This window comes from Nocardia seriolae NBRC 15557, from assembly GCF_007990715.1.
GTDB classification, from domain to species: domain Bacteria; phylum Actinomycetota; class Actinomycetes; order Mycobacteriales; family Mycobacteriaceae; genus Nocardia; species Nocardia seriolae.
In genome coordinates this window covers 1-44,692 of record NZ_BJWY01000053.1, presented here as the reverse complement: position 1 = coordinate 44,692, position 44,692 = coordinate 1, and the positions used below count along the sequence as shown (strand labels likewise).

The 44,692-nt window shown below is 68.1% G+C and carries 50 protein-coding genes and 1 pseudogene; 17 read left to right on the top strand and 34 right to left on the bottom strand.

The window, feature by feature from the left end:
* Positions 1-63 precede the first annotated feature (63 nt).
* The 3 genes from NS2_RS17725 to NS2_RS17715 form a co-directional block, all read right to left on the bottom strand.
* The gene (locus tag NS2_RS17725) at positions 64-504 is read right to left on the bottom strand and encodes a hypothetical protein (protein WP_033088533.1); all 441 of its coding nucleotides are present in this window, start codon (positions 502-504) and stop codon (positions 64-66) included.
* Between the two features lie 741 nt (positions 505-1,245).
* The gene (locus NS2_RS17720; RefSeq protein ID WP_052486686.1) at positions 1,246-2,175 is read right to left on the bottom strand and encodes an SMP-30/gluconolactonase/LRE family protein; all 930 of its coding nucleotides are present in this window, start codon (positions 2,173-2,175) and stop codon (positions 1,246-1,248) included.
* A gap of 120 nt (positions 2,176-2,295) precedes the next feature.
* Positions 2,296-3,093, bottom strand: a complete 798-nt coding sequence (locus NS2_RS17715) for a helix-turn-helix transcriptional regulator (RefSeq protein ID WP_147207219.1) — start codon at positions 3,091-3,093, stop codon at positions 2,296-2,298.
* A gap of 111 nt (positions 3,094-3,204) precedes the next feature.
* Between NS2_RS17715 and NS2_RS17710 the strand changes: the two genes are divergently transcribed.
* The 4 genes from NS2_RS17710 to NS2_RS17695 all read left to right on the top strand — a co-directional run bounded on the left by NS2_RS17710 (position 3,205) and on the right by NS2_RS17695 (position 7,668).
* The gene (locus NS2_RS17710) at positions 3,205-4,176 is read left to right on the top strand and encodes a hypothetical protein (protein ID WP_147207218.1); all 972 of its coding nucleotides are present in this window, start codon (positions 3,205-3,207) and stop codon (positions 4,174-4,176) included.
* Positions 4,177-4,359: 183 nt separating this feature from the next.
* A complete protein-coding gene (locus NS2_RS17705; RefSeq protein WP_071811747.1) occupies positions 4,360-5,247 on the top strand; it encodes an esterase/lipase family protein in 888 nt (295 codons plus the stop codon).
* A 220-nt stretch (positions 5,248-5,467) separates the two neighbouring features.
* Entirely contained in the window at positions 5,468-6,208 is a 741-nt protein-coding gene (locus NS2_RS17700) for an NPCBM/NEW2 domain-containing protein (protein WP_062614341.1), read from the top strand.
* Positions 6,209-6,261: 53 nt separating this feature from the next.
* Positions 6,262-7,668 carry a DUF6777 domain-containing protein gene (locus NS2_RS17695; protein ID WP_147207217.1) on the top strand — a complete coding sequence of 469 codons (1,407 nt, stop codon included), beginning with the start codon at positions 6,262-6,264 and terminating at the stop codon, positions 7,666-7,668.
* A gap of 5 nt (positions 7,669-7,673) precedes the next feature.
* Here the strand turns inward: NS2_RS17695 and NS2_RS17690 are convergent, their stop codons facing one another.
* Positions 7,674-9,149, bottom strand: coding sequence for a hypothetical protein (locus NS2_RS17690; RefSeq protein WP_071344355.1), 1,476 nt, complete (start codon positions 9,147-9,149; stop codon positions 7,674-7,676).
* Between the two features lie 11 nt (positions 9,150-9,160).
* On the bottom strand, positions 9,161-11,674 hold the full coding sequence (locus NS2_RS17685; protein ID WP_071344356.1) for a tetratricopeptide repeat protein: 2,514 nt from the start codon (positions 11,672-11,674) through the stop codon (positions 9,161-9,163).
* A 267-nt stretch (positions 11,675-11,941) separates the two neighbouring features.
* Between NS2_RS17685 and kilB the strand changes: the two genes are divergently transcribed.
* The 4 genes from kilB (at position 11,942) to NS2_RS17670 (ending at position 14,328) form a co-directional block, all read left to right on the top strand.
* Positions 11,942-12,448, top strand: coding sequence for a plasmid transfer protein KilB (kilB, locus tag NS2_RS17680; RefSeq protein ID WP_052086582.1), 507 nt, complete (start codon positions 11,942-11,944; stop codon positions 12,446-12,448).
* 191 nt (positions 12,449-12,639) lie between these two features.
* Complete coding sequence (locus NS2_RS17675) at positions 12,640-13,053, top strand: hypothetical protein (RefSeq protein WP_033088539.1); 414 nt, start codon at positions 12,640-12,642, stop codon at positions 13,051-13,053.
* Positions 13,054-13,058: 5 nt separating this feature from the next.
* Positions 13,059-13,214: a hypothetical protein gene (locus NS2_RS36100; RefSeq protein WP_155239751.1), complete on the top strand. Its 156-nt coding sequence runs from the start codon at positions 13,059-13,061 to the stop codon at positions 13,212-13,214.
* Between the two features lie 136 nt (positions 13,215-13,350).
* Positions 13,351-14,328: an alpha/beta fold hydrolase gene (locus tag NS2_RS17670; RefSeq protein ID WP_033088540.1), complete on the top strand. Its 978-nt coding sequence runs from the start codon at positions 13,351-13,353 to the stop codon at positions 14,326-14,328.
* A gap of 49 nt (positions 14,329-14,377) precedes the next feature.
* Here NS2_RS17670 and NS2_RS17665 read toward each other — a convergent pair whose 3' ends face one another.
* Positions 14,378-14,686, bottom strand: a complete 309-nt coding sequence (locus NS2_RS17665) for a hypothetical protein (RefSeq protein WP_052086583.1) — start codon at positions 14,684-14,686, stop codon at positions 14,378-14,380.
* A 198-nt stretch (positions 14,687-14,884) separates the two neighbouring features.
* Between NS2_RS17665 and cax the strand changes: the two genes are divergently transcribed.
* Positions 14,885-15,976: a calcium/proton exchanger gene (cax, locus tag NS2_RS17660; protein ID WP_033088564.1), complete on the top strand. Its 1,092-nt coding sequence runs from the start codon at positions 14,885-14,887 to the stop codon at positions 15,974-15,976.
* 4 nt (positions 15,977-15,980) lie between these two features.
* On the opposite strand, the gene NS2_RS17655 is transcribed toward cax, so the two are convergent.
* The 7 genes from NS2_RS17655 to NS2_RS17630 all read right to left on the bottom strand — a co-directional run bounded on the left by NS2_RS17655 (position 15,981) and on the right by NS2_RS17630 (position 21,790).
* The gene (locus NS2_RS17655; RefSeq protein ID WP_033088541.1) at positions 15,981-16,457 is read right to left on the bottom strand and encodes a hypothetical protein; all 477 of its coding nucleotides are present in this window, start codon (positions 16,455-16,457) and stop codon (positions 15,981-15,983) included.
* 167 nt (positions 16,458-16,624) lie between these two features.
* Positions 16,625-16,924 (bottom strand): hypothetical protein, encoded by a 300-nt coding sequence (locus NS2_RS17650; protein WP_071344357.1) that lies wholly within the window; start codon positions 16,922-16,924, stop codon positions 16,625-16,627.
* A 294-nt stretch (positions 16,925-17,218) separates the two neighbouring features.
* Entirely contained in the window at positions 17,219-17,533 is a 315-nt protein-coding gene (locus NS2_RS17645; RefSeq protein WP_033088543.1) for an Rpn family recombination-promoting nuclease/putative transposase, read from the bottom strand.
* Positions 17,534-17,563: 30 nt separating this feature from the next.
* Positions 17,564-19,120, bottom strand: coding sequence for a PaaX family transcriptional regulator C-terminal domain-containing protein (locus NS2_RS37575; RefSeq protein WP_081986006.1), 1,557 nt, complete (start codon positions 19,118-19,120; stop codon positions 17,564-17,566).
* A gap of 55 nt (positions 19,121-19,175) precedes the next feature.
* Positions 19,176-19,820 carry an acyl-CoA thioesterase gene (locus tag NS2_RS17635; RefSeq protein WP_231992911.1) on the bottom strand — a complete coding sequence of 215 codons (645 nt, stop codon included), beginning with the start codon at positions 19,818-19,820 and terminating at the stop codon, positions 19,176-19,178.
* Entirely contained in the window at positions 19,723-20,082 is a 360-nt protein-coding gene (locus tag NS2_RS37570) for a hotdog family protein (RefSeq protein WP_228102866.1), read from the bottom strand. Before NS2_RS37570 ends, NS2_RS17635 begins: the two co-directional genes overlap by 98 nt.
* A 43-nt stretch (positions 20,083-20,125) precedes the next feature.
* Positions 20,126-21,790, bottom strand: a complete 1,665-nt coding sequence (locus tag NS2_RS17630; protein ID WP_231992912.1) for an oxidoreductase — start codon at positions 21,788-21,790, stop codon at positions 20,126-20,128.
* Here NS2_RS17630 and NS2_RS17625 point away from each other — a divergent pair.
* Complete coding sequence (locus tag NS2_RS17625; protein WP_231992913.1) at positions 21,776-22,630, top strand: carboxylesterase family protein; 855 nt, start codon at positions 21,776-21,778, stop codon at positions 22,628-22,630. The genes NS2_RS17630 and NS2_RS17625 overlap by 15 nt on opposite strands.
* A gap of 56 nt (positions 22,631-22,686) precedes the next feature.
* Positions 22,687-23,679, top strand: a complete 993-nt coding sequence (locus tag NS2_RS17620; protein WP_033088544.1) for an aldo/keto reductase — start codon at positions 22,687-22,689, stop codon at positions 23,677-23,679.
* Between the two features lie 3 nt (positions 23,680-23,682).
* Here the strand turns inward: NS2_RS17620 and NS2_RS17615 are convergent, their stop codons facing one another.
* From NS2_RS17615 to NS2_RS17560, 12 genes are all read right to left on the bottom strand, one after another.
* Complete coding sequence (locus NS2_RS17615) at positions 23,683-24,042, bottom strand: DUF2834 domain-containing protein (RefSeq protein WP_033088545.1); 360 nt, start codon at positions 24,040-24,042, stop codon at positions 23,683-23,685.
* 173 nt (positions 24,043-24,215) lie between these two features.
* On the bottom strand, positions 24,216-25,304 hold the full coding sequence (locus NS2_RS17610) for an alcohol dehydrogenase catalytic domain-containing protein (protein WP_033088546.1): 1,089 nt from the start codon (positions 25,302-25,304) through the stop codon (positions 24,216-24,218).
* 9 nt (positions 25,305-25,313) lie between these two features.
* The gene (locus NS2_RS17605) at positions 25,314-26,300 is read right to left on the bottom strand and encodes an ROK family protein (protein WP_228102868.1); all 987 of its coding nucleotides are present in this window, start codon (positions 26,298-26,300) and stop codon (positions 25,314-25,316) included.
* Complete coding sequence (locus NS2_RS17600) at positions 26,297-26,941, bottom strand: HAD-IA family hydrolase (RefSeq protein WP_033088547.1); 645 nt, start codon at positions 26,939-26,941, stop codon at positions 26,297-26,299. Before NS2_RS17600 ends, NS2_RS17605 begins: the two co-directional genes overlap by 4 nt.
* Positions 26,938-27,807, bottom strand: a complete 870-nt coding sequence (locus tag NS2_RS17595) for a TIGR03619 family F420-dependent LLM class oxidoreductase (protein ID WP_033088548.1) — start codon at positions 27,805-27,807, stop codon at positions 26,938-26,940. Before NS2_RS17595 ends, NS2_RS17600 begins: the two co-directional genes overlap by 4 nt.
* Positions 27,804-28,598 carry a VOC family protein gene (locus NS2_RS17590; RefSeq protein WP_052086586.1) on the bottom strand — a complete coding sequence of 265 codons (795 nt, stop codon included), beginning with the start codon at positions 28,596-28,598 and terminating at the stop codon, positions 27,804-27,806. Before NS2_RS17590 ends, NS2_RS17595 begins: the two co-directional genes overlap by 4 nt.
* Positions 28,595-29,494: an NADP-dependent oxidoreductase gene (locus NS2_RS17585; RefSeq protein WP_033088549.1), complete on the bottom strand. Its 900-nt coding sequence runs from the start codon at positions 29,492-29,494 to the stop codon at positions 28,595-28,597. Before NS2_RS17585 ends, NS2_RS17590 begins: the two co-directional genes overlap by 4 nt.
* Positions 29,491-30,309, bottom strand: a complete 819-nt coding sequence (locus NS2_RS17580; RefSeq protein ID WP_045438093.1) for an SDR family oxidoreductase — start codon at positions 30,307-30,309, stop codon at positions 29,491-29,493. Before NS2_RS17580 ends, NS2_RS17585 begins: the two co-directional genes overlap by 4 nt.
* A complete protein-coding gene (locus NS2_RS17575) occupies positions 30,306-31,325 on the bottom strand; it encodes a zinc-dependent alcohol dehydrogenase (RefSeq protein ID WP_228102869.1) in 1,020 nt (339 codons plus the stop codon). The genes NS2_RS17580 and NS2_RS17575 overlap by 4 nt, the downstream gene beginning before the upstream one ends.
* Complete coding sequence (locus NS2_RS17570) at positions 31,325-32,560, bottom strand: MFS transporter (RefSeq protein WP_045438095.1); 1,236 nt, start codon at positions 32,558-32,560, stop codon at positions 31,325-31,327. The genes NS2_RS17575 and NS2_RS17570 overlap by 1 nt, the downstream gene beginning before the upstream one ends.
* On the bottom strand, positions 32,550-33,593 hold the full coding sequence (locus NS2_RS17565) for a ketoacyl-ACP synthase III family protein (protein ID WP_033088550.1): 1,044 nt from the start codon (positions 33,591-33,593) through the stop codon (positions 32,550-32,552). Before NS2_RS17565 ends, NS2_RS17570 begins: the two co-directional genes overlap by 11 nt.
* Positions 33,594-33,595: 2 nt before the next feature.
* A complete protein-coding gene (locus NS2_RS17560) occupies positions 33,596-34,753 on the bottom strand; it encodes a sedoheptulose 7-phosphate cyclase (RefSeq protein ID WP_261772287.1) in 1,158 nt (385 codons plus the stop codon).
* Between the two features lie 284 nt (positions 34,754-35,037).
* Between NS2_RS17560 and NS2_RS17555 the strand changes: the two genes are divergently transcribed.
* A complete protein-coding gene (locus NS2_RS17555) occupies positions 35,038-35,637 on the top strand; it encodes a TetR/AcrR family transcriptional regulator (protein WP_033088551.1) in 600 nt (199 codons plus the stop codon).
* Positions 35,638-35,937: 300 nt separating this feature from the next.
* On the opposite strand, the gene NS2_RS17550 is transcribed toward NS2_RS17555, so the two are convergent.
* A complete protein-coding gene (locus tag NS2_RS17550; RefSeq protein ID WP_143837425.1) occupies positions 35,938-36,450 on the bottom strand; it encodes a hypothetical protein in 513 nt (170 codons plus the stop codon).
* 240 nt (positions 36,451-36,690) lie between these two features.
* Positions 36,691-37,110 carry a phage tail protein gene (locus tag NS2_RS17545; RefSeq protein WP_045438100.1) on the bottom strand — a complete coding sequence of 140 codons (420 nt, stop codon included), beginning with the start codon at positions 37,108-37,110 and terminating at the stop codon, positions 36,691-36,693.
* Positions 37,111-37,115: 5 nt separating this feature from the next.
* Between NS2_RS17545 and NS2_RS17540 the strand changes: the two genes are divergently transcribed.
* Entirely contained in the window at positions 37,116-37,499 is a 384-nt protein-coding gene (locus NS2_RS17540; RefSeq protein WP_062614338.1) for a hypothetical protein, read from the top strand.
* A gap of 260 nt (positions 37,500-37,759) precedes the next feature.
* Here the strand turns inward: NS2_RS17540 and NS2_RS17535 are convergent, their stop codons facing one another.
* Both NS2_RS17535 and NS2_RS17530 read right to left on the bottom strand, forming a co-directional pair.
* Entirely contained in the window at positions 37,760-38,128 is a 369-nt protein-coding gene (locus NS2_RS17535; RefSeq protein WP_033088554.1) for a VOC family protein, read from the bottom strand.
* Between the two features lie 178 nt (positions 38,129-38,306).
* Entirely contained in the window at positions 38,307-38,816 is a 510-nt protein-coding gene (locus tag NS2_RS17530; RefSeq protein WP_045438102.1) for a hypothetical protein, read from the bottom strand.
* Between the two features lie 358 nt (positions 38,817-39,174).
* On the opposite strand from NS2_RS17530, the gene NS2_RS17520 reads away from it, so the two are divergent.
* Positions 39,175-39,399, top strand: a complete 225-nt coding sequence (locus tag NS2_RS17520; protein ID WP_033088555.1) for a hypothetical protein — start codon at positions 39,175-39,177, stop codon at positions 39,397-39,399.
* 130 nt (positions 39,400-39,529) lie between these two features.
* Here the strand turns inward: NS2_RS17520 and NS2_RS17515 are convergent, their stop codons facing one another.
* The gene (locus NS2_RS17515) at positions 39,530-39,763 is read right to left on the bottom strand and encodes a DUF3039 domain-containing protein (protein ID WP_033088556.1); all 234 of its coding nucleotides are present in this window, start codon (positions 39,761-39,763) and stop codon (positions 39,530-39,532) included.
* Between the two features lie 88 nt (positions 39,764-39,851).
* Between NS2_RS17515 and NS2_RS17510 the strand changes: the two genes are divergently transcribed.
* Entirely contained in the window at positions 39,852-40,292 is a 441-nt protein-coding gene (locus NS2_RS17510; RefSeq protein ID WP_033088557.1) for a DUF3099 domain-containing protein, read from the top strand.
* 52 nt (positions 40,293-40,344) lie between these two features.
* Here the strand turns inward: NS2_RS17510 and NS2_RS17505 are convergent, their stop codons facing one another.
* Complete coding sequence (locus NS2_RS17505; RefSeq protein WP_071812338.1) at positions 40,345-41,655, bottom strand: MFS transporter; 1,311 nt, start codon at positions 41,653-41,655, stop codon at positions 40,345-40,347.
* A 169-nt stretch (positions 41,656-41,824) separates the two neighbouring features.
* Here NS2_RS17505 and NS2_RS17500 point away from each other — a divergent pair, with 169 nt between their 5' ends.
* Positions 41,825-42,751 carry a GlxA family transcriptional regulator gene (locus NS2_RS17500; RefSeq protein ID WP_045438110.1) on the top strand — a complete coding sequence of 309 codons (927 nt, stop codon included), beginning with the start codon at positions 41,825-41,827 and terminating at the stop codon, positions 42,749-42,751.
* On the top strand, positions 42,748-43,512 hold the full coding sequence (locus NS2_RS17495) for a VOC family protein (RefSeq protein WP_228102870.1): 765 nt from the start codon (positions 42,748-42,750) through the stop codon (positions 43,510-43,512). Before NS2_RS17500 ends, NS2_RS17495 begins: the two co-directional genes overlap by 4 nt.
* 22 nt (positions 43,513-43,534) lie before the next feature.
* Here NS2_RS17495 and NS2_RS17490 read toward each other — a convergent pair whose 3' ends face one another.
* The 3 genes and pseudogenes from NS2_RS17490 to NS2_RS17480 form a co-directional block, all read right to left on the bottom strand.
* Complete coding sequence (locus NS2_RS17490; protein ID WP_052086589.1) at positions 43,535-44,107, bottom strand: F0F1 ATP synthase subunit B family protein; 573 nt, start codon at positions 44,105-44,107, stop codon at positions 43,535-43,537.
* Positions 44,104-44,610: a F0F1 ATP synthase subunit B gene (locus tag NS2_RS17485; protein WP_033088558.1), complete on the bottom strand. Its 507-nt coding sequence runs from the start codon at positions 44,608-44,610 to the stop codon at positions 44,104-44,106. The genes NS2_RS17490 and NS2_RS17485 overlap by 4 nt, the downstream gene beginning before the upstream one ends.
* Positions 44,611-44,618: 8 nt before the next feature.
* A pseudogene (locus NS2_RS17480) lies at positions 44,619-44,692 on the bottom strand (F0F1 ATP synthase subunit C); the annotation flags it as partial.

The following is a 44,692-nucleotide window of genomic DNA, read 5'->3' as shown; positions in this document are numbered from 1 at the left end:
TGCGCAACACGCCGTTACGCCGCAACCTGGGCCCCCGCCACCTCACCGCACGGACCCGCCTGGTCACCGCGACCAACGCCGAAAAATGCGAAAGTCGAGCTTGTATTCATACCCATGCAACTGCGAATATCTGTCTCTCACCTCGTCGAACTGGTCCTTCTTCATATTGGTCAGACCAAGAGAGTTACCCGGGTCATCCTGAAACACGGTCAAGAAATGGCCACCTTTCACCTTGTCCCAGGTGGACTTGTCGATACCGAGTTGAGACGCGTTATAGCGGGCTTGATCCCAAATAAGCCCCGCCTCAGCGCCATTCGGGTTGATGCGCGACTTGAAGGTGGACGGATCATCCAGGGCTGTGTAAAGGTTGTTCTTCTCGCCGGGGCTACCCTCCAGACCGAGGCGCAGCGGCGCACCCTCCTGAAGGGCCATGGCAAGCACCAACTCTGGATCGACACCTGCCTCGTTTCCGTATTTGACCGCCTCCCTGGCCCAGGCCTGCATCTGCGGACCGTATTTGTCCAGTGCCTCGTGTCAACGGCGGTATTCTGTGTCGGCAGGGTGGTCAACGTAGCGGCGATGTGCGGCATCGTCGTCGGTATCGGGTCCATGGGGATATTCGAAATATTTGGGTCGCCGAGCCGCACCCGGCCGGGTAGCGAGGCAAGACCGACGGGCACGTGGCCCACCTGTGGCACCAACCCAGTGGGCACGTGACTGAGGTGGGGTAGCAGACCGTGCGACCTACTTCCGAACATGGCAGTTCCTTCCGGGATAACGATGGTCAGAACGGGACAAGACGCGAAATCCCCTGAAAAGCAACACCATCTGCGACCGCAGACCACCCGCGAGAGACGGTGGCGCGAGGGGGGACATATCGCGTGCTTGAACCCGTACAGCAACCAGAGGAGGTCCTCGGGGTTGCACAAAGTTCTGCTGGACGACCAGACAGGGAAGACTTCGAGTCCGACGGCCACCAATCAACCTTGGAGTGTGCGTCCGCCTACGGCTCGAACGCTATCACCGATATGCGACGGACACCGGCATCGCAACCAACAGTGCTGATAAGTCGCTGTTTTCGACAATCGATCCAGGCTGCCTGGATTGGGGCTACGAAGCCGGGGCGGCGGCGCGGCTGGCCAACCACGCGACCCGCGTGACCATCGAATTTGCTTGTTGCACAGTGCGAATCACCGTCGCCCATCGACGGCAACCGACTCAGCACCTACGAGGCCCTCACCAACGTCATTCGCTGAGGCGGACGCGGAGCAGATCGCCGCCGCCGGTGGCGACCATCAGGTCGCGGCCGGTCCCGGGAACCACGGCGACCGCCGCGAGTGGACCGACGGTGAGCACGGTGCAGGTGCGATCGCTTGCCGGGTCGATCCGGACGAGACTGCCCGAAGTCGTTGCGACATAAAGAAATCTGTCAGGACCGACGGCGAGGTCATCGGCCAGGCCCAGTCTCGCCGCCGTGGTCCGGCGGGCGGGAGCGTTGATCGGGATGCGCACGACCTGCCCATCGGCGCTCAGGTAGACCGTGACGTAGACAGAGTCTCCCACGACAGCGATACCGTTGAGCCCGAACAGCTTTGCCTGCGCCGTCCAGTCGGTGTCGATGGTGGCGTCCGGCCGGACGCGGACCACACCGGAGGCGGTGTCGGCGATGTAGAGGTTGCCCGCCGCGTCGAAACCGGCCCCGTTGGCCATGCCGAGACCACGCACGAAGACCTCGGGCACCGCGGCGGGTGCGGCCGGATCGAAGCGCACCACGCCGCTGTCATGGGTGCCGGGCAGCATGTTCAGCGAGTTGTCGCCGTAGACGACATAGAGCAAGCCGTCGGGGCCGAGGCGGATCGCGCCGGGTGAGGTGACGGGCACGGTCGCGGTGACCCGGCCCACGCTGTCGTAGCGCTGCACCTCGTTTCGATACAGCCGCGACACCCACAGGTTGCCGTCGGCGTCGTAGCCGAGGTTCTCGGCCCAGTCCAGGAATGGGAAAGCCGCGGTGGCCACCGTGGTGGCGGTGGCCGCGCAGGAAGCCGGTTCGGCGTGCGCGGGTGCGGCGACGCCGATCGCCGTCAGCGCCAGCGCGGCGGCACACGTGGAGGCGAAGCCGCGCCGCCGAAAGTGGTTGCGGGGGCGTGGATCGACCGACGACCGCGGATTCGGCACGAGCTCTCCTGCAGGACGGGATGGTTGTCGCGAGCCGGGCTCGCACGGACCCATGCATGGTAGGTACGGCCGCCGCCCCGGTGCCTGGGTGTGGGACACCCAGGCACGCGGCACCTTCGCTCAGGCGACCTCGGCCAGGCGGGCCAGCGCCTCGGCACTGGATCCGGGCTCGGGCTGATACAGCATCAACCGCTGTCCGGCCGCGCCGCGCACGTCGAAGGACTGATAGGTCAGCCGCAGCGGCCCGATCTCGGGATGAACGAAGCCCCGGGGCTCCGCGGTCGCCACGCACAGCGTGTACGAGTGCCACAGCTCGGCGAATTCGACACTGGCCGTGAGCAGTTCATCGATCACACCGCGCAGCCGCGGATGGTCCGGATACAGCGCCCCGGCCTGCCGGAACCCCGCCACCATGGCCTGGCACGTCCAGGTCCAGTCGAGGCAGAACTCCCGGCTGACCGGCTCGAGGAATGTCATCCGCGCCAGATTGTCGAGCCGCGGGTACGGCGAGAAGAACGCCTCCGCCATGGCGTTGGCGGCCAGCACATCCATCGCCGGACTCAACACCAATGCCGTTGCGGCCACATGATTCTCGAGCATCCGCCGCAGCAGCGGATCCACCGTCTCGACCGCCCGCGTGAGGGGTGCGACACCCGCCAGCCGGAACAGGTGATCCCGCAACGCCCCCGACACCAGCAACACCCGGCTCAGCGCCTCGAGCACCTGCGCCGAGGGATTCCGCTCCCGCCCCTGTTCCAGCCGGGTGTAGTAATCGGCATTGATCCCCGCCGCCTGGGCCACCTCCTCCCGCCGCAACCCCGCGACCCGGCGCCGACCGTAGGAGACCAGCCCCACGTCCTGCGGGCGCACCGCGGCCCGCCGCGCACGCAGGAATTCGCCGAGCTGGTTGTCCGTCACCCGCCCCAGGCTACGGCGGCCCCGGGAAACGAGTATCCGAGCAATCGTTATAGCCGATCGGTATCATGCGATGATGTGTTCGAAGTACCGCCGCGAAATCTGGAGAACATCATGTCCAAGGCAGTCGAACAGACCAAGAGCGGAATCACCGTCGCGCACGCGGGGCTCGCGCGCACACCGGGCGGGCAACCCGATACCGTCGCCCAGGCCGTGCACGACGGCGACACGGTGGCCGTCGATCCGGTCGGCAATATCAGCACCCGCCTGCTCGGGATGGACGCGCCCGAAGTCAGCTTCACCCTCCCGGACGCGCCGGACACCTTCCGCGCCATCGCCTCACCGCAGTGGGCGGCCTTCCTGACCGACCCGTTCGCCGCGGGCACACCGCCCTTCGACCCGCCGCGGCCCGCGGCCCTGCAAGCCGATCTGCAAACCCGGCTCGGCCCGGCCTGCGCGGCCAATCACGCCCGGCACGCGCAGGCCGCGGCGACGGCGCTCGAGGGCATGGTCGACAAGGATCGCACCGATCGCGGCGAGACCCTCGACGCCTTCCGCTTCTTCCTCGCCTTCGCCACCGATGTCATCGACCGCTACGGGCGCTTCCTGTGCTACCTCAATGTCGACACCCCGCCGGGGCAGCCGCATCCGCCGACCTACAACGAACGCCTGATGTCCGAGGGCCTGGCCACCCCGTACTTCATCTGGCCCAATATCGACCCCTTCCGCAAACAACCGGCCCTGACCGCCGCGGTTCCCGTTCCCGGACAACCGATCACCGATCCCCGCCTGGACGCCGCCCGACAGTCGGTCAAGGCCGCACGCGCCGCGCATCTCGGAGTGTGCGAGGCTGCCGACCCCTTGACCCTGCTGCCCTTCGAACTGCGCTACCTGGGCCGGGTCACGAAGCAGGCCGGGCAGGTGGTGCGCAGCAGCCCCGACCGCTGGGTCATCGATCTGGCCGCCGGTGACGGCAAACTGCTTGCACCCCATCGCTATATCGACATCCCGCTCCCGGAGGATCGCCTGTTCGTCCCGTCCGAGTACATCCCGCTGTTCCTTCAGCAGGGCTGGACCCGAGCCTGACCCGATGCCGCGCGTTGTTCATCGACACCAAAGCCGCTGAAATTCTCTGGCGGTTTGCCAATGTCGTCCCCTCGACTCCGTCTGTACCGTCGGACTCCATCCGACTCAGACAGATGGAATGCGGGAGGTCGAACGACGATGAGGTCTTCGATATGGGCCGCGACTATCGCCGCAAACAGCATCTTGACACTCACCGGAGCGGTTGCGCCCGCAACCGCCGACCCGTTGCCGGTCCCCTACGGGAACGGCGAGATGGCGCGTGTGGCCGTAACAGGCTGGGACAGTCCGGTTCCGGGCGCGAACGACTTCGGTTGCCGCCCCTCTCCCGAACACCCGGATCCCGTGGTGCTGACCGGATCGACCTTCCTGTCCGCCGCGGTCAACTGGACGGCCCTCGCGCCGTACCTGCACAACCTGGGCTTCTGCGTCTTCACCGTCGACTACGGACGCCAGATCCACCGCATCCCAACAGGATTGGACGGCATGGATCCGATACCGACCTCCGCGCAACAGGTCAGCGGCCTGGTGGACCGCGTCCTCGCCGCCACCGGTGCGACGCGGGTGCAACTCGTCGGCCACTCCCAGGGCGGTGTCGTGAACCGTTACTACGTCAACGAATCGGGCGGCGCCGGGAAGGTCTCCCGCATGGTCCTGCTCTCCTCCCCCTACCGGCCCACCGGTTTCCCGGTGGATGTCACCGCCCTGGCCCGCGACGTCATCCCCGAACAGCTGTATCAGACGATCCTCTACAACGGCCGCGTCGCGCCCCTCTACCTGAACTTCGCCGACCCCTGGGTCTGGGGCAAGGTCCAAGCGCTGCAACCGGATATCGACTACACCCTGATCACCGATGTCGCCGACGAGGTCGGCCTGCTCGGCGGCATGGCACCCCCGGCCGGCGCCGCCAATGCCACCACCCGCTATATCAACGACGTCTGTCCGCTCGACTTCTCGCAGCATTTCGCCCAGCCGTACTCCCGCACCGCCGTGGCAATGGTCGCCAACGCACTCGACCCCGACCACCCGGTCACTCCGCCGTGCACCTTCGTCCCCGCCTACACGATCGGCTGACGCCCGCCCGCGCGGTCGCCGCGGACCCGGCCCGGTCGCACCGCGGCGATTCGGACGGCCCCGGACAACGTCGTATTCGGAAATCAGGTCACGGGATCGGGTTTCGGTCCCGCGACGACCGGTAGCGGGCAATAATCCTGAGCGGTAGCGGACCCGTTCGCGCCATGCGTACTGATCGAATCCTTGACGGCCGAAATGTGAATGGGCGTTCGAAGTGAGCATGAATTCCGACCCGCGCGACCCCTCCCGGAAACCGGGGAAACGGGAATATCGGGCCCGTGCGAATCGCGGCCGGGGTCAACTCATCGGCGAGGACGGCACGCAGGTCAATCACTTCTACGGCATGAGCAGGACGGCGGGCGTGTTCGTCGCGGTGCTGGTGCTCGCCATCGCGGTCGTCACCTTCGTGACGTGGGGCAAGCGCGGGAGCGAAACGCCGGAAGCCGGGAAAACCGAATCGCGACAACCCGTTTCGGAGGTCGTACCGTCCACCACGACGAGCGCGGTGACGACGACCAGGAACCCCACCGCCCCGATCTGGTACAACCTGTCGAAATTGAGCGCCGTCATCTGGAACAACGGTTTCACCCCCTTCGACCCGGTGCGGATCGGCGCGGCCCCGTATCCCGCCGGGATCGTCGGCGGCTACCAGTCCAGTGCCACCGACCAGAACGACAAGGCGGTGTGGGCGATCGGGGGCCAGTGCACCGCTTTCGAGGCGTCGGTGGGCAAGAACACCGATTCGGCGGGCGGCGGCACCGGACAGTTCGTGGTGATCGGCGACGACCGGGAGCTCTACTCGACCGCGGTGGGCCCCAACGATCCCGCCGTCGATGTGCATGTGGACATTTCGGGGGTGATCCGGTTGACGCTCTATGACACCCGGCACCTGCAGGATGCCACCAACGCGTGGGGACGCCCCCGCGTGCTGTGCGGGAGCTCCCCCGGCCCGTCGCGCTGATCGCCTGCTCGCGCAACATCATCGGGTCCGCATCGACCGACCGGGACACCCAGGTGAGCAAGAATTCCGATCCGCGGGGCTCCGGCCCGGAACCCACCTACGCCGCGGACGTCAAACGTTCCGAGGGCATCCTCGTCGGCGCGGGAATCCAATTCAATCTCTTCCACCGCGATCAGGACGCCGCCCTGCGCCTGACCCGCCTGGGTCTGTTCGCCGCCGTCATCGTGGTGGTGCTCGCGGCCTCCAGCGTGTTCGCGGCGTCCGTCGCGCTGACTTCCAAGACCGAATCGCTCGGCCCGCCGGAGGTGCTGCTCGAACCCGGCGACCAGCCCGGCGGCAATCCGTTCATGCCGACGCCGCCGACGGTGTACCGGCCGGAGACCAACCCGGTGGTGGCCGACCTGCCGAGCGTCGGCGGGTCGGCCGCCGCCAAACCGTATTCCGGGGATCTGCCCGGGTTGTACGGCGCGCCGCGCGATCGGGCGCTGACCGACCGGGACGACATGATCGCGTTCTACACCGCGCATCCGGGCGAATCGAACAGTGCGGCAAAAGTTCTCGAGTCGGACTCCAGCTTCACATGGTCGGGCGGGCAGCACCTCGCGGGGCCGGATCTGGTGCGGTATCTGCGGGAACTGACCCCGGTATTGCTGCGCATCGACCTGCGGGTCACGAATTACGGGCTGGTGGACGGCCGGGCGGTCGCGCACCAATCGATTCTGCAAGCGGGGACGGCGGTGCTCGTGGACGTGCACGGGGTGCTGCGGTTCCGCAGTCTCAGCGGGTCGCCGCTGACCTTGCCGACCGCGCTGCCGCATACGCCGAAATTCCTCGGCTCGCCGTGGCAGGGCTTCGAGGCCAAGCGAGTGGGGGCGGTATCACCGAGCCCATCGCCGTTGACACTGATCGTGTTGGTGGACATCGTGACCGGGCAGCCGTTCGAGCGGCCGGTCGGAACCACCGGGGGCGGCGATGTCGACCACGCGGGCTGGGCGAGCACCAGCACGCCGCCGCCGATCACACCGGTGACACCCGCACCCACGACGTCGACGGAACCCGGCACGCCCCGAACCACCAACACACCCGCCTCGCCCCTGGATCTTTCCGGAATGTGGGTCTTGGAAAACATATCGGACGAAACAACCACAGGCCGTCCCAATTCTGTCGTCGGAACAATGCAGCGAACCCCGGCAGGCTTCGCCTTCCACCGCGACGAGAACATCCATGGATCGAATTTCACGTGGGATTGCACGTTGCCGGACCGATTCGGGCAACCGGTGACCCTTCGCTGTCGTCAAGGTTGGACGATCGACGGCAAGTCCGATTCCTCCGATTGGAGTTGCGACGGACAAACCGTGACCATCCCGTGGGGAACCAGCACGAAGTTACGATTCGACGGCCCATGCGTCACCACAGGCCCCTCGAGATATCAGTTCACGATCGCAATCAGGCCGCAGTAGTTTTCTTACCACTTGTTCACTTGATGGCCGTGGTCACCGATCTGCACTCCCTTGGAACCCTTCACACGGACGTCGTACGTCGCGCCCTTCTTCTTGCGCGACCCCCTGCCATCCTCACCCTCCGGCGGCGCGTCCGCGGGCACCGGCGGTTCGGTGGGAGCGACGGCAGGGGTCGGCACACTGGGCCCCGGTGAATTCGGTTGCGGCACAGCCTGTGACCGGATCGCGGTGGCCTGCGCGGTGCTCGAACCGTCCAGTGGCACGCGGCGCTGCTCGGCGAACTTCGCGACCGCGCGGGCCGCGAGCCGCAGAAACCACGGTTTGTCTGCCTCCCGGGTCGAGGTCCGGCCCAGGAACAGCATCGCGCAGGCGGCCAGCGACAGATAATTCTGCTCGGACCACCGTTGCCCAAGGCTGCCGCGCTCACTCCAGGCCCGGGTTTCGGCGTCGATGCCCCGGATGAGCTCGCCCAGCCAGGTCGGCACCGCGTAGGCGGGCCCGTCGATCGGGTCGAGCAGCAGCTCGATCAGCGCGCTCTGCTGTACGGGGGCAATGGCTTCCATGGACCGGGCGATGATGTAGAGCACCAGGTGCGCGGGGTCGCGGGTGATCGGTCCGACGGCCTCGTAGAGCGCGGTGTCGATGAGGTAGTAGTCGGTGACGTCGACGCGGGGGCGGACGCGGATCAGGGCATTGTCGGTGTGCAGGTCGCCGTGGCTACGGCCGAGCAACGGAGTGATCGTGACGTCGGCGAGCAGGCGGCCCTGGGCCACGGCGAAGGGATTGGGCAGCGGGCTCGATTCGCCGTCGCACCGGATCATGTCCGCCTGGTTCGCGCGCGCCCACGCCTCGAGCCGACCGTTCGGTTCCAGCTGATCGAACAGGTGCCGCTCGAAGAACGTGGGGAGGTCCCAGGTCACCTTCTCCGGAATGAACGGCGACCGGGCCCAGTCCCCCAGGACTCCCGCCACGATGATCCGGCACGCGGCCGTGAACACCTCATGCGTACAGTCGATTTCGCGCCCGATCGGCAGCTCCGCCGGATCGGCCAGGTTCAGCATCCGGCGCAGCAGCACGGTCAGCACCTCGGTGTTCTCCAGCCCCTTCGCGGCGATCTCCTGAAAGGTGATCCAGCGACGGCCGGACGGGACGAACACGGCGTCGTGCACGAAGGTGCTCAGATGCGCGGCGGCGAAGTCCGACCGATCCGATTCCGCCTGCCGGTGCCGGAAGAATTCATTGGCGTCGAGCGAATCATTCTGCGGTGAGAGCACTTTCAGTATCAGCATCATGGTTCTGGCGGCGTGGCTGTCGGTTTCGCAGACCACGGCCACCGGTTGGCGGCTTCGCCCGTTCACCAGCCAGCGGTCGAGCGTGTAATGCCGCCGGTGCACCTCGGCCCAGGTGGCCAGGACCTCGGCCACCTCGGGATCCAGGCCGTGATACAGCGCCGGGTCGATTCCGCGATACTGCTCCGTCATGTAACCTCCGATCATCGGTGTGCGGGTGGAGCCGATGAATCACCGGAATCGGTTGCGACACCGGTGATTTCCGATTCGATGCGGGCCAGTCTCCGGCGCGCCGCCAGGGTGGCCGGGTGCGCGGCGCCGAAGAGCCGCCGGGTCGCGCCGGCGACGACGACCGCCACTTCCGCCGCGTCGGCGGGCCGGCCGAGGTCCACCAGCACCTCGGCGAGCGTGGAACCCACGGCGAGGGTGCGCGGATGATCCGCGCCGCGCACCCGCTGATTCGCCGCCCGGAGCAGGCGCAGCTCGGCCTCGGCCTCGACGAGGTGGCCGCGCGCGTGCAGCAGCTCCGCGCGATACTGGCGGGTCGAAAGGGTAGCGGGGTGATCGGGTCCGAGCACTTCGGTCCGGTCCGCGAGCACCTCGGCGTAGATCGTCTCCGCCTGCGCCACTTCGCCTTCCGCGCGCAGCAGGTCGGCGATGCCCTGACGGCTGGTGAGCGTGTCGGGATGCCGCGCCCCCAGCAGCTCCAGCCGGATCCGGAAGGTCTCCTCGAGCAGCGTCCGGGCCTGCTCGAACTCGCGCAACCGGCGCAGGGTGCGCGCGAGATAGTGCTGGGTGACCAGGGTGTCGGGATGCCGATGGCCCAGTCGCGCGCGGCGGCGCGCGAGCACCGTGCGGTAGAGCTGCTCGGCCTCGGCGTATCTGCCCTGGTCGTAGCGCAGGCGCGCGAAATTGTGCTCGATGTCCAGGCGCAGTGGATCGGTGTCCGCGAGCCGGTCGGCGGACAGTCGCAGTACCGCGCTGAAGGTGGCTTCGGCGCGGTCGCGCAATCCGCTGGCGCGCAGGTACTGTGCCGCGTCACCACCCAGTTCCAGCGCCGCCCGGACCGCCGCCGTCGCCGTCGGCAGTACCGTCAGCAGCTCCAGCGGCGCGGTGGCGTGACTCAGCAGCGAACGCCATTTGTGCCACGCCTCGGGCGATTTCGGGTGCGCGTTGCGCAGGGCGGCGTGCAGCAGCGCGGTACCGGTCTCGAGGTAGGCGACCGCCGGTTCGCTCGACGCGGCGTCGTGGCGGGCCATGTCCCGCACCAGCGGATGCAGTTCGAGCGACTCCGAACAGCGCTCGCCGGATTCGGCGGGCGCGTGCAGGGTGATCAGACCGAGGTCGTCGAGCGCGCGCAGCGCCTGCCAGATACCGCGCGCGGTGATTCCCTCGAACAGCGTTGTGCCCGACAGGGTTTCGGCCAGCAGCAGCTCACCGTACGGGATCGGCTCGGTGCCGAAACAGGCCAGCGTGCCCAGCAGCGCACCGGCCTGCGGCACGCCGCGGCGGGCGAGCAGATCCAGCGACAGCCGCCAGCTGCGGCCGATCACCAGACGCTCGTCGCCGCGGCCGTGCTCGGGCACGAGGGTGCGATAACCACTGTGCCGCAGGGTGTCCCGATACTCTCCGTAGGTCCGCGGCAATGCGGACGCGCCCAGTCTGCTCGGAATGCGGCGCGTTTCGGCCAGATACCTGCCCACCAGCATGAGCGCCAATGGCAGGCCGCCCAGCCGGTCGGACAGCTCCGCCCCGCCCGCGGCATCGTCGTCCCCGGCCAGCTCGGCCAGCACCCGCGCGCCGTCGGCCGCGGACAGCCCGCCCACCCGGTGCAACCGCAGCCACGGCGGCAGCGGATCCCCCCAGATCGCCTGGTCGCCATCGCGAGTCGTGACGATGACGGTGCCGCGACCGCCCTCGACCGGTCGCAGCCAGCCGGTGCCGTCACCGATCCGCGCGCCCGGCAATGCCAGCACCCGCTGTGGATCGTCGACATTGTCGAGCACCAGCAACCAGCGGTCGAGCAGATCGTCGAGACAGCGCCACAGGGTGTCGGGCGGGCTGCCGCCCTCGGACAGATAGCCCGCCGCGCCGAGTTGAACCGTCAGCGCGTGCATTCCGGCGGCCAGCGTCTCCGTGCTGTCCCCGGAGATCCAGAAGACGGGGATGCCCGCGGCCTGGGCGTGCTCGGCCACGGTCAGCGCGACCATGCTCTTGCCGCACCCGCCCAGGCCCTGCAGGACGTGCACCGCGGTCGACTGCTCGCACCCGGCCGCCGCGGCGACGCGGTCGTCGAGTGCTCGCACCAGGGTGTCGCGCCCACGCACCCGGGGCTCGACCGCGAGCCGGTCCACCGGGGGCCGGGTGGACACCAGCAGTCGCGCGGAATTCTTGGAATCGTCGAAATCGGCTGCGTCCGTGGCCCCTTCGCGCACACGCCAGTAGGCTTCACCCCACCGGCGCACGTCCTCGGCGCGATCGATGCCGAGCGCGGCGAGCAGGGTGACGAGCAGGTCGGCCGGTTGCAGCGCCGGGAGATGTGAGCCCGCGAAGTAGCCACCGAGCGTGCTGGTCGGTAGCCCGACCCTGGTGGCGACCTGCCGGACGGTCAGCCCGCTGCGCCGTCTGGCCAGCGTCAATTCCCGCCCGAACTCGCGCCGGGTGGTGATGCGGCGCGGATCGGGTGCGGCGATTCCGCGCGGTTCTGCCCGGCTCACACTCGCCTCCCTCCGTCCCGTCGCCACGGTAGCCGGATTCGATCGTGCCGAGCCGTACGACGTTGTCCGAACCTGCCCGAGGATCGGTCGCACAACGTCCCCCGGACTGTCTCATTGATCCGAAGTCGTGACGAACAGGCCGAATCGAGGATTCGTGGAGCACCCTACGCCCGGTCCACCCACCCAGAGCAGGTCGATTGTGAAATCCGGTACGGTCCAACGGGATTCGTCCGGGTTCGAGGGGTCGATCGACCTGCTCGCGGGCCGATGACCGCGCTGTGGACCACCGTCGTCGGGGTGGCGGCGACCCTGCTCGGTTCGCTGCTGACCTTCTATATGCAGCGCGCCGTCGCCGACCGCGCGACCGCCCTGCAGCGGGCCGAACGCGACCGGCAGGAGCGGCTGGACGCGTACAGCAGATTCGCCGGCGCCGCCATCCGCTACCGGCTCAGCGAGCTGACCCGCTGGCATCGGCAGGCCGAAGCGCCCGGCAGCAGCGCGACACTGGCCGCCGTGCGCGAGTCGCATCAATGCCGGGCAACGCTTTTCGAGGCACTGGCCCTGCTGCACGTCCTCACCGACGACCCGGAACTGCGCATCATCGCCACCCGGATCGTCGAGGACACCGACCGTATCCATCGCGCCGACGACGCCGACGAACGTCGAAAGCGCGGAATCGACGCCGGCGACCAGATCGAACGCTTCGTGCGCCACGCAGCAGCCGATATCCGACCGGGAACCCGCGCCGGAGTTCTACTCCCGTTCAAACGATAACCGCCCATTTCCGATCTGGACGGTCTGCTATTAGGTGGCTATATCGGCGAAAAACAGTGAAGGCCGGGACCAAAGTTCCCGAATCACCTGGTAACGCAGACTAATTCACCCACCACGCGTAAAGTCGGCCGAACCGCTCCCAGGAGCGACAGCCATACCAGCTAACGAAATTGATACTCTTTGGAGTTCCCATGTCCCGCAAACACAAGTACGCGGATTCCCACTTCTCGATCGAAACTCGGCTCTCGGCAGATCGATTCGCCGAAATCACCAAGCACGTCGGCGATTCCACCAAGACTCTGCTCGGCACGGTGCGTTTCGAAGGCGCCGACCGCGGCCGGACGAACTTCTCGGTGCGCAGCATGGCCGGCTTCTACGAGTTGCTCACCTTCCATGTGACCATCCACGACACCGCCACCGGATCCTCGGGCCGCAGTCACATAGACACCTACAAGACGACCCAGCAGACCTACATGTTCATCCCGATCTCACCGAAGACCATGAACGGATACGTCCTCTACCGGAGATTCATGAAGGATGTGCGCGCCGCGGTCCTCGCCGAGGACTCCCGGGCCTTGGTCACGATTTCCGAGCGGGGAGCGTGATTTCGATGGACACCGTGATCGTTCTCATCGTCGTGGTACTCGGCGGCCTCGGGGCCTGGGGCACTATCAGCTTCTGGATGGACGGCCGCTACCGGCGGAATCGGCCGAATCCCACGCTGTCGGGCTTCCGATCTCCCGAAGACCGCGAAGACGACCGGTAATACCGCGACGGTCGGTAATACCTTGGTGGAAATTGCGTCCACCTTGGGAGGCGGTCTCCAGTCCACGGGCACCTGCTGTCGGCGGATCGGGCGGCGAATAGTTGGACTCGTCCCGCCGATCAGAACCGGAGCGCCGATGTCCACCGTGAGCAGCCTCGCCACCTCGGCGCACTCGCGCGCCGCCTCGGCGTCCTCGAGGTCCACGGTCCATACTGCCGACGGCGTGGCGCTCGAGGTCCGGATCCACGGGCCCCGGCGGGCCCGGCTGACGGTCGTGCTGTCGCACGGGCATTGCGGCCGCAGCGAATCCTGGACCGCGGTCCGCAGCGCACTGCTGAAGCGATACCCGGACGCCCGGATCGTCTGCTACGACCACCGCGGCCACGGCAGGTCCGCCCTCGCGGATCGCCGCACCTACACCCTCGCCCAGCTCGCCGACGACCTGCACGCGGTTCTCGAGGCCGTGGCCCCCACCGGACCGGTCATTCTGGTCGGCCATTCGATGGGCGGCATGAGCGTGCTCACCTACGTCAGCCGCCACCCGCACGAGATCGGCTCGCGCATCACGGGTATCGGCCTCATCGCGACCGCCGCCAGCAGCCTCACCGAGGACGGCCTCGGCCGCTTCCTGCGCCACCCGCTCATCTCGCTGTTCCGAGCCGCCGTCCACCACGCCCCGGGCCGCATGCATCACGCGAAGCTGCTGGCGGGGCGGGCCTTCGCGCCGATCGTCCACCGCGCCCGCCGCGGCGACCACACGTTCGGCCCCCGCCTGCTCACCCTCGCCAACGCCATGCACAACCAGACACCGATCGTTACCATGGCCGCCTTCCTCGAAGCCTTCACGACCTACGACCGCACCGACGCCCTCGCGACCCTCTCCGCGATCCCGACCCTGATCCTGTGCGGCTCCACCGACTCGATCACTCCGCCAACGCATTCCATCGCCATGGCCGCCGCGGTCGACTACTCGGATCTGGTGCTGGTCGAGGGCGCGGGCCACTCGGTGATCATGGAGCAGCCGGGGCGCGTCGCCGACGCCCTCACCCGCCTGCTCACCCGGGCCCACGACACGCATCGCAATACGGGCCGGTACCTGCCCGTCGCCGTCTGAGTGGATTCCGCCGGGGGGCGACGGATTCCGGTGAATCATCGACCGGTTCTCACCGCGACTTGCGAACCAGGGGCACGCGCCGACGGCGGCGGCGCCCCGGGGCGGGTTGCGGCGAACGCCGGGAACGGCCGTAACGCAGCAATTCCATCAGCAGATCCTCCGCCGCGCGAAACCGCGAGAGGTCGACCCAGAGCCGCCACACCACATCCGGGTCGCCGGGCTCGAGCACCGTGGTGCGCACCGGCAGCACGTAGGCCGCGATTCCCTCGTCGGTCAACGCGAAAAGGACCCGGTAGATCTGTGATTCGTCCAGGTCGGCGAGCACTCCCCAGCCGTGGCCGGACAACCCGTTGGCCACACCGCGTGAGGGGACCCAATGCGCGGCGCCCCGATGACCCGACCACGGATCGGGAACCTCACGCGCCGTCGTCATCTCGACCTGACATTCCGCTGTCTCCACACATCGCACCGATTCCAGCCGCCGACCCCTCGATTCTCACCAATCATCGCGCGCCGGGGCGGACACAAACGGTCGCGGCAGGGGATGATCATCCCCATGGTTTTCTCGGGCTCGGACGGGCGACTCATCGGACTGGCCGGTACGCTCATGGCGGTAGCCGCGGTCACCAACTACGCACACGTCGGCGGAACGGTGGTGCCGTTCATCGCTTCCGGCGCCGCACTCGCACTACTGGCAAGCCTGGTGGGCCGCAGCGTCGAACAGGTCGGCGAACGGTTGGGAGCGGGCGCGACCGGAGTGGTGCAGAGCGCGCTGGGGAACCTGCCGGAGCTGTTCGTGGTGCTTTTCGCCTTGAAGAGCGGACTGTACGAGGTCGCCACGGCCACCATCGTCGGCTCGATCCTGGCCAACGTGCTGCTGGTACTCGGCTTGGCCTTCGTCGCCGGCGGCGTGCGCCACGGCGTGCAGCGCTTCGACTCCGCCGCGGCCCGCAGGCTCTCGCTGATGCTGACGCTTTCCGTTGCGGCCCTGGTGGTTCCGGCGCTGACCGCGCTGTTGCACACCCCGGCCGCCGGTCACGAGCGCGGTCTGTCGATAGTGGTCTCGGTCCTGCTGCTGGCGTTGTTCGCGCTGTCGCTGCCGGCGTCGCTGAAGAAGCAGGAGGGTCCCGCGCCCGAAAACGCCGCAGCCGCCGAAGTTCCCGAGGCCGACGGGTCCGCCGAGCAGGCGCGCTGGCCGCTGTGGGTGGCAGGTGCCATGCTCGCCGTCACCGGTGTCGCGGCGGCCTTCGTGTCCGACTGGTTCGTCGCCGCGCTGACCCCCGCCATGGACTCGCTGCACATCTCGCAGGCGTTCGCCGGTCTGGTCATCGTCGCCATTGCGGGCAACGCGGTCGAAAATGTGGTCGGCATCCAACTGGCCCACCGCAACCAGCCCGACCACGCCCTGTCGGTGATCCTGCAGAGCCCCATCCAGATCGCCATGATGGTCGCCCCCGCCCTTGTGCTGCTGTCGCCACTGGTGGGCGCCTCCTTCACCCTGGTGCTGCCGCCCCTGCTCCTGGTCGCGCTGCTGCTCGCGGTGGTGGTGACCATCGTGGTGGTCCTCGACGGCGACTCCAACTGGCTCGAGGGCGCGGCCCTGGTGACCCTGTACGTCATCATCGCGACCGCCTTCTGGTGGGGCTGACACCTCAGCTCGAAACAACGAGCCCGCTCACGGCGGGTCCACTTTCGACGACCGAATGAGCCGTTCCGCCAGGGCCTTCCGCGACGCCCGACAGTTCTCGGTGCGCGGGCCCGGCCGATGTCCGACGGTCATGGGCCGCGGAGACCGCCAGCAGCATCGTCAACAGAGCGCAGAAGGCGATGGTGGACAGGATCGCCCGGCGACGGATGAGCCGTCGCCGAGACTGGACCTGGGATTCGGTGATGAATTGCCGCGCAATCCGATTCGGCGAGGCGGAGTTCGCCAGCCAGGCCGAGGCGTCCTCGAGCCGCGCCTCGGCGTACAGCAGGCTGGCGCGGCGGGCCCATTCGCGGGCGTCGGCTTCGACGCGTTGCCGGGTCTGGGCGGTGCGTTCCTCCCCGGACAGCCATTGGGCCTGCCGGTTGCCCCACATGGCGGCCAGCATGAACGCCAGCAGCCGCGTAGAGGCCGCGGCGGCCACGCTTGCTCCGCTTGCGTTCACGCGCAGCGCGTTTGGTCGTCCTGGAGCGTTCCTGGTTTGCAGACATGGGACCGAGCCTTTCGCTCGAACACCGAGGCAAGGCGCACGGCCGGATTCCGGCCGGGCAGGCTGAGCGCAGAGCTCGCGGGTAGGGCGTCCGCGCCGGACTAGACCGGACCGGATTCACCGCTGGCACACACCGCTCGCGACCAACCGCCGTTCGTGCCGATGGTGGTCCCGATGCGGGTGTGCAGCACGCCGCCGAGATCGCGGCATCGGATGCAGGCGTGCTGCCCGACCCCGGCACCCGGCTCGCAGGTGACGGTGACCTGATGCGGCACCGAGTAGTCGGACCCGCACCCGGCGGGCGGCGGTTCGGCCGAAGCATCGCCCGAACCGAACACCGAACAGACCACGGTCGACAGGCACATGGCAGCCAGCGCCGCGCAACTGAGCGATTTGTTCATGCACCCAGGTTTGGGAACCCGCCCCCGCCGGTCAATCCCGAAACAGCCTGTTCGCGCACGTCACAGAGGTGGAGACCCGTTCCCCGGTATCCGCCCCGCGGATAACCCACACCGAACCTTGACCCGAATCCCCTTGACTTCGGACCGCCTCGCCGCCGTGAACACGCAAGGCCACGACCATGAACGGAGTACCGACCTGATACCAGCCAGGGTCGGACCGGAAACGTGCACGATCCCTCCGCGGGACCGGCGCCGGGAGCTACTCGGCGAATACCTCGTCCAACGCCGAAGCGGTCAACACCCGCGCACCCCACACCCGCAACCGCTCCGCTTCGGCCCCACGCACAGCAGATCGGACGGATCGGACAGATCGGTGGGAGCGCTCCAGCGATGCCCACCCGGATCGCAGTGCACCACCACCGGAATCACCACCGGCAGCCGACGCGCCTGCGGATGACGCCGCAGATAGCGATTCCAGATCGCCACCATGTACTCCAGCATCCGGAACGCCATCAGCTCATCCGACGATTCGGGGGCAACGCGGCTACTTTGACCGATTTCATTCTTCTCGCCGCGCACCCAGAGAATCGCCCGCGACGGCATCAGCATCGACGACGCCTGAGCCAAAGGCCCTCGCGCCTACCGAACGCCCACTCCCTTCCGGCCGCATCCCGAACGGCCCGTCATACTGACCGGCCGGCAATGCCTGGCCGCCCAACCCGCTCGGTCGACGACATCCGCCCCCTGTGGGCGTATACCCATGTGCCACACAGCTGTTCCGGCGACGCCACCGAGTCGAGCACCGTTGCCGATCGCCGCGGGTAGCCGAACCCGAGGCGGCTCATCCCCTGGCTCGCCGCGATTCTCATTTTTCGTCAATACTCGCCGACCACATTGGTGAGCATGGGAAAGACCGATTCGGAGAGTGCACACCGGTCGCGGCGAGCCGCGCGGCCGACAGGGCGCAGGCTCATCGCGGCTGGCGTCACCGCGCTTGCGGCCATGGGGGTGGCTGCCTGCGGGGGCGGCGTGACGGCCGCGCCGGAGCGAGCTCGGGCGGTGAACTACCTCTACACCTCCCTCGGCGATTTCGACACCGACGCCGCGCCGCTGCTGAAGCGGCCCGATATCGACGGGGTGCAGGTCGTGGTCGCGTGGGCGGCGTTGGAGAAGGCGAAGGGGAGCTACGACTTCTCGGCTGTCGAGCAGGTTCTGGGGCAGGTGCGGGCACTGGGCAAGAAGCTGTTCGTCCAGGTTCAGGACCGTTTCTTCGAGCCGCCGGCACGACTGCCGAGCTATGTGCTGACCGATCCGGAATACGCGGGCGGCACTGCCGCGCAGACCGACGACAACGGGCCCACCTCCGGCCCGACCGGCGCGGTGGCCATGCAGTGGAATCCTGCTGTCCAGCAACGGTTCCAGCAGTTGCTGAAGGCCCTGGCGCACCGGTTCGACGGCCGGATCGCCGGTATCAACCTGCCCGAGACCGCGATCGACATCGATATCGACGCCGAGAAGCATCGGGACGTAGATCTCGAAGGCTTCGCGCGGTGTCGGTTTGCCGACGGCGGCGCGGTAGAGCATCGGGCGGTAGTGCTGGAGGAAATCGGTGTACAGGTCGGTGAGCTCGTCCAGGTTCCACCACTGCGGGATCTTGGCGCGCAGGTCGCCGAAGGCGATGTGCTGCCCGGTGAAGATGTCCACGTAGTCGGCGAGGCCGCGGCGTTCGAGGGTGTCCCGAGCCTCGCGGGCGAGGGTGCCGGGCGCGATCCACACGCCCGGGGAGGCGGTGCCGAAACCGAGGCGGGTCAGATTCGACCGGAGGGCATACCGCTTGTCGCGCTCGGCTTCCGGCACCGAGAACACCACCAGCACCCAGCCGTCCTCCTCGGATGCCCTGGCGTGCTGGAAGATTCGGACATCACCCTCGGCGAGGGCCTCGAGGGTCGGCTCGGACAGCGAGTAGCCGGGCGCCTTGCGGTGGTGTGCGCTCAGCAGCACACCGCGCCGCTTGAGCCGGGAGACCGACGAGCGGACGGCCTGCGGTTCCGCGCCGAGATCGGCCATCAGGGCGACCACCGACGCGGTGGGCAGCCAGTTGCCCTCGGCGCGAGCGCACAGGCCGAAAATGGTGACGATCAAGTGGGCCAGGCGAGCGTCCCGGCCACCGGGCGTCGCTGGAGTTTCTGCCGTCATATTCGCACCATATGTGAGGTCGGCGCGGCGAAGCCAAATCCGGCCGGGGGCGGGGTCAGGCGGGGCGAATCATGCCTTCCTGCAGGACGGTTGCGACGTGACGACGGTCGCGGGTGAAGAAGCGGCCGAGGCCGAGGCCGCGCCCGGAGTCGGCGGCGACCGCCTCTTGCACGTAGAGCAGCCAGTCGTCGAACACGATCGGGCGGTGAAACCACATGGCGTGGTCGAGGCTCGCGGTGACCAGTCCGGGCTCGGCCCAGGGGCGGCCCAGGACACGCAGCACGGGCTCGAGAATCGTGTAGTCGCACACGTAGGCCAGTGCCGCGAGATCGCGCTGAGCATCGGTCAATCCATCGACTGCCCGCAGCGCGTCGAACGGTTTCACCCACACCGCCTGGTGCGGTACCGGCTCGCCGTCGATGTGCAGGTACACCGGGCCGGGGACGTGGCGCATGTCGAAACCGCGTCCCGCGGACCAGTACTCCTTGGACTCATCGGTCATCGACCCGCCGCTGCGATCGAGGAGGTACTCCCCCGCACCGGGCAGCCCCTCGGGATCCGGGACCGTCGAGTCGGGTTCAGCGAGGAAGGTTCCGCCCGGCTCACCGGCCGCGAAGTTGGCCAGGCAGACATAGATCGGCTTCCCGTTCTGGTACGCGCGGACCTGCCGGGTGCTGTAGCCGCGGCCGTCGCGCAGCACTTCGACCTCGTAGCGGATCGTCGCGCCGATATCGGCGGGGGCGCAGGAAATAGCTCTGCATCGAGTCCAGCGTCTTGCCGTCGGTCACCGACCGCATGGCCGCCACCGCGGCCTGCGCCACCAGGTCGCCGCCGTACGCCTTGGGCCAGGGGCACGGCTGGGTGGTCGCGTCGAAGGCGAGGTCGAAGTGCTGCGGCTCGGCCGGTGTCAGGGTCGCGGCCGCGGTGAAGATCGCGGAGGTCGGCAGGGTCCGGGTCGTCATCGGGTCATCCAATCGGGAAGGGAGTCAAGGGTTTCGGTGCCGATCAACTCGCGATGGCCCGCGACGGCCGCCAGCGGCGCGCACCGGCCCCGGCGGTTCCAGCGCGGCGCACCAGGTGCAGTCGCGGCGGCGGCCCGTCGGTGCGGCCGGTGGGCGGTTTGCGATTGCCCGCCCGGAACGGAGCGGGCCATTCGGCGGCCTCCCCCCGATACCCCTGCTCGACGGCCGCGTGCAGCGTCCACTGGGGATCCCACAGATGTGCGCGGCCCAGCGCGACCAAGTCGGCGCGGCCCGCCAGCAGCACCGAGTTGACGTCGCCGTAGGAGGAGATCGCGCCCACCGCGATCACCCGGACACCGTGGGGCACACCCACTTCCTGACGGATCCGGTCCGCGAACGGTGTCTGGTAGCTGCGCCCGAAGGCCGGGGTCTCGTGCTTGACGACCTGCCCGGACGACACGTGCAGCACATCGACGCCGTGCTCGGCGAAGGCCCGGGCGATGGCGACCGCATCATCGAGGGTGGCGCCACCGTCGGCCCAGTCGGTGGCCGAGATGCGAACCGACAGTGGGCGATCCGCGGGCCAGACCGCCTTGACGGCGTCGAACACCCGCAGCGGGAAGCGCAACCGGTTTGCCAGGGTGCCGCCATATTCGTCGGTGCGCTGGTTGGCCAGTGGCGACAGGAACGACGACAGCAGATAGCCGTGCGCGCAATGCAATTCGAGCAGATCGAATCCGGCGCGGGCGGCGGCCTGTGCGGCGGTGGTGAACTGCGCGGTGATCTCGTCCATTTCCGCGACAGTGATCTCCCTGGGCGTGCGGCTCTCGGGCCCGTAGGGGACGGGCGAGGGGGCCACGGTCTCCCAGCCGCCGTCCTCCAGCGGGTCGTCGATGCCCTCCCACATCACCTTGGTGGCACCCTTGCGTCCCGAATGGCCCAGCTGGACACAGATTTTCGAGTTGGTGCCGGAGTGCACGAAATCCACGATCCGGCCCCACGCCCGTTCCTGCTCGCCGGTGTAGAGCCCGGCACAACCCGGCGTGATCCGGGCCTCGGGAGAGACACAGGCCATTTCGGTCATCACCAGTCCGGCCCCACCCAGGGCCTTGCTGCCCAGATGGACCAGATGGAAGTCGGTCGGCATGCCGTCGATCGCCGAATACATGTCCATGGGCGAGACCAGGATCCGATTCGGCAGCGTGATGCCCTTGAGCCGCAACGGATAGAACATGGGCGGCCGGGTGTCGGCCGCACCCGCGGTCTCGTGCTGCGCCGAGAGATACCAGCCGTCCATGGTGTCGACGAAGTCGTCGTCGCGCAGGCGCAGGTTGTCGTAGGTGATGCGGCGGCTGCGGGTGAGCAGGTTGAACGCGAACTGGTCCGGATGCTGGTCGGTGTACTGCGCGATCGACTCGAACCATTCCAGGCTGGCCTGCGCGGCGCGCTGCACCGACTCCACCACCGGTCGCCGCTCGGCCTCGTAGGCTTCGAGTCCGGCTGTGACCGTGGCGTTTTCGTGCAGGCACCCGGCCAGTGCGAGCGCGTCCTCCATGGCCAGTTTGGTGCCGGAGCCGATGGAGAAGTGTGCGGTGTGCGCGGCATCGCCGACAAGCACGATATTGCCGTGCCGCCAGCGGGTATTGCGAACGGTGGTGAAGTTGATCCAGCGGGAGTTGTTGGCCTGCACCGCGTGGCCGTCGAGCACGTCGGCGAAGATCTCAGACAGCAGGGCGATGGATTCCTCGTCGTTCTCGCCGGGCGCGCAGTCCCGGTCCGCGAACTCGGCGAAACCAGCTTTCCGCCAGGCGGGCCGCCGGGGTCGACAGCATCGACGAACTGCGCGGACTCCCGCCCGAACGCCTCCCTGCCCGAAATGGCCGGTGCCTTCCTTCGTTTCGGCTACTGGCCGACACCGTATCTGCCGGTGCTCGACGGCGTCACCGTGCGCAGGCATCCCGTCGAGGCCCTGGTCGACGTCACCGACAAGGACATCCTGATCGGATGGACGGCCGACGAGGCGACCTTCGGATTCGCCTTCCACCCGATGTACGCGGCGATCACGCCCGAGCAGGCCCGGGCCCGCTTCGCCGAAACCTTCGGCGACCGGGCCCGCGACGCCTACACCGCCTATGCGAACGCCCACCCCGTTGCCCGGCCCGCGGACCTGATGATCCAGCTCATCGGAGACGATCTCTTCCGTGTCCCGGCCATGAACCTGGTAGACGCCCGCGCCGCTCGCGGCCGTCCCGTGTGGGCCTACCAATTCGACTACCGCACCCCGGCCCACGGCGGCAGGCTCGGCGCGACCCACTGCCTCGATCTGCCCTTCACCTTCGACAACCCCGCCAACTGGTCGAACTCGCCCTTCGTGGCGGGCGCGGACTTCGGCGACCTCGCCGACACCATGCACTCGGCCTGGATCGACTTCATCCGCACCGGCAATCCCCAGCTGTCCGACTGGATTCCGAGCACCCTCCCCGACCGGACGATCATGCGATTCGACACCAAGCCCACCCTGAGCGGTGACCCCATTCCCTTCCGATAGCGGCCGCGATCGGGGCCCCCGAACGCCGGGGCCGATCGTCGTGAAACGCTCTTGTCATGTCCGACTCCCGCGCTCCCGGCCCCGTCACCGACCCAGTCACACGCTTCGGCTTGGGGACGGCGGCGGTCGGGCGGCCCGGCTACATCACGCTCGGCCGTGACCTCGACCTGCCCGCCGACCGCACGGTGGCGGCCCTGCGCACCCGCACGCACGCGCTGCTCGATGCCGCCTGGGCGGCCGGGGTCCGATACTTCGACACCGCCCGCTCCTATGGCCGGGCCGAGGAATTCGTCGGCGAATGGCTGGCGGCCCGGCCCGAAATCGCCGCCGAGGCGACGGTCGGCAGCAAATGGGGCTACACCTACACCGCGGACTGGCGGGCATCCGGGGTGCCCGTGCACGAGGTCAAAGAACACGCGGTCGCCGTGTTCGACCGCCAAATTCAGGAAACCCGAGCCCGATTGGGCAAGCACCTGGACGTCTACCTGATCCACTCGGTCACCCCCGACAGCCCGGCCCTGACCGATGCCGACCTGCACGCACGACTGGCGGCGCTGGCCGCGGAAGGCGTCCGCGTCGGACTCTCGACCAGCGGCCCCGCCCAGTCTCAGACCGTGCGCGCGGCACTCGACATCACCGTGGACGGCCGACCCCTGTTCGCCGCCGTCCAATCCACCTGGAATCTGCTCGATCCGTCGGCGGGACCGGCACTGGCCGAAGCTCATTCGGCCGGCTGGCTGGTCGTGGTGAAGGAGGCCATGGCCAACGGCCGCCTCGCCGACCGCAACGCCACCGGTCCCGACACCGCCGCCCTGCGCGCTGCCGCCGACCGTCTCGGCACCACCAGTGACGCGCTGGCCCTGGCGGCGGCCGCCGCCCAACCCTGGGCCGACATCGTCCTCTCCGGCGCGGCGACCCTGGACCAGCTCACCTCGAACCTCACCGCGGCCCGGCTCGCCCTCACCCCGGACGACCTCGCCGCCCTCACCCCACTCGCCGAACCAGCCGAATCCTTCTGGCGCACCCGCGCCGAACTCCCCTGGGCCTGAACGCTACGCGGCGGCTTTGTCCACGGTGAAGTCGCGGGCGAGCAGGAAGAACGGGATGGCGGTCGCGATCCCGACCGTGAAGGTCAGCGCGAACGAGGCCGCCCACCAGCGCATGATGCCGAGCCGACGGGACTCGGCGAAGGCCCACAGGTGAAACCCGAGGACCACGAAGATAAGGTCGACCATCGCGAAGCGGCCGGGCACGGTTTTGTAGATGTCGCCGACGAAGAAATCGAGCGCCGACTTCGGCCCCTTGCGCCGCACATAGGGCAGGGCAATCGAATTCTGGGTCACGAACGCTGCGATCAGCGTCGCGATCAGAGTCGGCCGACGCCAGGACTGGTCTACGAGCTTGCCGGACATGATCCACTCCTTCGGGTGTGACCTTCCGGCCCCGAGGACACGGCCGGGCTCCGATACCCGAACCCCTGTAGACCGATTGGTTTACGCAACCTAACGCAGCGGTCCACGCCAGATCAAGACCAGCTCGAGAAGCTCGGAACTCAGGCATTCTCCGCGAGGGCCCGCGGGACCTGTCAGGAGGATGGGTTCACGACCAGGCGCAGGACGAGTTCGCCGTCGACGATTCGCGTTCCGGTGGTGATGATCTCGTTGATGTAGCGCACCCCCTCGGACATGCCGACCACGTGACTGAGCAGCACGTCGATGGAATCCGGCCAGGCGCTGAGGGTTTCGGCAGCTGCGGTGAGCGCGGCGGTGGTGACGCCCCGATTTCCGGTCAGGGTGAGGCGATGGCCGCGGCCGGTGTAGGTGACCGATACCGGCGGCCACGGGCCGCCGGTATTCGCCTGACGCACCCCCGGCAGATCGATGCCCGGCAGCAGCGCCGAGCGGGCGTCGGACGCCAGCCCACCGAGCGGATGCAGGGCCACCAGGCGGGAGCCATAGCCGGTGAGAGCGGCTTCGATCGCCGCGATAGTACCGGGGCGATGGGTGGCGACCAGCGCCGCAACACGCTCGCCCGCCGCTGTATCATCCTCCGCCGCAAGGACATTGACGACTCCGGGGACGTGCTTCGCGGTCCAGTCGAAGCCCGGCTCCCCGCGATGCACGACCGTGACCCGCACCCCGGGCCCGAGAAAATGCGGGGCGAGCAGTGCGGCCAGGTTCCCGATCAGGCCGTCGCCGTAGACGACCAGTGTGTCGGGGGTGGCGGCGGCCAGGCAGCTCAGGGCGTACCGCACCACGGCGAACGGTTCGACCAGGGTGGCACGCTCCGGCGACAGTTGCGGGGGCAGCAGCCCGACCAGACCGCCGGACACCGCCGACGCACCGATAACCACCCGCTCCTGGAACAGCCCCTCCACGTTATGGCCCAGCAGAAAGGCGGGATCATGCGGATGGGTGGGGTTGACGACCACCCGATCCCCGACCGCGAACCCCTCCACGCCGTCCCCGACCGCCGCCACCCGGGCCGCGCCCTCGTGCCCGACGACAGCGGCCGGATCGTCCCGGTCGCGACGCAGGATCTGAATATCGGTGCCGCACAGGCTCACTCGCTCGGGAGCCACGGCGATCTCCCCGCGACCGGGTACCGGGGTCGGACGGGTGGCCAGCACACAGGTCGCCCCGTCGCGCACGATGGCCCGATGCGTCGCGGTCATGCCGTCCTCTCAGTTCTTGGTCACCACGAGTGCGCCGCGCGCGATCGCCGCCGCACCGTCGAGGGTGTCGATGTCACCGGGCAGGCACACCCGGACGTGCTCGTCGAACCAGCCCGGGCCGTACCCGTTGTCGGCGTAGGACCGGGCCGCGCGCAACTGCCGGCCGAGCTCCTCGCGATAGACCGCACCGAGCCCCTCGACGTAACCGCCGCCGAGCCCGAAACGGTCGATGCGCGGATCGACGCAGCGCACCACGCGGATCACCTCGGCGATGGGTTCGACCACCGCTCTGAGCACCAGGCGCGCGGTCGGATCGCCGGCGCGGACCCGTTCGGCCAGCCGATCGGGCAGCGACTCGTCGGTGATTCCCAGCGCCGCGATCACCGGCGCGAGCGCGGGACCGGCGGAGATGGCGGAGATGTGCCCCGATGCGTCGCAGTCGCACCGCAGTTCGCGCAGCGCCTCCGGCATCGAGGTCACCGCCCGCAGATGCCCGATCTCGCCCTGCAGGCCGTGGGCGTCGACGGGCACCGATCGTTCACCGAGATCGGCGACCCGCATGGCGATTCCGCTGCTGATGGTCAGATAGGCGATCCGGCGGTCGCCCGGTTCCGCGAAACGTGCGGTGAAGCTGGCCAATCCCGCCGTGACGTCGTTGATCACCCGCCATCCGACGTCGGGGCGACGATCCCGCAGCAGGTCGGCGAGCAGCACCGGTTCGGGCAGCGCACCGCCCCACAGCGGCCCCGAACCGTGCACGAGCCCGCGTTCCTCGTCCATGGCGGCGCCGCAGGACATGGCGACCATCGCATCGGCCGGGATTGCGGCGCAGAGGGTTTCGACCAGGTCCACGATGAGATCGGCCGGGTCCGCACCGGGGCGGTTCAGCACGCTCGGCGCGGCCATCCGGACCAGCTCGCCGTCGATACGCAGGCGCAGCCACGTCCCACCCAGATCGATGGCGACCTGCGGGCGGGTCAGGGTCCCGGCGGTCACCGGTGCAACTCCACGGTGAGCCGGTCACCGTCGCGCCGGACCACCACACCCGACAGATCCGGAATCCGGACGACCGCCGCGGCCTCGCCGACCGCTACCGGAATGGCGCCCGAACGCGCCGCCGCCTCCAGCCCGGGCACGGAATCCTCGAACACCAGGCAGTTCTCGATATCGAGACCGAGCAGACCCGCGGCCTTGCGAAACCCCTCCGGATCGGGTTTGCCGACCCGGACGTCCTCGGCGCCGACCAGCACCTGCGGCAGCGGCAGCCCGGCCAGCGCGAGCCGACGCCGCGCCATGGCCCGCGAGGCGGAGGTGACCACCGCCCAGCGGTGGGCGGGCAGCACGCCCAAAAGCATTCGTGCACCGCTGATCTCGCGGATCTCCTCGGCCACGGCCTCCTCGCGCGCGGTGATCCAGGCCAGTTCGGCCCCCACGTCGCCGAGGTCCGGCAGCACCGTCGTGATGATGTCGCGGGCGGTCCGGCCGGGTAGGACGGTGCGCACCAGACCGGGTGAAATCCCGTGCCGCCGCGCGAAACTCGCCCAGACGGCGTCGATCGCGACGGCCGAATCGACGAGGGTGCCGTCCATGTCGAACAGCAGCCCGGCCGCCGACAGGGTGGTGATCGATCCGCTCATGCGATCTCCAGGATCTCAGCGGCGAGCCGAACCAGTCGCACGTCCTCCCGCCAGTGGCGGCGCAGCCGCTGATCACCGGGATCGGTGTCCAGCACCACGGTGTCGGCGCCGAGCTCGCGCAGGAACTCCATGTCCTCGCGAATCTGATGGGGCGCACCGTATCCGAGCGGACGGCCCGCCTCGGCAACGGTCTCGGCGGTCGGCAGGAAGAAGACCCGGGGCGCGAACAGCGTGTCCGGCTTCAGGTTCCGCACGCCGTGCCGGCAGGTCGCCCGGTTCGGGTGCAGCGGATGCCAGGCGGTGCCGAACCGGTTGACCCGCTCGATGGCAGGCGGGCCGTTGCCGCCGATCCACAGCGGCGGATGCGGCTGCTGCACCGGGCGCGGTTCGGTGTGCACGCGCCGGATCGACCGGGCGCCGGGGTATTCGATACTGGGCGCGGACCAGGCCGCCACCAAGGTCTCCAGCACCTGATCGGTGATCCGCCCACGCTGTTCGAACGGGACGCCCAGAACGTCGAAAGCCGCACGGGCCCAGCCGACTCCGACGCCGACGATGAGCCGTCCGCCGCTGAGCGCGTCGATGGTCGCGGTGGTGTGCGCCAGATCGATCGGATGCCGGTGGCTGCCGATGAGCACGCCGGTGCCCAGCCGCACGGTGGCGGTCTGCCCGGCCAGCCAGGCCAGAGTCGACAGGCTCTCGAAGAACGGCGCGGGCGAGCGGCGGTTCGCGTCATCGGTGAGCGCGACGTGGTCGGAGACCAGGACGCTGTCGAATCCGACGCGTTCGGCCTCCCGGGTCCAGCACAGCATGCCCTCCGGGGTCATCTGAGGGCCGAAATTGGGCAGGTTGACGCCGTACTTCATTCGGACACCACCGCTCGCGGGAGCAACCCGAGATCGACGGGCGAGATCGGGCCCTCGGCGCCGAGCGCGAGGTAGTTGCCGCCGTGCCGGGTCAGCGGGCGCGGCGGCTGCTGGACGCCGACATCGTGCTGGAACAGTTCGAGATTCAGCGCGCCGACCGCGACCATGGCCATCCGGGAAGTGCCCGCCACATCGAGGCCGAACTGGGCGAGCATGAATTCGCGCCCGGCCTCGATCTCGGTGCGCAGCACCTCCCGGCCGTCGTGCGCGCGCACCAGGTAATCGATCGCGCCGTCCAGATCGGCGACGCTGTAGCCGCTGTGGTCGAGGCCGAGCAGGCCGGGCAGCACCCCGTCGGCGGGCGGCCGCTGCCCGTGGAACAGGCGCTCCGCAGTGTCGCCGAAATACCCCGGCACCTCCGGCCATTGCTGCAATTCGAACAGCGTTCCCCAGGGCGAGCGGAAGTAGATCCAGCGATTGCCGCGGATGGGCCCGTCCGGGACGGTGATGATGTCGCCGAGCACCTCCACACCGGGCAGCCGGTCCAGATGAGCGGCGGCCGCGTCGATATCGTCCACCCGCAGGCAGAGGTGATTGGTGCCGATATCCACCACGCGCGGCGGCGGCTCGTCGTTCGAACCGTGCAGCGCCACTTCGATTCCCGGCTCGAATCGGATGGTAGCGGTGGCCGGATCGACCGAGCCGGGGCCGACCAGCGCGCTCAGGAAGCGCACCGCGGTGTCGACGTCGGGAGCGGTGATTCCGATGCGGTGCCTGGGATCAGCGGTCATGGGATCAGCAGAACCTTTCCGCGCAGGCCGCCCGCGCCGAATTCCTTGTGCGCGAGGGCGGCATCGTGCAGGGGGTAGCGGCGGCCGACCGGCAGCCACAGCTCACCGGCGCTCACCGCCGCGGCGAGCTCGGCGAGCTGGGCGCCGTCCTCGTTCACATAGCTCTTGCGCGGCACGATGCCGCGCTGCGGCTCGGGCTGCTGGTTGTCGTCGATCGCCACGAACTGTCCGCCGTCGCGCACCGCCCCGATCGCGGCGGCCAGACCCGCGGTGTCCACCACGGCGGTGTAGGCGGCCATGGGTAGTTCGGTGAGCGAAGTGAACACCCGGCCGACGCCGAGGGCACCCAGATCGACGCGGTCGCTCGCGCGGGCCAGGCCGTCGACCCGGTGGCCGCGAGACAGCAACAGCTGCACCGCGATCCGGCCCACCGAGCCCGCCGCACCGGTCACCAGGACCGGCGATTCCTGCGGCAGGGTCAGTTTCTCCAGGGTCTGCGCCGCGGTGAGGCCACCCAGCGGCAGCGCCGCCGCCTCCACCAGCGCGATGCCCGTGGGCGCGGGCGCGAACACCGATGCGGGCGCGGCGACCGTCTCGGCGTAGGTGCCGTACCGCCGCACCGGCTGGGCGACCATGCCCACGACCGGATCGCCGACCGCGAAACCGGTTGCGCCCGCACCGATTTCTGCGACGACCCCGGCCACATCCCAGCCGAGCACGCCGGGGAAAGCGATGTCGATGGGCAAGAAGCCCGAGCGGGTCTTGAGATCCACCGGGTTCACGGCCGCGGCCGCGACCCGCACCCGGATCTCCCCCGCCCCGAGTTCCGGTTCCGGTACGTCACCGATCCGCAGCACCTCGGGCTCGCCCTTACGCTCGATGATCGCCGCCCTCATCCGATTCTCCTCTCCGTCGATGGTTCACTCCCGTACCCCGCCCAGCGCGCGTTGGCCTCGGCCGCGGTGAGACCGAGGCCGCCGTCGGCGGTCACGGTGACGCCGGTGATATAGCTGGCCTCGGGGCCGGTGAGAAAGGCGATGAGACCGGCGATCTCGCCGACGCTGCCCGGGCGGCCCAGCGGAATGGCCGGGCGGGCGATGGCGTGATAGCGGGTCTCATCGGTCACGCCGTTCATGGCGGTGGCGGTCTCACCGGGGGCCACCGCATTGACACGGATGCCGTGCGCGGCGAACTCGAGGGCCAGCACCTTGGTCGCCATGCCGAGCGCGGCCTTGCCCGCGCAGTACAGCGCGCCACCGGTGATCGGCACCGACTCGTGGATGGAGGTGACGTTCACGATGCTGCCCCGCACCCCCGCCCCGATCATCCGCGCGCCGACGGCGGAGGCCAGCGCGATGGGGGCGAAAGCATTGACGGCGAACACTTCCCGCATCCGATCCAGCGGGAGCTCGGCGGCCGGAGTGCGGTCGTTGATGCCCGCGTTGTTGACCAGGCAGCTCACGTCCCCGGCCGCTTCCACGGCGGCCAGGCAGGTGTCCAGCGCCGCGTCCGGGTCGCGCAGGTCGATGCGGACCGGGACACAGTCGACACCGAACCGGAGGGTGAGATCTCTTGCCACACTGCCGATTCGGTCGCCGCCCGCGGAGAATCCCAGCAGCAGCCGGTGGCCGCGGGCGGCCAGCGCCGTCGCCGTGGCCCGGCCGATACCGCTGCTCGCGCCGGTGATCAACGCGGTTCCGGGCGCGCTCACCGCTGACTCCTCTCGGCGATGCCCAGGACGACCTTGGGCCGGTCCCGGCGCGCGGCCAGCCGATCGAAGGCCCGCCCAACCTCGGCGAGCGGGACGACCTCGTCGATCAGCGCGGCCAGACTGTCGTGCAGCTCACCGAACAGGGCGACCGCACGCGCGTAATGGTCGACGCCGTGCCGCACGCCGGAGATCCGGATACCGTGCAGGGCAAGCAATCCCGGATCGACCTCCTCCGGGCTCGGCGAGACGCCGACCACCAGGCACTGTCCACCCGCGTGCAACAGCCGCATCGCCGCACCGAGAACGCCCGGCGCGCCGGAGCATTCGAACACCACGTCGTAGCGGCCGGTGACCTGATCGATCCCGGTGAACCGCTTGCGATACGAATCCACCGGCAGATGCCCGATATTGGGGCCGGGTTCGACCACGTCCACCAGCACCGGATAGCGCGACAGTACCGCGACCGCCAGACTTCCGATGGTCCCCGCACCCGTCACCAGCACCTCGTCGCCGGGCGCCAGGGTCGCGACCTCGAGCGCCTCCAGCACCGTCACCAGCGGCTCGATCAGCACGTGCGCGGGCTGCGAGTGCCCGCCGCCCAGCGACACCACCGCGGGCCTGGGCATGACGAGCAGTTCCGCCGCCGCGCCCGCCCAGCCGTAGAGTCCCACCTCCTTGAGTGCCGAGCACAGATTGCGACGGCCGGACGCGCAGGCGCGACAGGACTGGCAGCACAGCATGGTGCAGCCGGTGACCACGGCGCCGGGGGCCAGATCGGTCACCTGCTCGCCGACCGCGCGCACCGTACCGACCCATTCGTGTCCGAAACGGTGTGGGAACGCCGAGCGGCCGTCGGTGAGGTATTGCGAAGTGCCGTGCAGCAATTCGAGATCGGTACCGCACAGGCCCACGTAGTCGACCCCGACCAGCACCTCCGAGGGGCCGGGTTCGGGATGCGGAAGACGCACGACCGCAGCGGTATTCGGCCCCTTGATGACGGCCGCCCGCATCCCCATCACTCGGCCGGCACCGGCACGGCGGCCGGTGCGGGTCGAAGGCCGCGCACGCTCACCGCGAGCAGGGCCAGGCCGATGACGCCGAGCAGCGCGCCCGCATACGGCAGCACCGACACCGATGCGCCCGCGGCCAGGGTCGCCGAACCGATCCACGCGCCCGCGGCATTGGCCAGCTGGAAACCGGCGATGTTCACCGTCGCCGCCAGATGCGGGGCCTCGCTGGCTGCCCCGATGAGCTTGGAGGCCAGCGGCGGAATGATCGAGAACCCGGCCGCGCCGACCACGAACAGCCACGGCGCGACGAACCAGCGCTGATCGCCCAGCACACCGAGCAACAGCAATGCCAGCACCAGCGCGGTCAGCGCGACGTAGAGCGTCTTGTCGATCGACTTGTCCGCGAAGTGCCCGCCGAGCTGATTGCCGACCACCGAACCGATGCCGAAAACGAACAGCAAGACCGTCACCGAGGAGCCGGAGAAGCCCGCCCGGTCGGTCAGGAACGGGGCGATATAGGTGAACAGCACGAACAACGCCGCCTGGCTCAGCGCGGTCAGGCCCAGCGCCCACAGCACCGGAGCCTTGGTGAAGACCTTCAGCTCGGCGGAGATGTCCCCCGCCGGATGCGACGGCGCGGCGCGGGTGGCCAGCACCAAGCCGACGGCGACCAGCGTCTGGAAGATCGCGACGATCGCGAACGACCAGCGCCAGCCCAGCTGATCGCCGATCAGCGTCCCCAGCGGAACACCCAGCACCGTGGCCAGATTCAGGCCCAGCGCGACCCGGGCGATCACCCGGCCCTGGAACTCCGGCGGCACCAGCGAGGTGGCCAGCACCAGGCACAGCGCGAAGAAGGTGGCGTGCGGTAGCGCGGTGATGATCCGGAACACCACCAGGGTGGCGAAGTTCGGGGCCAGCGCGGTACCGATATTGCCGAGCACGAACACCACCATCGAACCGATGATCAACGGGGTGCGCGAGACCCGGCTGGTCGCGATGGTCAGCAGCGGGCCGCCGATCATGACGGTGACCGCGTAGATGGTCACCAGCAGGCCCGCGGTCGCGTCACTGACCCCTACGCTGCTCGAAATGTCCTGCAGCACACCGGCTACCAGGTATTCGACGGTGCCGACGCCGAAGACCGCGAGCAGCATCCACAGGATCGCGGCGTCGGCGTTCACCCGCGACGCGGGCGCGGCCGTGCTTTCGGTGGCCGTGGTTGTCGTTTCAGTGGCCATGGTTGTTCTCGTTTCCGCCGCCCGTGTACTCGAGCACGGTGCAGCCCCAGGTGAATCCGACTCCGATTCCGGTGAGCAGCAATCGATCTCCCGGTGACAGCACGCCCGAGCGGCGCACCTGGTCCAGGCCGATGAACGGATCGGCCGCGCCGGTGTGGCCCAGTTCGAGGCCGCGGGCGGCCAGCGTCTGGTCCGGATGCAGCTTCAACGGCTCCAGGCACTGCTTGCGCAGCAGGACTGTGCCGAAATTGGGCAGGATCCAGGTGTGGATGTCGGCGTGCTCGCTGTCCGAATCCGCCAGCGCCACTTCGGCACATCGCGACAGGGCGGCGCTGTTGCGGGCCCAGAACTCGTCGACGCCGCGGGTCTGCGCGAAATGAGCGACGCGGGCGCGCAGATCGATCGGGCCCGGCGCGGAATACTGCGGCATCGCCATCGAGGACGAACCCCGGTGCATGCGTTCGAGTTTCGGGTCGCTCACCACCGAGGTGGACAGCACCCGGAACGGGCCGCCCGCGTGCCCGAGCACGGCCGCGCCGCCACCGTCGCCGTAGACCAGTCCGCTGTCGGAGGACCAGCGGTCGAACAGCGGCAGCTGCCAGGCGTCCGACGCGGTCACCAGCCCCTTGCCCCGGCCGGCGCACCAGCGCCCGACCAACTCCATCCCGAGCACGCCGCCGGCGCAGGCGGTGCGGATCTCGATCGGGACGCAATCGCTGATCTCCAGCTGATCCTGCAGGTAGGCACCGCAATTCCAGGCTTCCAGGCCATTGTGCAGGACCACCGCGTGCACCAGGACGTCGATCTCGGCCGGGTCGACGGCGGCATCGGCCAACGCGGCGCGCGCTGCCCGCACGGCCAGTTCCGGGGCGGTCTCACCGCGCTCGGGCCTGGCCACCGCGGCCGAAACCTGGCGCGTCTTCTGATATTCGGTGTCGTCGTAGCGCCCGGCGGCCACCATGTCCGCGGCGAACTCGCGCTCGGCCGGTAGGTAGGAGCCGAAGCCCTCGACGTAGAGGTTCTCCCAGCGCATGGCTACCCCGCATCCGCGATCGGCATCGACATCCGCGCTGCGGTCGCGCCGAGATAGTCGAGGCCGGTGGACAATTCGTTCGAGGTGACGTCGTTGACGAAACGGTGACGACCGATGCCCAGCGGTAGCGGCAGCCGCTGCTGCCCGTCCCGGTGGCGCACGGTGTCCTCCAGCGCGTTGTCGAGAATTCCAGGGCGCGTGAGGATTTCGTTCCAGATGGGCAGACCCAGGTCCGTCATGACCGACAGGATGCGATCCAGTTCGGCGCCGGCCACGTCGCCGCGACGGAAGCCGAGGACGCTGGTCAGCGCCATGTCCACGCAGACCGCCTCACCGTGCAACAGGGCGGGCAGCGCGGCGATCTCCACGGTGGGACTGAAGGTGTGGCCGTAGTCGACACAGCGCTCCAGGCACATTTCCCACAGGTTCGGCTGTAATTCCTCGAGCATGAGGTGGATGGCCTCGGCGACTATCTGATCCGCGACGTGGTCCAGTTCCTTGGTGCCGCCCTGGAATCGGTCGGCGATCAGCCGGGAGCCGTAGCGTTCCAGGAGCTCGAACAGTTCGGCCGACTTGATCAGCGCGACCTTGAGTATCTCGGCGAGGCCGTTGGCCAGGTGACGTTCGTCGAGCGTACGCAGGAACGAGCGGTCCACGAAGGTCGCGATGGCCGGGGCATAGGTGCCCAGGCGGTTCTTGCCCTGTGCGTAGTGCACCCCGGTCTTCACCCCGACGCCCGCGTCGACCAGGCCGATCAGCGTGGTCGGAATGCGGATGTAGGGCGTGCCGCGGCGGTAGAGGCTGGCGGCGAAACCGACGACATCGAGCAGCACACCGCCGCCGATGGCGATGACCGGCTCCCGGCGGCGGTCGATGCCGAATTCGTTCATCATGTCGACGACGGCGGTGACCGTGCGCCAATCCTTGACCGTCTCGTCGGCGCGGACCGGCACGAAGGTCACCTCGACATCGTTGGCGGCGAACCATTCGGCGATCCGATCGCCGTACAGGCGGGCGACATTCGAGTCGATGATCACCAGGCGACGGTCGCCCGGGGTGAGCGGTGCGTCGGGACACCCGTCGAGCAGGGCGGTACTCCCGGGCGCGAACAGCTCGCTCGCCGCGATCACGTGGTACCTGATCTGCTTGACCGACTCCACGGTCCACCTGGGCTGGACCGAAAGACTATGGCTGAGACCGTTTTTCAGTGACGCTGTACTTCGCATGGTGGAACCCCTTCCGGCAGAGCAATCCTGGATTCTTCGATCAACCGCGCAGGCGACATCGGCGGCGCCCGCACCGCCCGCGGCACTCCGGGCGGTGCGAGAGGCTTGGAACTCCCCCGATATCGGATCCTACATTCATATAGCGATCGCTACACGAGTAGAATCGGGCGCAATCCCGTGACGTCGGTCACGTGCCTGCACGCGTGAGAGGAGCCCTCGTGACCGGAGTGCCTGGGCAGGGCCGCAAGTTCGACTACGGCCACGCGCTCGACACCGCGATGCTCACCTTCTGGCGACACGGCTACGAAGGCACGTCGATCACTCAGCTCACCAAGGAACTGGGTATCAACGCGCCCAGCCTCTACGCGGCGTTCGGCGGCAAGGAACAGATCTTCTTGGCCGCCGTCGACCACTACAACGCCACCCGCGGCGACTTCGTGCGCCGCGCCTTCGACGAATCCCCCGACTCCCCCACCCTCATCCGCCGACTGCTGCTCGACGCCGCCGATGCCTACGCCCCCGAGAACTGTCCCGGCGGCTGTCTCATCATCACCAGCGCCCTCACCGTGGGCTCCGCCAACCAGCACATCGCCGACCGCCTGCGCGCCATGCGCAATGCCAACGTCGCCGAACTCGCCGCCCGCCTGACCGCCACCCGCCACCTCTATCCCGACACCGACCCGCACGCCCTCGCCGAATACATCAGCGCCGTCATCCAGGGCATGTCCCAGCGCGCCCGCGACGGCACCGACCACTCCGCCCTGCGAGCCATCGCCGAAACCGCCCTCCGCGCCGTACCTTTCAACCTCCCGGTCTGATCTCCGCCCGGCTCGGTCAGCGCGGCGTGCGGCATAGCGCGCATCCTTCGCCCGTCACCGGCATGATACGATGCTGTGGCATGCGATGAGGATGTGAACGAACGGATCGAGCGGATCTTCAGACAGCCTGTAACCGAAGGGCTACGACCCGAGAGTCTCTACGGTGCAACAGATTCCGAAATCAATGCCATGGCCGCGAAGCAGCGAGTGCCTGCTTTCGACCATCCCATCGACCGGTACCGCGGCTGTCCCGAATCGAGCGATCAGGCAGTTTCGGATGTTCCCCGACTGCGCAGGCCATCAATCCAATTCGATGTGCGGGGACCAGGCTGGATCGATCCACCAGCCTTGCTCTCGCTGAAACGCCAGCCGTTCACGAGTGCGGGCCACATCCGGTGCGATCGCGTCGAGCCAATCCGTCACCGAGGGCCAGCCCTGCTCCGCGAACCCACCCTCGCTGATAGCCCATACCGGCGGGTCGAGTTCGTTCAGGTCCGCGCCGTCGATCGCATAGAACAGGTAGGACTGGTGATCGACCAGGACCAACATTCCGCTGGAGTCGGCCATCGAATCACCGAACGCTCGCAGCGTGGCCAATGCCGCGCGCTTGGATCCAGGTCCCAGGGATTTCACCCCGAACAAGCTTCCACTCAGCCAGAGGCTGCTCTGCATACCGATCAAGCGCAACACCTCTCGGACAGCAACAGGAACGATCGACACATTCTGCGCATTCGCCCACCCGTCGATCTGCGAATCAGACGCCCCAACCATTGACCCACGCCGCAGTCCGTCGGCGACTACACGATCGACCACCGCGCGGACCGTAGCGGCCACCCCACCTGCAGGATCAGATCCTGTCGCCGCATTCTCTGAAGTCATTGTCCTGCAATCTAACAAGTCCAGAGGACGAGATGATCTCGGCCCGTTGACCTTCAGCCGTCTCAGCCGACCACTTCGAACACCAGCGTCGCGGCATGACAGCGCGTTGGTGAACCAGGCGCAGGGATGCGCGGAGACGCAAAAGGCGATCATCGCGACGCGTCTCCGCTGACCTCAGCTGAATTCCACTTTGACACTGCTACCGAGAAGCGAGACTTCCTCGACCGTGACTTCGTTGGTACTGGAGTCGAGGTTCGGCACGGTCAACTTGACCGGGAAGGCATCGCTGACGGTCCACGTCACGAGAGGTGTTTCACCGGACTCGTCTGTCAGGCTGATCGTGCAGTCCCGCTTCTCCACCACGTTCAGCGCGACCGTATTGAGCCACTCGTAGAGCGGGCTGTCCGCGGGAAGCAGCCCACGCCTGAGGGTCAAATTGACGGATTGCCGCTGGCCGGGCATCTGAAACCGGTTGCCGAATTCATCCTTGTACTCGATCGTATCGACACCGAGCTCGAGGCCGCTCACGGCGGCGAACGTTGCGTCAGTCTTGCCGTCGCCGTCGATATCGAGGGTGTACCGATGGGGCAGCAACGTGGGTGGTCGACGAGCTCACAACGGCGGCGCTACGGCGGGGTTCAATCCTGCCATGGGCCAAGGCATTGGATCTGAAAGGCCCCCAATGGGCCTTGTACGGCAGTGTCATCGATGCCGTGCTCCGGCGCGTGGTCGACGATGACGTGATCATCGTCCCTGAACCCGGAACCCTGCGTATCAACAGCCATTTTCGCGATCCTCTGACCGAGGACACGATCGCTTTCCTCTTCGGATTCGAGGCATATCGCACCCAGCGACTGATCACCAGCAGCCCGGAACCCCTGATGTTCGCCGATCACAGCGCCAGGCCCGAACGTGGCGTGGACGCGGTAGTCGCATTGCTACGCACCGTATCCGACATCATGCGCGCGCCTCGATATCTGTAAGGCCACACCAATCCGCCTGGAAGCTCCGAGACCACCTCGACGACAGTCCCTCTAACACACTGGAATCGGTGCAGGACGTTTGAGATGTCGTGTGGCCGAGGCCATGAACGCCGCGAGGACGTAGTTTTGGGTGGGTGCAGACACTTTCGACACGAGTGCGTGGCAGCTGCTTGGACGGGTTGGGCGATCCTGGAGGTGCCTTCGGTCGCTCGGTCGACGGCATTCTCGGATACTCAGTCAGATATGGCCGGACCGGTCAGCTAGCCCCAATTGGCAGCGAGTGTGAGACAGAACGGGTGGCCGCTCGGATCGAGCAGCACCCGCCAGCTCTCGCCCGGTTGAAACTCCGGCACCGTAGCGCCCAGCTCGACCAGTTGCTTACTGGCCACCTCGAGGTCTTCGACCGCCAAATCCAGATGGAACTGCTTGGTTCCATTCTCGTTCGGCCAGGTGGGCGGCTGATAATCCGGGACCGTGCCGAATCCGAGCGCGTGGTCTGGACCAGTAAGCATGGCGTACTCGTCCTGCACGTGGGCAATCTTCCAACCGAGCGCGGCCGCCCAGAACTCCGCATCTCGCCGCGCATCGGCACTGTCCAGGGTGAGCATCTTCAGCGTCGCAACTGCCATGGGTTTTTCCTCTCCGCAACAACATTGCTGTCAGCCCAGTCTGCAACGCCTACGCCGCCCGCGATTGTAAGAACGCGACACCGCCCGGTGCCCCTCCGGCAGCTCATTGATTGAGGCCGGCCGCGCAGGCCGGTTCGATCAGCGCGGGAAGCGTCCGGAAATTGAAGGCGCCGGGGCGTCAGTCGTCCGCGGCAACGACAAGTGTCATGACGAGGCCGAGTCGGTCGATGGCGACGATCTCGTGAAAACCACTGACAGCTCCCACAACCCAGCCCCAGTCGTGTTCGGCATCCTGGCCCAGACTGGGAAGTTCGAACAGGGCACCGTCTGTCAGCAGTGGGTACACCCACCGGTCCAATTCGTCTTGAACGGCGGCGGATACGGTCCCGCTGGCCCGGTCGGCCCATTGCCGTAGCGAGAGTTGGGCGATTTGTGGGCTGAGGTGGTTGAAGCTGTCGACGGAAATGTGGTCGAGCCGGTAGCGCCCGTGCAGGCTGGGCGAGCTTTGGTCGTCAGGACCTCCGCCGGCATAGCTGTCGCGGTATTGCGGGTGGTGGATCAGTGCGGTGAGCAAGTCCGCGTCAGGCCGGTCGGCCGTAATCCGGAACGCCTTCAGGCTGACCCAGTGATATGTGCCGCAATCCAGATGAATCATCCGCTCGTGATCGAATGCGATCGGGTCGTCCATAGTGCGAGCGTGCCATGGGGCCACCGCTGGACCGAGGACCGACGCCAGGGAAGCGGAACCGGCGTGCACCGAACATCACGACACGCGCAACAGCAGTCGCCACTTCCTGCTCTGACCCGCACGGCCACTTGGTCTTCCCCTGCATCATGCGGGGCCCCGCTGGCCGAGCACCCGGTAGTACTCCCACATGTTGCCGGGTCTGCCGAGCCATGCCTCGATGGACGAGAACTCCTGTGAGAGAACACCTTCGCGGGCGATCATCAAGGATCGAAGGTCACGAATCGCCGACTCGGCTGAAGTTCCCGCCCGTGAGCAGCCGCATCGGCGGGCTCGATTTCCCTGCGGCATACTGTGCCGGGTGACGCACGCATCCGACCGCTGGGTGGTCGTGCTTTCGCGCATCGGCGAGGACGGCTGGATCCAGGACGACGTCCGGGCATGGCTGGGTCAGCGGGGCATCGACTGGAATCCGTTCACAGTCGAGGAAGCCAGGTTCGACACCTACTGCACGCGGGACCCGAGCACAGTCGCACGCACCTTCTCCGTGCTGGAAAGCGCGCTGCGCCGACTGGGACTGAGCTGAGACGTATCCCCGTGCATGAACCTGGTGGACCTCGAGTTGGGCTGCGGTTGATCGCGACTGCTGAACCCGTCCAAATTGGCACTTTGGTGCCTAGTTCAGCAGTTGACAACCCGCTGACCAGCGGTAATGGTCAGTCCTTCTTCATCATCTCGTAGATGCGCTTGCAGTCGGGGCAGACCGGGGAGCCGGGCTTGGCGGAGCGGGTGACCGGGAAGACCTCGCCGCAGAGGGCTACTACGTGGGTGCCCATTACGGCGGATTCGGCGATTTTGTTCTTTTTGACGTAGTGGAAGACTTTGGGGGTGTCGTTGTCGGTGGACTCGTCGACGGTCTCGTCGGGGCGTACCAGGGTGTCTGTGCTCACCTGATCAATGATGCCAGGGTGGGTGGTCGGGTGCGGGTGGGAGGGACGGCATGTGCGTCCGACGGGCTGTAGTGGAAGACTCGGGGGTATGCAGCGTGACGGCGAATCCCAGGCCGAAGGCACCAGCGGCGAGGGTCGCCCCGATGTCGAATTCCATCCCGCGGGTTCGATTCCGAAGCCGCCGCGGCCGCCGCAGGGGTACTTCCCGGGTGAGGAGAAGCGGCATCCGGCGCTCATCACCGAGGCACAGACCTCGCTCGAGCAGCAGCATCGGGCGCGGGTGCGGCGGTACATCATCATCATGTCGTTCCGGATTCCGTGTCTGATCGGCGCGGCGGCGGCCTACGGGCTGTGGCACAGCTGGTGGATATCGCTGCTGATCATCGGTGTTTCGATCCCGCTGCCGTGGATCGCGGTGCTGATCGCCAACGACCGGCCGCCGCGGACCAGGGAAGAGCCGAGCCGGTGGGACGGGCGCAACAATCAGACGGCGCTGGAATCGGGCAACCACAAGGCCATCGACGGGTGATCCCAACTCTCGGGGGGCTCTCAGGGGTAAACCCCTGCAACCCTTCGCCCGGCTACGCCGCCGACACCGCGGCCCGCGGATGCCGGATGCCCGACGAGAACAGAGCGGCCAGTCCGCACAGTCCGCCCGCGATCAACCAGGCCATGCTGTAACTGCCCTGCACATCGCGGATCACGCCCGCGCCGAAGGCGGCCAGAGCCGACCCGATCTGGTGCGAGGCGAAGACCCAGCCGAAGGCGACCGGTCCGTCCGCACCGAAGTTCTCCCGGCACAGGGCGACCGTGGGCGGGACGGTGGCGATCCAATCCAGGCCGTAGAAGATGATGAATGCCCACATGCTGGGGTGCACATCCGGACCGAACAGCACCGGCAGCGCCAGCAGTGACAGCCCGCGCAGCGAGTAGTAGGCGACCAGCAGGTAGCGGGAGTCGAAGCGGTCGGTGAGCCAGCCCGAGGCGATGGTGCCCATCACATCGAATAGTCCGACGGTGGCCAGCAGTCCGGCCGCGGTGGTCGCGGGTATGCCGTGGTCGTGGGCGGCACTCACGAAATGGGTGCCGATCAGGCCGTTGGTGGAGGCGCCGCAGATGGCGAAACCGCCTGCCAGCAGCCAGAACACGGGCTTGCGCGCGATCCTGGCCAGTACCGTGACAGCGCGCGAGGCACCACCGACGGCCGTGGTGCGCACGCCGACCTCGCTGCCAGGTTCGGCACCGTAGGCGCGGACTCCGGCATCGCTGGGGAAGTCGCGGATGAACAGCAGCACCAGCGGCACCACCACCAGCGCGGTCACCGACACCACCAGAGACGGTGTGCGCCAGCCGTGATCGCGGGCCAGACTCGCGATCAACGGCAGAAAGACCAGCTGTCCGGTCGCGCCCGCGGCGGTGAGCACACCGGTGACCAGGCCCCGGTGCTTCACGAACCAGCGGCCGGTAATGGTGGCCACGAACGGCATGGACATCGACCCCACGCCCACCCCGACCAACACGCCCCAGGTCGCCATGAGCTGCCACGGCCGCGTCATGAACACCGTCAGCCCACTGCCCGCCGCGATCAGCACCAGCGCACACGCCACCACCCGGCGAATGCCGAAGCGATCCATCAGCGCCGCCGCGAACGGCGAAATAAGCCCGTACAGCAGCACATTCACCGAGACGGCCGCGCCGATGGTGCCGTGCGACCACCCGAATTCCTCGTGCAGCGGATCCATCAGCACGCCCGGCACCGACCGGAACCCCGCCGCCCCGATCAACGCGATGAACCCGACGACCGCCACCAGCCAGGCCGGGTGGATTCCCCGGCGCGCCGGCTCCAATGCGGTTGCGCCGTCCGGTGATTGCCGATCGAGATCGTCCCTCAGTTCACTCACCGATCGAGCGTGGCCGAAAACCACTTTCCACACGAGTGGCCTGAATGACACAATGCGTCAAGATCTAGCCACCTTCGGAGGGAGCATCGTGGCGACCCCCACCATCCCGGCACCGCATCTGGTGGCCGTCCTCGTGCTGGAGCCGACCGTCGGATTCGACATGTCGATCCCCCCGGTCGTGCTGGGCGCGGCCTGCGACGCGGACGGCAACCCGCTCTACGACGTGCATACCTGTGGTGTGCACCCCGGCCCGGTGGTCGCCACCGGCGGATACACCGTCACCCCCGAATTCGGTCCGGAGCTGCTGGCCCGCGCCGACACCGTGATCGTGCCGGGCACCCGCATCCCCGGTCCGCGCCACGACGGCCTGCTGCCGCCCGACCTCGCCGCCGCCCTGGCCACGGTGCGCCCCGGGACCCGCATGGTGTCGATCTGCACCGGCGCGTTCGTGCTGGCGGCGGCCGGGCTGATGGACGGCCGCCGGGCCACCACCCACTGGCAGTTCGCCGACCGGTTCCGCGCCCTGTATCCCAGTGTCCTGCTCGACGAGCACCAGCTCTTCGTCGAGGACGGAAACCTCTGGTCCTCAGCGGGATTGGCCGCGGGCATCGATCTGTGCCTGCATCTGATCCGCACCGATCACGGCACCGCCGCCGCCAATCGCGCGGCCCGCTACTGCGTGGTGCCGCCGTGGCGCGAGGGCGGGCAGTCGCAGTTCATCGAACGGCAGGTGCCCGAGGCCGGCAGCGACGGCACCGCGCCGACCCGCCGCTGGGCGCTGCACCATCTGGATCGCGACCTGGACCTGAACTCCCTTGCCGCGCACGCGCATATGAGCGTGCGCACCTTCACCCGCCGGTTCAAGGCCGAGACCGGGATGGCACCGGGCGCGTGGATCCTGCAGCAGCGCATCCGGCACGCCCGGCACCTGCTCGAGACCACCGATCTGCCGATCGACGAGGTGGCGCGCGGCGCGGGCATGGGCACCTCCGCGTCCCTGCGGCACCATATGCGAGTGGAACTGGGCGTGCCCCCGCTCGCCTACCGCAAAACCTTCCGCAAGCGCGAGACCCTGGAGACAGCATGATGCTTCGCTGGGTGTGGGCCTTTCTGGACCGTCCCCCCGCACAACTCGACGCCGCCGCGCGGTTCTGGACCGCCGTCACCGGCACCACGCTGTCGCCGCGACGCGGGGAACACGACGAATTCCTCACGCTGCTACCGGAATTCGGCGCGGCTACGGTGAAGATGCAGGTCATCGGCGATGCCTCGGAGGCGCCGGGCGGGTCGGCACGCATGCACCTGGATCTCGATGTCGACGATGTCGCCGCGGCCACCGATCGCGCCGTCGAACTCGGGGCGACCCTGGCCGAGGACTACATCCTCACCGAGCGCATCGGCTACGCGGTGCTGCGCTCCCCCGCCGGAATGACGTTCTGCTTCACGCCCTTCCACGACTTTCCCGGTACCCCGGCCCCCGCCGTCACGGGCCCGGCGGGCGACCGCAGCCGCCTGGACCAGATCTGCCTGGACATCGGCGACAGCGACTACGACATCGAATCCCGCTTCTGGACCGACCTCACCGGCTGGGCGTGGCGTCCCAGCAGCCTCCCTGAATTCGCCCGACTGTCCGCCCGTCCGGAAATCCCCATCGATTTCCTGATGCAACGCCTCGGCGAAAACCGCCCCACCGCGGCACATCCCGACCTGGCCTGCACGGATATCGAGGCCACCGCGGCCTGGCACGAGGAACTGGGCGCACACCGCACCGAGCGTGGCAAACAGTGGATTGTCATGGCAGATCCGGCTGGTCAGCCGTACTGCCTGACCAGCCGGAAACCGGCCTGATTCTTCGATTTTCGAGCGCTGGTTACTTCCGCTCGGTTTGCGGCTGCCGCCGCGCCTCGCCGGAATTGGCCAGCGCCTCCAGGTCCTCGAGGAACCTGTCGATGCTGTCGGCCCGATGTTGCGGCGACCCGAGCTGTTCGCGCACCTTCTCCTCGGTGAGCGCCAGCATGGCGGCCGCCAGATCGGCCTCCAGGTCGCGAATCATCTGCCTGCGGTACTGCAGGATCTGATCGCGGCCCTGCTTGCGCACCCGTTCCACCTCGGCCGCGGCCGCCTCGCGCATCTGCACGATGATGCGGTCGGCATCGGCACGGGCCTCCTCGCGCATGCGCTCGAGTTCGGCCTGGGCCTCGGCCACGGCATTGTCGTAGGCGGCCTTGGCGGCGGCCAGCCGGTCGGCCGCCGCCTCGCTCTCCTCGAGCTGCCGCCGGATCTGTTGCTGAGCGTTGCTCATGATCCTTTTCACCGGTGGCACAACGTATTTCACGAAGAACCAGACGATGACCGCGAAGCCGAAAAGCTGACTGAAGAAGACGGGCCAATCGAAGCGAATATCGTAAATACCCTCGGCGAGATGGGTATCGGTGAGGATCATGCAGACCCCCGTCCTCTCTGCTGGCCCGCGCTGGTTCGGGCACGATCGTTCCCGCCCAGGACCCGGCCTGCCAGGTCCCGAGCGAGCGGTTCGACGGCTTCGCGTAGTTCGGCGGCCACCTGGTCGGCCTCGGCGCGTAGGTGCGCCGTGGACTCGGCCACGATCTGGTCGGCCTCTTTCTGTGCCTCGCCGCGCATTTCCTCGAGAATCGCCCGTCCCTGGGCCCGTGCCTGGTTGCGGATGTCCGCCGCTTCCTGACGGGCCTTTTCCAGGGCGGTCTCGTAGCGCGCCTCGGCCTCGGCGAAGGTTTCGCCGGCTTGTTTGGCGGTCGCCGTCGTGACCTCGACACGTGCCTCCCGCTCCGCCAATACCTTTCGTATGGGCGGAACCACGAAGAACCAGATGACCGCGAGCACGATCAGGAAGATCAATAACTCGGCGAAGAAGGGGCCGTTGGGAACCAGGAAGTTCCCCGCGGCCTCCACATCCGTTCTGGGAGACATGATGACGTCTACTTACCTGGAGTAGCGAATACGAACAAGGCCATGAACGCTAGATTGATGAAGTATGCCGCTTCGACCACAA

Bases quoted from the DNA above. Each gene is read 5' to 3' on its own strand.
- NS2_RS37575 (WP_081986006.1), bottom strand. From the start codon at position 19,120: ATGACGGCAGAAACTCCAGCGACGCCCGGTGGCCGGGACGCTCGCCTG.
- NS2_RS17570 (WP_045438095.1), bottom strand. From the start codon at position 32,560: ATGGCCACTGAAACGACAACCACGGCCACCGAAAGCACGGCCGCGCCC.
- NS2_RS17725 (WP_033088533.1), bottom strand. From the start codon at position 504: ATGCAGGCCTGGGCCAGGGAGGCGGTCAAATACGGAAACGAGGCAGGT.
- NS2_RS17485 (WP_033088558.1), bottom strand. From the start codon at position 44,610: ATGTCTCCCAGAACGGATGTGGAGGCCGCGGGGAACTTCCTGGTTCCC.
- NS2_RS17585 (WP_033088549.1), bottom strand. From the start codon at position 29,494: ATGAGGGCGGCGATCATCGAGCGTAAGGGCGAGCCCGAGGTGCTGCGG.
- NS2_RS17565 (WP_033088550.1), bottom strand. From the start codon at position 33,593: ATGCGCTGGGAGAACCTCTACGTCGAGGGCTTCGGCTCCTACCTACCG.
- NS2_RS17600 (WP_033088547.1), bottom strand. From the start codon at position 26,941: ATGAGCGGATCGATCACCACCCTGTCGGCGGCCGGGCTGCTGTTCGAC.
- NS2_RS17650 (WP_071344357.1), bottom strand. From the start codon at position 16,924: ATGAACAAATCGCTCAGTTGCGCGGCGCTGGCTGCCATGTGCCTGTCG.
- NS2_RS17610 (WP_033088546.1), bottom strand. From the start codon at position 25,304: ATGACCGCGACGCATCGGGCCATCGTGCGCGACGGGGCGACCTGTGTG.
- NS2_RS17620 (WP_033088544.1), top strand. From the start codon at position 22,687: ATGTCCGACTCCCGCGCTCCCGGCCCCGTCACCGACCCAGTCACACGC.
- NS2_RS17490 (WP_052086589.1), bottom strand. From the start codon at position 44,107: ATGATCCTCACCGATACCCATCTCGCCGAGGGTATTTACGATATTCGC.
- NS2_RS17700 (WP_062614341.1), top strand. From the start codon at position 5,468: ATGAATTCCGACCCGCGCGACCCCTCCCGGAAACCGGGGAAACGGGAA.
- NS2_RS17495 (WP_228102870.1), top strand. From the start codon at position 42,748: ATGATGCTTCGCTGGGTGTGGGCCTTTCTGGACCGTCCCCCCGCACAA.
- NS2_RS17535 (WP_033088554.1), bottom strand. From the start codon at position 38,128: ATGGCAGTTGCGACGCTGAAGATGCTCACCCTGGACAGTGCCGATGCG.
- NS2_RS36100 (WP_155239751.1), top strand. From the start codon at position 13,059: ATGGACACCGTGATCGTTCTCATCGTCGTGGTACTCGGCGGCCTCGGG.
- NS2_RS17530 (WP_045438102.1), bottom strand. From the start codon at position 38,816: ATGGACGACCCGATCGCATTCGATCACGAGCGGATGATTCATCTGGAT.
- NS2_RS37570 (WP_228102866.1), bottom strand. From the start codon at position 20,082: ATGACGACCCGGACCCTGCCGACCTCCGCGATCTTCACCGCGGCCGCG.
- NS2_RS17710 (WP_147207218.1), top strand. From the start codon at position 3,205: ATGTCCAAGGCAGTCGAACAGACCAAGAGCGGAATCACCGTCGCGCAC.
- NS2_RS17575 (WP_228102869.1), bottom strand. From the start codon at position 31,325: ATGGGGATGCGGGCGGCCGTCATCAAGGGGCCGAATACCGCTGCGGTC.
- NS2_RS17510 (WP_033088557.1), top strand. From the start codon at position 39,852: ATGCAGCGTGACGGCGAATCCCAGGCCGAAGGCACCAGCGGCGAGGGT.
- NS2_RS17645 (WP_033088543.1), bottom strand. From the start codon at position 17,533: ATGCTGATGCCGTCGCGGGCGATTCTCTGGGTGCGCGGCGAGAAGAAT.
- NS2_RS17675 (WP_033088539.1), top strand. From the start codon at position 12,640: ATGTCCCGCAAACACAAGTACGCGGATTCCCACTTCTCGATCGAAACT.
- NS2_RS17670 (WP_033088540.1), top strand. From the start codon at position 13,351: ATGTCCACCGTGAGCAGCCTCGCCACCTCGGCGCACTCGCGCGCCGCC.
- NS2_RS17615 (WP_033088545.1), bottom strand. From the start codon at position 24,042: ATGTCCGGCAAGCTCGTAGACCAGTCCTGGCGTCGGCCGACTCTGATC.
- NS2_RS17690 (WP_071344355.1), bottom strand. From the start codon at position 9,149: ATGACGGAGCAGTATCGCGGAATCGACCCGGCGCTGTATCACGGCCTG.
- kilB (WP_052086582.1), top strand. From the start codon at position 11,942: ATGACCGCGCTGTGGACCACCGTCGTCGGGGTGGCGGCGACCCTGCTC.
- cax (WP_033088564.1), top strand. From the start codon at position 14,885: ATGGTTTTCTCGGGCTCGGACGGGCGACTCATCGGACTGGCCGGTACG.
- NS2_RS17500 (WP_045438110.1), top strand. From the start codon at position 41,825: ATGTCGATCCCCCCGGTCGTGCTGGGCGCGGCCTGCGACGCGGACGGC.
- NS2_RS17595 (WP_033088548.1), bottom strand. From the start codon at position 27,807: ATGAAGTACGGCGTCAACCTGCCCAATTTCGGCCCTCAGATGACCCCG.
- NS2_RS17590 (WP_052086586.1), bottom strand. From the start codon at position 28,598: ATGACCGCTGATCCCAGGCACCGCATCGGAATCACCGCTCCCGACGTC.